This is a genomic window from Micromonospora antibiotica (genome assembly GCF_017599305.1).
GTDB lineage: Bacteria > Actinomycetota > Actinomycetes > Mycobacteriales > Micromonosporaceae > Micromonospora > Micromonospora antibiotica.
In genome coordinates, this window is the sequence record NZ_JAGFWR010000033.1 from 1 (window position 1) to 56,003 (window position 56,003).

At 73.3% G+C, this 56,003-nt stretch carries 54 protein-coding genes (1 of these 54 running past the window's edge); 39 read left to right on the forward strand and 15 right to left on the reverse strand.

Annotation, left to right across the window (positions count from 1 at the left end; all coding sequences use genetic code 11):
- Positions 1–114 precede the first annotated feature (114 nt).
- On the reverse strand, positions 115–852 hold the full coding sequence (locus tag JQN83_RS30215; protein WP_208570556.1) for an isocitrate lyase/PEP mutase family protein: 738 nt from the start codon (positions 850–852) through the stop codon (positions 115–117).
- A gap of 260 nt (positions 853–1,112) precedes the next feature.
- On the opposite strand from JQN83_RS30215, the gene JQN83_RS30220 reads away from it, so the two are divergent.
- A complete protein-coding gene (locus JQN83_RS30220) occupies positions 1,113–2,486 on the forward strand; it encodes an outer membrane protein assembly factor BamB family protein (protein WP_208570557.1) in 1,374 nt (457 codons plus the stop codon).
- Between the two features lie 121 nt (positions 2,487–2,607).
- Here the strand turns inward: JQN83_RS30220 and JQN83_RS30225 are convergent, their stop codons facing one another.
- Together JQN83_RS30225 and JQN83_RS30230 are read right to left on the reverse strand one after the other, a co-directional pair.
- Positions 2,608–3,111 carry a PepSY domain-containing protein gene (locus JQN83_RS30225; RefSeq protein WP_208570558.1) on the reverse strand — a complete coding sequence of 168 codons (504 nt, stop codon included), beginning with the start codon at positions 3,109–3,111 and terminating at the stop codon, positions 2,608–2,610.
- Between the two features lie 76 nt (positions 3,112–3,187).
- Positions 3,188–4,489, reverse strand: a complete 1,302-nt coding sequence (locus tag JQN83_RS30230; RefSeq protein ID WP_208570559.1) for a sensor histidine kinase — start codon at positions 4,487–4,489, stop codon at positions 3,188–3,190.
- A gap of 197 nt (positions 4,490–4,686) precedes the next feature.
- Here JQN83_RS30230 and JQN83_RS30235 point away from each other — a divergent pair, with 197 nt between their 5' ends.
- Together JQN83_RS30235 and JQN83_RS30240 are read left to right on the forward strand one after the other, a co-directional pair.
- Positions 4,687–5,157 (forward strand): septum formation initiator, encoded by a 471-nt coding sequence (locus JQN83_RS30235; protein WP_208570560.1) that lies wholly within the window; start codon positions 4,687–4,689, stop codon positions 5,155–5,157.
- A 477-nt stretch (positions 5,158–5,634) separates the two neighbouring features.
- Positions 5,635–7,176 carry an RICIN domain-containing protein gene (locus JQN83_RS30240; protein ID WP_307799911.1) on the forward strand — a complete coding sequence of 514 codons (1,542 nt, stop codon included), beginning with the start codon at positions 5,635–5,637 and terminating at the stop codon, positions 7,174–7,176.
- A 36-nt stretch (positions 7,177–7,212) separates the two neighbouring features.
- Here the strand turns inward: JQN83_RS30240 and JQN83_RS30245 are convergent, their stop codons facing one another.
- Both JQN83_RS30245 and JQN83_RS30250 read right to left on the reverse strand, forming a co-directional pair.
- On the reverse strand, positions 7,213–8,328 hold the full coding sequence (locus JQN83_RS30245; protein WP_208570561.1) for a sensor histidine kinase: 1,116 nt from the start codon (positions 8,326–8,328) through the stop codon (positions 7,213–7,215).
- Positions 8,325–8,984, reverse strand: coding sequence for a response regulator transcription factor (locus JQN83_RS30250; protein WP_208570562.1), 660 nt, complete (start codon positions 8,982–8,984; stop codon positions 8,325–8,327). The genes JQN83_RS30245 and JQN83_RS30250 overlap by 4 nt, the downstream gene beginning before the upstream one ends.
- A gap of 185 nt (positions 8,985–9,169) precedes the next feature.
- Here JQN83_RS30250 and JQN83_RS30255 point away from each other — a divergent pair, with 185 nt between their 5' ends.
- From JQN83_RS30255 to JQN83_RS30315, 13 genes are all read left to right on the forward strand, one after another.
- On the forward strand, positions 9,170–10,081 hold the full coding sequence (locus JQN83_RS30255; protein ID WP_208570563.1) for a S1 family peptidase: 912 nt from the start codon (positions 9,170–9,172) through the stop codon (positions 10,079–10,081).
- Positions 10,082–10,242: 161 nt separating this feature from the next.
- A complete protein-coding gene (locus tag JQN83_RS30260; protein ID WP_208570564.1) occupies positions 10,243–11,235 on the forward strand; it encodes a Gfo/Idh/MocA family protein in 993 nt (330 codons plus the stop codon).
- Positions 11,236–11,244: 9 nt separating this feature from the next.
- The gene (locus JQN83_RS30265; RefSeq protein WP_208570565.1) at positions 11,245–12,168 is read left to right on the forward strand and encodes an ABC transporter permease; all 924 of its coding nucleotides are present in this window, start codon (positions 11,245–11,247) and stop codon (positions 12,166–12,168) included.
- A gap of 3 nt (positions 12,169–12,171) precedes the next feature.
- The gene (locus tag JQN83_RS33540) at positions 12,172–13,119 is read left to right on the forward strand and encodes an ABC transporter permease (protein WP_208570566.1); all 948 of its coding nucleotides are present in this window, start codon (positions 12,172–12,174) and stop codon (positions 13,117–13,119) included.
- Between the two features lie 21 nt (positions 13,120–13,140).
- Positions 13,141–14,658: an ABC transporter substrate-binding protein gene (locus tag JQN83_RS30275; RefSeq protein ID WP_208570567.1), complete on the forward strand. Its 1,518-nt coding sequence runs from the start codon at positions 13,141–13,143 to the stop codon at positions 14,656–14,658.
- 26 nt (positions 14,659–14,684) lie between these two features.
- The gene (locus JQN83_RS30280; RefSeq protein ID WP_208570568.1) at positions 14,685–15,707 is read left to right on the forward strand and encodes an ABC transporter ATP-binding protein; all 1,023 of its coding nucleotides are present in this window, start codon (positions 14,685–14,687) and stop codon (positions 15,705–15,707) included.
- Complete coding sequence (locus JQN83_RS30285) at positions 15,682–16,704, forward strand: ABC transporter ATP-binding protein (protein ID WP_208570569.1); 1,023 nt, start codon at positions 15,682–15,684, stop codon at positions 16,702–16,704. Before JQN83_RS30280 ends, JQN83_RS30285 begins: the two co-directional genes overlap by 26 nt.
- Complete coding sequence (locus JQN83_RS30290) at positions 16,701–17,672, forward strand: N-acetylglucosamine kinase (protein WP_208570570.1); 972 nt, start codon at positions 16,701–16,703, stop codon at positions 17,670–17,672. Before JQN83_RS30285 ends, JQN83_RS30290 begins: the two co-directional genes overlap by 4 nt.
- Positions 17,669–18,352, forward strand: coding sequence for an N-acetylmannosamine-6-phosphate 2-epimerase (locus JQN83_RS30295; protein ID WP_208570571.1), 684 nt, complete (start codon positions 17,669–17,671; stop codon positions 18,350–18,352). The genes JQN83_RS30290 and JQN83_RS30295 overlap by 4 nt, the downstream gene beginning before the upstream one ends.
- A complete protein-coding gene (locus JQN83_RS33970; protein WP_141723122.1) occupies positions 18,352–19,059 on the forward strand; it encodes a GntR family transcriptional regulator in 708 nt (235 codons plus the stop codon). The genes JQN83_RS30295 and JQN83_RS33970 overlap by 1 nt, the downstream gene beginning before the upstream one ends.
- A complete protein-coding gene (locus tag JQN83_RS30305) occupies positions 19,059–20,693 on the forward strand; it encodes an FAD-dependent oxidoreductase (RefSeq protein WP_208570572.1) in 1,635 nt (544 codons plus the stop codon). The genes JQN83_RS33970 and JQN83_RS30305 overlap by 1 nt, the downstream gene beginning before the upstream one ends.
- 188 nt (positions 20,694–20,881) lie before the next feature.
- Complete coding sequence (locus JQN83_RS30310) at positions 20,882–21,670, forward strand: helix-turn-helix domain-containing protein (RefSeq protein WP_372444179.1); 789 nt, start codon at positions 20,882–20,884, stop codon at positions 21,668–21,670.
- Positions 21,667–23,253 carry a hypothetical protein gene (locus tag JQN83_RS30315; RefSeq protein WP_208570574.1) on the forward strand — a complete coding sequence of 529 codons (1,587 nt, stop codon included), beginning with the start codon at positions 21,667–21,669 and terminating at the stop codon, positions 23,251–23,253. Before JQN83_RS30310 ends, JQN83_RS30315 begins: the two co-directional genes overlap by 4 nt.
- An 88-nt stretch (positions 23,254–23,341) precedes the next feature.
- Here the strand turns inward: JQN83_RS30315 and JQN83_RS30320 are convergent, their stop codons facing one another.
- Together JQN83_RS30320 and JQN83_RS30325 are read right to left on the reverse strand one after the other, a co-directional pair.
- Positions 23,342–23,719, reverse strand: coding sequence for a peptidase inhibitor family I36 protein (locus JQN83_RS30320; RefSeq protein ID WP_208570575.1), 378 nt, complete (start codon positions 23,717–23,719; stop codon positions 23,342–23,344).
- 564 nt (positions 23,720–24,283) lie between these two features.
- Positions 24,284–25,759, reverse strand: a complete 1,476-nt coding sequence (locus JQN83_RS30325) for an endo-1,4-beta-xylanase (RefSeq protein ID WP_208570614.1) — start codon at positions 25,757–25,759, stop codon at positions 24,284–24,286.
- A 639-nt stretch (positions 25,760–26,398) separates the two neighbouring features.
- On the opposite strand from JQN83_RS30325, the gene JQN83_RS30330 reads away from it, so the two are divergent.
- From JQN83_RS30330 to JQN83_RS30360, 7 genes are all read left to right on the forward strand, one after another.
- The gene (locus tag JQN83_RS30330; protein WP_208570615.1) at positions 26,399–27,781 is read left to right on the forward strand and encodes an FAD-dependent monooxygenase; all 1,383 of its coding nucleotides are present in this window, start codon (positions 26,399–26,401) and stop codon (positions 27,779–27,781) included.
- 166 nt (positions 27,782–27,947) lie between these two features.
- Entirely contained in the window at positions 27,948–29,528 is a 1,581-nt protein-coding gene (locus tag JQN83_RS30335) for a phenylacetate--CoA ligase family protein (RefSeq protein ID WP_208570576.1), read from the forward strand.
- 2 nt (positions 29,529–29,530) lie between these two features.
- The gene (locus tag JQN83_RS30340) at positions 29,531–29,971 is read left to right on the forward strand and encodes a DUF4188 domain-containing protein (protein WP_208570577.1); all 441 of its coding nucleotides are present in this window, start codon (positions 29,531–29,533) and stop codon (positions 29,969–29,971) included.
- A complete protein-coding gene (locus tag JQN83_RS30345) occupies positions 29,968–31,056 on the forward strand; it encodes a GNAT family N-acetyltransferase (protein ID WP_208570578.1) in 1,089 nt (362 codons plus the stop codon). Before JQN83_RS30340 ends, JQN83_RS30345 begins: the two co-directional genes overlap by 4 nt.
- Positions 31,057–32,031 (forward strand): nitroreductase family protein, encoded by a 975-nt coding sequence (locus tag JQN83_RS30350; protein ID WP_208570579.1) that lies wholly within the window; start codon positions 31,057–31,059, stop codon positions 32,029–32,031. It begins immediately after the preceding gene.
- A gap of 115 nt (positions 32,032–32,146) precedes the next feature.
- A complete protein-coding gene (locus tag JQN83_RS30355; protein ID WP_208570580.1) occupies positions 32,147–32,713 on the forward strand; it encodes a hypothetical protein in 567 nt (188 codons plus the stop codon).
- Positions 32,697–35,438: a M48 family metalloprotease gene (locus JQN83_RS30360; RefSeq protein ID WP_208570581.1), complete on the forward strand. Its 2,742-nt coding sequence runs from the start codon at positions 32,697–32,699 to the stop codon at positions 35,436–35,438. Before JQN83_RS30355 ends, JQN83_RS30360 begins: the two co-directional genes overlap by 17 nt.
- Positions 35,439–35,511: 73 nt before the next feature.
- Here the strand turns inward: JQN83_RS30360 and JQN83_RS30365 are convergent, their stop codons facing one another.
- Positions 35,512–36,306, reverse strand: coding sequence for a class I SAM-dependent methyltransferase (locus JQN83_RS30365; RefSeq protein ID WP_208570582.1), 795 nt, complete (start codon positions 36,304–36,306; stop codon positions 35,512–35,514).
- Positions 36,307–36,559: 253 nt separating this feature from the next.
- On the opposite strand from JQN83_RS30365, the gene JQN83_RS30370 reads away from it, so the two are divergent.
- Genes JQN83_RS30370 through JQN83_RS30385 form a run of 4 tightly spaced genes read left to right on the forward strand, consistent with a single transcriptional unit; the run spans position 36,560 to position 39,614 of the window.
- Positions 36,560–37,603 (forward strand): Rieske 2Fe-2S domain-containing protein, encoded by a 1,044-nt coding sequence (locus JQN83_RS30370; RefSeq protein ID WP_208570583.1) that lies wholly within the window; start codon positions 36,560–36,562, stop codon positions 37,601–37,603.
- Positions 37,600–37,806 (forward strand): hypothetical protein, encoded by a 207-nt coding sequence (locus JQN83_RS30375; RefSeq protein ID WP_208570584.1) that lies wholly within the window; start codon positions 37,600–37,602, stop codon positions 37,804–37,806. Before JQN83_RS30370 ends, JQN83_RS30375 begins: the two co-directional genes overlap by 4 nt.
- On the forward strand, positions 37,803–38,831 hold the full coding sequence (locus JQN83_RS30380; RefSeq protein ID WP_307799916.1) for a PDR/VanB family oxidoreductase: 1,029 nt from the start codon (positions 37,803–37,805) through the stop codon (positions 38,829–38,831). Before JQN83_RS30375 ends, JQN83_RS30380 begins: the two co-directional genes overlap by 4 nt.
- 54 nt (positions 38,832–38,885) lie before the next feature.
- Positions 38,886–39,614 (forward strand): IclR family transcriptional regulator, encoded by a 729-nt coding sequence (locus tag JQN83_RS30385; protein WP_307799917.1) that lies wholly within the window; start codon positions 38,886–38,888, stop codon positions 39,612–39,614.
- A gap of 18 nt (positions 39,615–39,632) precedes the next feature.
- Here JQN83_RS30385 and JQN83_RS30390 read toward each other — a convergent pair whose 3' ends face one another.
- Positions 39,633–40,100, reverse strand: coding sequence for a MarR family winged helix-turn-helix transcriptional regulator (locus tag JQN83_RS30390; protein ID WP_208570586.1), 468 nt, complete (start codon positions 40,098–40,100; stop codon positions 39,633–39,635).
- A gap of 82 nt (positions 40,101–40,182) precedes the next feature.
- Here JQN83_RS30390 and JQN83_RS30395 point away from each other — a divergent pair, with 82 nt between their 5' ends.
- The 4 genes from JQN83_RS30395 to JQN83_RS30410 all read left to right on the forward strand — a co-directional run bounded on the left by JQN83_RS30395 (position 40,183) and on the right by JQN83_RS30410 (position 44,128).
- The gene (locus JQN83_RS30395; RefSeq protein WP_208570587.1) at positions 40,183–41,109 is read left to right on the forward strand and encodes an SDR family oxidoreductase; all 927 of its coding nucleotides are present in this window, start codon (positions 40,183–40,185) and stop codon (positions 41,107–41,109) included.
- Between the two features lie 79 nt (positions 41,110–41,188).
- Entirely contained in the window at positions 41,189–42,091 is a 903-nt protein-coding gene (locus JQN83_RS30400; RefSeq protein ID WP_208570588.1) for an amidohydrolase family protein, read from the forward strand.
- Positions 42,088–42,540, forward strand: a complete 453-nt coding sequence (locus tag JQN83_RS30405; RefSeq protein WP_208570589.1) for a MaoC family dehydratase — start codon at positions 42,088–42,090, stop codon at positions 42,538–42,540. Before JQN83_RS30400 ends, JQN83_RS30405 begins: the two co-directional genes overlap by 4 nt.
- 61 nt (positions 42,541–42,601) lie before the next feature.
- Positions 42,602–44,128, forward strand: a complete 1,527-nt coding sequence (locus JQN83_RS30410; RefSeq protein WP_244253534.1) for an acyl-CoA synthetase — start codon at positions 42,602–42,604, stop codon at positions 44,126–44,128.
- Here the strand turns inward: JQN83_RS30410 and JQN83_RS30415 are convergent.
- The 6 genes from JQN83_RS30415 to JQN83_RS30440 form a co-directional block, all read right to left on the reverse strand.
- Positions 44,052–44,945, reverse strand: a complete 894-nt coding sequence (locus JQN83_RS30415) for a PaaX family transcriptional regulator (RefSeq protein ID WP_244253535.1) — start codon at positions 44,943–44,945, stop codon at positions 44,052–44,054. The two genes, JQN83_RS30410 and JQN83_RS30415, sit on opposite strands and share 77 nt — an antisense overlap.
- Before the next feature lie 28 nt (positions 44,946–44,973).
- A complete protein-coding gene (locus JQN83_RS30420) occupies positions 44,974–45,786 on the reverse strand; it encodes an ABC transporter ATP-binding protein (RefSeq protein WP_208570591.1) in 813 nt (270 codons plus the stop codon).
- Entirely contained in the window at positions 45,779–46,603 is an 825-nt protein-coding gene (locus JQN83_RS30425) for an ABC transporter permease (RefSeq protein WP_307799919.1), read from the reverse strand. Before JQN83_RS30425 ends, JQN83_RS30420 begins: the two co-directional genes overlap by 8 nt.
- Positions 46,600–47,400 (reverse strand): ABC transporter permease, encoded by an 801-nt coding sequence (locus tag JQN83_RS30430; RefSeq protein ID WP_208570592.1) that lies wholly within the window; start codon positions 47,398–47,400, stop codon positions 46,600–46,602. The genes JQN83_RS30425 and JQN83_RS30430 overlap by 4 nt, the downstream gene beginning before the upstream one ends.
- A 74-nt stretch (positions 47,401–47,474) precedes the next feature.
- Complete coding sequence (locus JQN83_RS30435; protein WP_244253536.1) at positions 47,475–48,437, reverse strand: ABC transporter substrate-binding protein; 963 nt, start codon at positions 48,435–48,437, stop codon at positions 47,475–47,477.
- A gap of 282 nt (positions 48,438–48,719) precedes the next feature.
- Entirely contained in the window at positions 48,720–49,892 is a 1,173-nt protein-coding gene (locus JQN83_RS30440) for a 4-hydroxybenzoate 3-monooxygenase (protein ID WP_208570594.1), read from the reverse strand.
- A 258-nt stretch (positions 49,893–50,150) separates the two neighbouring features.
- Between JQN83_RS30440 and JQN83_RS30445 the strand changes: the two genes are divergently transcribed.
- The 8 genes in view from JQN83_RS30445 to JQN83_RS30480 are tightly spaced (at most 46 nt apart) and all read left to right on the forward strand, a layout consistent with a single transcriptional unit that may run on beyond the window.
- Complete coding sequence (locus JQN83_RS30445; RefSeq protein ID WP_208570595.1) at positions 50,151–50,969, forward strand: CoA transferase subunit A; 819 nt, start codon at positions 50,151–50,153, stop codon at positions 50,967–50,969.
- 46 nt (positions 50,970–51,015) lie between these two features.
- Positions 51,016–51,828: a CoA-transferase subunit beta gene (locus JQN83_RS30450; protein ID WP_307799921.1), complete on the forward strand. Its 813-nt coding sequence runs from the start codon at positions 51,016–51,018 to the stop codon at positions 51,826–51,828.
- Between the two features lie 12 nt (positions 51,829–51,840).
- On the forward strand, positions 51,841–52,593 hold the full coding sequence (pcaH, locus tag JQN83_RS30455; RefSeq protein WP_208570596.1) for a protocatechuate 3,4-dioxygenase subunit beta: 753 nt from the start codon (positions 51,841–51,843) through the stop codon (positions 52,591–52,593).
- On the forward strand, positions 52,586–53,158 hold the full coding sequence (gene pcaG, locus JQN83_RS30460) for a protocatechuate 3,4-dioxygenase subunit alpha (RefSeq protein WP_208570597.1): 573 nt from the start codon (positions 52,586–52,588) through the stop codon (positions 53,156–53,158). The genes pcaH and pcaG overlap by 8 nt, the downstream gene beginning before the upstream one ends.
- Positions 53,133–54,473, forward strand: coding sequence for a 3-carboxy-cis,cis-muconate cycloisomerase (gene pcaB / locus JQN83_RS30465; protein ID WP_307799923.1), 1,341 nt, complete (start codon positions 53,133–53,135; stop codon positions 54,471–54,473). Before pcaG ends, pcaB begins: the two co-directional genes overlap by 26 nt.
- Positions 54,470–55,243: a 3-oxoadipate enol-lactonase gene (gene pcaD / locus JQN83_RS30470; RefSeq protein WP_244253537.1), complete on the forward strand. Its 774-nt coding sequence runs from the start codon at positions 54,470–54,472 to the stop codon at positions 55,241–55,243. Before pcaB ends, pcaD begins: the two co-directional genes overlap by 4 nt.
- Positions 55,240–55,623: a 4-carboxymuconolactone decarboxylase gene (gene pcaC, locus JQN83_RS30475; protein WP_244253538.1), complete on the forward strand. Its 384-nt coding sequence runs from the start codon at positions 55,240–55,242 to the stop codon at positions 55,621–55,623. The genes pcaD and pcaC overlap by 4 nt, the downstream gene beginning before the upstream one ends.
- A 1-nt stretch (position 55,624) precedes the next feature.
- Positions 55,625–56,003 carry the 5' end (the start) of an IclR family transcriptional regulator gene (locus JQN83_RS30480; protein WP_208570599.1) on the forward strand. 401 nt of this gene lie beyond the right edge of the window, so the window shows 379 of its 780 coding nt (coding positions 1–379); its start codon is at positions 55,625–55,627; its stop codon lies beyond the right edge, outside the window.

The following is a 56,003-nucleotide window of genomic DNA, read 5'->3' on the forward strand; positions in this document are numbered from 1 at the left end:
AGGTGAGTGCAGGAACGGGTCACCCGGACACGCCGACGAATCCCCTAGAAGACACCACGGTCAGTCAGAGGGTGAGTCAGACCAGCCGGGTGACCCGCTCCCACATCATCACTGTCAGAGGGCTCCGGGCCCGGCGTTGACCTGCGCGTAGGAGGGAAGGTCCCCGCGTACCGGATGGCCGTCGCGGACGGCCAGGGCCGTCTCCACCGTGGCGGCGAGGGCGGCGCGGAAGAGCAGGGAACCGGTGCTGATCCGTCGTACGCCGAGCTCGGTCAGGGCGGCGACGGTGTGCCGTCCGGGCAGGAAGAGGACGTTCACCGGGACGTCGACCGCCGCCACGACGGCGGCGATGTCGGCGGGCTCCGCCAGACCGGGAACGAACACGGCGTCGGCGCCGGCGTCCGCGTACCGCCGGACCCGACGCAGGGCCTCCGTCAGGTCGCCGGGGCGTTGCCAGTGGGTGTCGGTCCGGGCGTTGACGAACAGGTGGGGTACCTCCCGCTTCACCGAGCGGATCAGCGTGGCGTGCGTGTCGGCCGGACCCATGGCGTCCTCCATGTTCACCCCGACGGCACCCGCCTGCGCCACCGCGACCGCGGCGTCGACCGAGCCGGTCTCGATGTCGACGGTGACGGCGACCGGGAGGGCCGCCAGGCTCCGGGTGAGGCGCAGGGTGTGGGCGTCGGCGGCGTTGACCCCGTCGGGCAGGCCGTTGGCGGCCGCGACGCCGAGGCTGGTCGTACCGAGCGCCGGGAACCCGGCGTCGACCAGGGCGCGGGCCGAGGCGACATCCCACACGTTCGGCAGGACCAACGGATCGCCGGTGCGGTGGAGTGCGGCGAAGTCCCTCACGCCCGCGCCGCCGTGGTGGTCGGTGGGCCGGACGGAGAGTCGTTCAGGACGGCGTGAGGGCAGCTGGTCGGCATGTGGTGCACCCTACGACCCGCACCGCGCGACGACCGGCCGGCCGGAGCACGGCCCCCCGCACGCCGCCGCCGACCCGCGAGGACCCTCTCTCCGGCGGCCGTGCCTGGTCACCGGCGATCGACGGGCGGGGTGTGCGTCGAGGCCCTAGGGTGGCGGCTCTGGCCGGCCGATCGAGGGAGAGACCGTTGTCGCCGTCGTACCACCCCGCCCGTCGGCGCAGCGCCGTCGTCGCCCTGAGTCTGGTCGTCGGGCTCGTCGGCTGCGCCGCGCCCCGGGCCGAACGGGCGCAGCCGCCACCCGTGCGGGTCGAGGAGACCCAGGAGAGCCTGCGCGACGGCAGCGCCTCGCCCGCCCCGGCCGGCCCCCGGCCGGCCTGGTCGGCACCGGTGCGGCGGCTGGACCAGGAGTTGGCCGAGGTCGGGCAGTTCATCGTCGTGCCCGACGAGCGGGAACTGCGCGCCGTGGACCGCGCCACCGGGCAGGACCGGTGGCGGCACCCGTTCACCACCGGTTACCGCTACGTGGTCGTCGGCGGGTCGATCGTGGCCGGCGACAACGACGACGGCGGTGTGGAGGTGCTCGACGCGGCCACCGGCGTCACCCGGTGGCGGGCGGCGGAGACCCAGGACGTCGTCGTCGACGACCGGGCCGTCTACGCCCGCGAATGCGCCGGCACCGGCAGGTCGGCGACCTGCGCGATCATCGGCCGGGACGTGCAGACCGGTCGCCGACTGTGGAAACTGCCCTCCGACCGGTTCGCCCGGGTGAGCGACGTGACCCTCGGCGCACGCACGCCGTACGCGCCGGCTGCCGGCCGGTACGTGGCGGTACGGCTGAGCACGTCCGACCGCCCGGCCACCTACACCCCCGTCGCCCCGACCACCGGCCGGACCGGTGCCGGGCGGCTGCCGAACCGGGCCTGGTACGGGTTCGTCGCCGGTGACCTGCTGGTGAGCACCGACAACGATCCGCCCAAGGGTGACCAGCGTTGCACGGTCAGCATCACCAGCGTCCAGGCGGCCAGTGGAGGCCGGGGCTGGTCCGGGGTGGTCTACAGCGGGCGCCGGGAGAACGGCGAGTGCGCCAAGCGGCTGGTCCACGACCGCAGCGGGCAGACCCTGATCGGCAGCGGCACCCGGCTCGTCGCGGTCACCGCCGACGAGCGACCGCAACTGGTGGACCTGCGCACCGGCGCGACGGTCTGGAAGGGGGCCGTCGCCGGCGTACCGATCGATGGTGACGACCGGTCGGTGCTGGTGCGCGACAAGGCCGACACGGGCGGGTTGGCGTTGCTCGACCTGGACACCGGCGCGTCCCGGTGGACCGCGCCGGATCCGGCGCTGCCCGGCACGTCGGCGAGCTGGCGGTCGGCGGTCACCGGGGGACTGGTGGCGGTCAGCGGGGCCGAGGACGGCCGACCGCAGGTGCTGGTGTACGACGTCGGCACCGGTCGTGAGCTCGGCCGCTACCCCGGCTGGCTCGCCGGGGCGGGGCGGGACTGGGTCGCGGTCAGCCACTCCGGCACCGGCGGTCTCGCGGTGGACCTGCACACCTTCTGAACCTGACGACCGGGCACCGGGCGGCGACGTGCCCCGGCGGAATCCGCCGGGGCACTCAGCTCACCGCCGTCGGCGGCCAGGATGGCGTCGGGGCAGTGCGGTCGACTCGGTCGCCGACCGGTCAGTCGTCGTCACCGTCGTCCGAGTCGTCATCGTCATCGTCGTCGTCCTTGCCGGACCTGTCGTCGTCGTCCGCCTTCTCCTGCTCGGACTTGACGACGGCGCCGCTCTCCCGGTCGACCTCGACCTCGTGCTCGGTGTCGCCGTTGATGATCTCCACGCTCCAGACCGGGCGGCCCTCCTCCTGCTCCCGCTCGATCTCGGTGATCTGACCAGCGCCCACCTTGGCCAGGGCGATCTCGCCGGCACGCTGCTGGCTGACCGCGTCGTCGGTGGTCGGGGCGCTGCTGCCACCGGGAGCCGGCGAACCGGTCGTCGGCGTGCCACCGGGCGTGCCGGGCGTGGCGGCGGTGGCACTCGGGTCGACCGGGGCGGGAGCGGTCGTCTCGGCGGTGGGCGTGGCGACCGGCGCCCGTTCCGCGGCGGACACGCCGAGCGCCGTGCCGGTGACGGCGAGGACGACGGCGCCGCCCGCGGCCGCCAGGAGCAGGGATGTGCGCTTCATGGTGCGTACCTCCGGGGTTTCTCGGTTGTTGCAGTGAGCGTGCCCCGGCGGTGGATAGCGGCGCGCTGTGCCGACCCTAAGCTCCGGTTAAGGACGACCCGGGCGGTCCGAGCCGGAGTGTCACGACCGCGCCGCCCGCCGCGCCACCGCCCAGGTCGAGCTGTCCGCCGCTGGCCTGCGCGGCGCGGCGGGCGATGTCCAGCCCGAGACCGGTCGACCCGGCCCGGCTGGCACCCCGCTCGATCAGGCCGGCCGGGATCCCCGGTCCCGCGTCGGCGACGGTCAGGGCGGCGCCGGCGGCCTCCCGGGTCAACCGGACGGTGAACCCGGTGCCGTCCGGGGTGTGCGCGAAGACGTTGCCCAACAGGGCGTCCACGGCCGCGGCCAACTCGTCGGCGGGCACCCCGACCGGCAGCGGCCCGGCCGCGAGGTCGAGGTCGACCGTGCGGCCGGTGTCCTCGGCCAGCACCGACCAGAAGGCGACCCGTTCGCCCACGATCGCGGCGGCGTCGGCGGTGACCGTGCCGGGACCGGTGTCGTCGGGGACGCTGCGCCAGCGGGCCTGCCGGATCAGGCCGGTGACCGCCCGCTCCAACCCGTCCACGGCCGCCGCCACCCGGGCCGCGTCGTCCGGGTCGCGCAGCGACTCCGCCTCCAGCCGGAGCGCGGTCAGCGGCGTACGCAACCGGTGCGACAGGTCGGCCACCTGCTCGCGTTCCTCGCGCAGCAGCACCTGGATCCGGGCGGCCAGGTGGTTGAGCGCACCGGCGACCTCGCGCAGTTCCGGTGGGCCGGCCGGTTCGGCGCGGGCGGTCAGCTCGGCGTTGGCCAGCCGGTGCGAGACCGAGGAGAGTTCGGTGATCGGCCGGACCAGGGTGCGGGCCAGCCGGTCGGCGACGGCGAGGCCGAGCAGCACGAGCACGATGCCGAGCGCGGCCAGCACCAGCCAGGCGCGGGCCACCCCGGCGGTGACGTCGGCCCGGGGCACCACGGTGCGGATCACTCCGGTGCCGTCGGGTCGGCCCTGCACCGCGATCACGATCTCCCGACCGCCGTCCAGCTCCGCGGTGAGGCTCTGGCCCCGGGCGGCGAGGGCCACCGCGGGGGTACGCGGTTCCTGCGCGCCGAGCACCGTGCCGTCGGGCAGGTAGACGCTGACCGGTCGACCCGACTCGGCGGTGAGCTGCTCCACGGTCAACCGGATCGTCGCGGTGTCGGCGGTGCCGACCACCGGCACCAGCCCCTGCACGTCGGCGGTGGCCCGGACGGTGGCCCGGTCCTCGGCGACCGTGCGCACCAGCAGGGCCAGCGGCACCAGGAAGGCGACCAGGGTCAGGCAGGTGGTCGCCGCGACCAGGAGCGCCAACCGCCGTCTCATCCGTCCTCCTGTCCGGCCGCACCCCGGCGGCCCCGCCGCAGGGGTGGGCGAGCCTGCTCGCGGGCCACCGCGCCGGGTGGGGCAGGTGCACCACAGCTTGGCAGGCTAGCCGGTCCGCCGGCGGCCGGGTCGTTCGTTAACCCTCGTTTATCCTCGCGCCGTGCTGGGCTTGGCGGTCGATCCGGCATAGTCGGGGCATGGGTCGTCGCACGTTCCTCGCCACCGCCGGCTGGCTGGCCGCCGCCGTGCTCGCCACCCTGATCGGGGTGGCCGCGATCCGGTTGGTCGGCGAGAGCATCACCGGCACCCCCGGTGGGGTGCGCAGCCAGGCCGAGGTCGAGCGGGCGTTGGCGGCGCCGGCCCCGGCGACGCCGGCCACCGCGTCGCCGGGGCCGGCGGGTCCCGGGCCGTCGTCGGCCGCGGCCTCCTCGACGCCCGGCCTGCGCCGCAGCTTCTCCACCCCGGGGGGTACGGCGGTCGCCGAGTGCGTGGGGGCCGACGTGCGGCTGGTCTCCTGGGCGCCGGCGCAGGACTACCGGGTCAAGGACGTGGACCGGGGGCCGGACGACGACGCCGAGGTGACCTTCGCCGGCCCGGCGGGGGAGTTCGAGGTGAAGGTCGGCTGTATCGGCGGCGAGCCGGTGGCCCGCCCGGGGGACGGCGACTGACGGACCTGCGGGCGGGCAGGCGCACGGTCAGGTCGGTTCGACCCGTCGATACGGCGAGCAGCGTCGATGCCTTGACACTCCTGATGCGATCGCTAACACTGATCTGCAATGCGTACGTAACAACCAGGATACTTCGGCAGCACTCCCGCGAAGTGCTCTGGAACTGCTCGTTCGGCACGTCACCCAGACCGGGGTCGGGAGTTCCCGGGACGGACCCGCCCCGCCGCTCTGTTAACGCTAACAAGCGGGCGACTCGTAACGGCGGTGTCCGGCCTCGGCGGCAACCGTGGGCCCGGTCGACCGCCGTGGGGCGGCCCCGGTGCGGGGTGGCCCGGGGAGCGGGGTGGTCGGTCGCACCGGTGTCGTGCCACGGGTGGGGGAGACCGTCGGCCAGGCCGGAGGTCTCCCGTCGTTGTCCGTTGCCGAGGACACCCGGACGACCCCGTCCGTGGTCCGACCCCAGAGAGGCCAGGTCACGTGATCGACCAATTCCTGCCCCGGACCCCGGCGCGTACCGGGGACGTCCCGGCACCGTCCCGCCGTGTCCGGTCGCCACGTCGGCTGCTGGTCGCGCTGCTGGCCGCGGCGACCGCGCTGGTCGGCGGGGTGGTGGTCGCGTCGTCGCCGGCCACCGCCGCCACCAGTGCGTTCCGGGGCATGAACTGGGCCGTGCTGGGGGACAACTTCAGCACCGGCCCGCTCGTCGTGCAGGGTCTCAGCGCGTCCGACAGCAACGCGACGGTACGCGCCAAGGCCAACGCCCTCTACGACGACATGGCCGCCACCATGGGGATCAACACCGTGCGGCTGCCCGTCAACACCCACACGGTGGGAACGGCGTGGTGGGAGGCGTACCGGGGTGCCATCGACGCCGCCACCGAACGTGGTTTCAAGGTCATCCTGGCCTACTGGGAGGACGGCGCCGCCTCCGGCGGCCGGATCACCAACCTCGGCGCGTGGAACGCGATGTGGACCACGGTGACCAACACCTACGGCTCGAACCCCAACGTCTACTTCGAGCCGATGAACGAGCCGCATGGCTACAGCTCGACGGACTGGCGCAACGTCGCGGCGAACTGGCTCAGCTCCCACCCCTCGGCATCGCCCGGCCGGGTGCTGATCGGCGGCACCGGCTTCAGCCAGGACCTGCGGGACGTCTGCAACGACAGCCGCTTCAACGCGACGTTGCTCTCCTTCCACCACTACGCGTTCTTCTACAGCGAGATGAGCTACGACGCCTTCCGCAGCCACATCCAGACCCGCCTGGGCAACTGCGCCTCCCGTGCGGTCGCCACCGAGTGGGGCGCGCCGATGAACGACGGCCGCAACTACGCCGACGCCAACAGCACCGACAACTTCGTCCGGCACATCCGGGCGATGGCCCAGGTGATGCGGGACAACCAGATGGGCGGCACCTACTGGCCCGCCCTCGGTGGCAAGCCCGGCACCATCGGCTACGACTGGTACTCGATGTACGCGCTCACCGGCACCGGCACCGACCTCAACCTGACCGTCCGCAACCCCTCCGGCGCCGACCGGGTCCGCTACGGGTGGGGTGACGCCGTCGGCGGTGGCCCCACGACGCCGCCCCCGAGCACCGGGACGTACTACCGGGTCACCGTGCGGCACAGCGGCAAGGCCATGGACGTGCAGCAGCCCAACACCGACAACGGCGCGCGGGTCGGCCAGTACACCTACGCCGGCAACGCCTGGCAGCAGTGGCAGTTCGTCGACGCGGGCAGCGGCTGGTGGCGGCTGGTCAGCCGGCACAGCGGAAAGTGCCTCGACGTGACCAGCGCCTCCACGGCCGACGGTGCCGAACTCATCCAGTACACCTGCGGCAGTGGCACCAACCAGCAGTTCCAGATGGTCACCAACGGCAGCTACTTCCAGCTCCGGGCCCGGCACAGCAACAAGTGCGTGGACGTGCCGGCCTCGTCGACCGCCGACGGCCAGGTGCTCAAGCAGTACACCTGCAACACCGGCGCCAACCAGCAGTGGTCCCGCACCACCGTCTGACGACGTGACGCCGGGGGTCGGAACCGGACGGGCGGCTCAGCCGTCGGCCGGTCCGGCCCCCGGGCCGTCGTCCACCGTGGGGAACGAGACCTGCACCCGCAGCCCGTCCCCGCCACGGGCGGACGCGGTGATGATGCCCTCGTGGGCCCGGGTGATCGAGCGGGCGATCGACAGGCCGAGGCCCGCGCCGCCGCTGTGGTCGATGCGGACACCGGACCTGCGCCGGAACGGCTCGAACAGGGCGGCGACCTCGTCCGGTGGCACGTCGTCGCCGGTGTTCTCGACGACCAGCGCGGGCTCCGTGCCCACCCGGACCTCCAGGGTCCCGCCGGGCCGGTTGTACTTCACGCCGTTCTGCACCAGGTTGGCGACGAGCCGCTCCAGCAGCACCTGCTCGCCAACGACCAGCCGTGGGCTCAGTTGGCTGGTGATCGTGACGTCGGCCCCGTCGGCCCGGGCCCGGTGGGCGTCGAGCACCGTGGCGACGATCCGGTCGAGCCGCAACGGGGTACGGGTCAGCAGGCCACGGTCGCTCTCGCTGAGCACCAGCAGCCCCTCGATCAGGCGTTCGTTGCGTTCGTTGGTCTCCAGCAGTTGCGCGGTGAGCAGCGCGAGCTGGTCGTCGTTGAGACTGCGGGCCATGCCGACCTCGATCAGGGTGCGCTGGACGGCGAGCGGGGTCCGTAACTCGTGTGACGCGTCGGCGGCGAACCGGCGCTGGGCCTCGTAGCCCACCGCGATCCGGTCCATCATCTCGTCGATGGTGCGGCCCAGGACGGCCAGTTCGTCGCGGCCCGGGCCGGGCTTCAGCCGGTGCCCCAGATTCTGCGGGCCGACGTTGGCGATCACCGGGGCCAGGTCCCGCAGCGGACGCAGGCACCAGCGGACGGCCGGGTGGCAGGCCGCCAACATGATCAGCAGCACGATCGTCAGAGCGATCGCCTGCGGAATGCGGGGCCGCCGGAACACCTGCACGCAGGCGAACGAGGCGTCACCGTCCGGCGCCTGCCACGCGGGCCTGGCGCACCAGGACGGGCCGAACTCCCGCCACAGTGACAGCAGCAGGTCGGCGGCCGGCGTCACCAACGGGGCGGCGAGCAGGAGCACCCCGACGACCAGGAGCATCCGCCGGGCCGGGGAGGGGAACCTCATGCGCCGAGCCGGTAGCCGACGCGGGGGAGGGTGTGGATCACCGGCGGGTCGCCGAGCTTGCGGCGCAGCGTCATCACGGTGGTCCGTACCGTGTTGGTGAACGGGTCGGTGTGCTCGTCCCAGGCCTGCTCCAGCAGGTCCTCGGCGCTGACCACCCGGCCAGCGGCGCGCATCAGCACGTGCAGGACGGCGTACTCCTTGGGGGACAGCGAGAGCACCAGCCCGTCGCGGGAGGCGGTGTGCCGGGTGACGTCCAGCACGATGCCGTCCTGCTCCAGCACCGGGGGCAGCGCCGGCGTCGAGCGTCGCGACAGCGCCTGCAACCGGGCGGCGAGTTCGGCGAAGGCGAACGGTTTGGTCAGGTAGTCGTCCGCGCCCAGGCCGAGACCCTCGACCCGCTGGCGGATGCCGGCCGCGGCGGTCAGCAGCAGCACCCGGGTCCCGGTGCCGGAGCCGGCGATCCACCGGCACACGTCGTCACCGGTCTGGCCGGGCATGTCCCGGTCGAGCACGGCCACGTCGTAGCGGTTGACCGCGAGCCGTTCCAGGGCGCTGTCGCCGTCGTAGACCACGTCGACGGCCATGGACAACCGGCGTAGCCCCTCGGCCACCATGTCGGCCAGCACCCGCTCGTCGTCAGCCATCAGCACCCGCACTACGTCTCCCGCCGCTCGTTCCAGGGTGTCCGGGACCGTCGGCAAGGCTGACACCCGCCGGATAAAGAACCGATAAGGGTGCCGCTGACGCGGCACCCACGGCTGGCCCCTCAGCATCGGAGCAGTTCCTGCTCCCGATCGCACAGGTTGGTGACACCTTGCTCCGACTCGCCACGAATTGTGTCATGGTCGCGCTGGCCGCCACCGCGCTCACCCTCGCCCCCGTCGGTGTCCGGCCGGCGGCGGCGATCGCCCACGGTGAGGACGCGGCCGACGGCGCGTACCGGTTCTCGGTGCGGCTGACCATGGTCGACCTGCCGGTCGCCGGTGGCGGCACCCGGGACAGTTGGTGCTCCGGCGCGTTGGTCGCGCCCCGCTGGGTGATCACCGCCGGGCACTGCTTCCGCAGCCCCGGCGGGCAACGCGTCAGCCGGGTCGTGGCCCGCCGGACCCTGGTCACGGTGGGCCGGACGACCCTCGACAGTCGGGCCGGCCACCAGGCCGAAGCCATCGCGGTCCGCCAGTCGGACGCCGCCGACGTGGCCCTCGTCGAGTTGGACACCCCGATCACCGGCGTGGCGCCGCTGCGGATCGGTGACACGCCGCCGGTGCCGGGTGAGGTCGTCCGGCTGACCGGCTACGGCCTGACCACGGCCGACGGGCCGGCCCCGGCGGACCGGCTCCAGACCGGGCAGTTCACCGTCGGCCGGGTGGGTGCCGACGTCATCGAGACCTCCGGCCGGCGGCCCCGGGCGGACACCAGCCCGTGCCCGCACGATTCCGGTGGACCCTACTTCCGGGAGCGGGCGGACGGCACTGCCGTCCTGGTGGCGGTGGTCAGCACCGGCCCCGGATGCCCGCATCCGGGACCCGACTTCAGCGCCCGTACCGACACTCTCCGGGACTGGATCACCGACACGACCGACCCGGCCAACCGGCCTTCCCGCTGGGTGCCGGTGGGTGTCGGCGCGGTCCTGGCGCTCCTGCTGCTCCCGGTGGCGCTGGTGACGCGCCGCCGTCGCCGCACGGCACCGGTGCCGGCGCGGGCCGGGCGCGGCGTCGACCGGGTAGGGCGGCGGCCCGGCCGGGTGCGGTAGTCGTCGACCTCGATGCGGTACGGGCGGATTCCGCAATCCCGCAGGTCGGAGCCGAGTGCAGGGGCGAATTCGAGCCTTGCGCGGCCCGCCCCGCAGGTGTACAACTATCGCAGCTAGGTACACACCTAGCTTTCGGTGGTATGTAACAGTGGGAGCCGGGTGTGGACCGCTTAAAGATCGGTGTCGTCGGGATCGGGGTCCAGGGGCAGCTGCACGCCCGCGCGTTGCGCGACGTGCCGCAGGCCGAACTGGTCGCGGTCGCCGACATCTCACCGCGCAACCGGGACTGGGCCGAGACGCACCTCGGCGTCCGGGCCGTCCCCGAGCTCGGCGACCTCCTCGACGCGGTCGACGCGGTCAGCATCTGCACGCCGGACCACCTGCACGAGGACGCGACCCTCGCCGCGCTCGCGGCGGGCAAGCGGGTGCTGCTGGAGAAGCCGATGGCACTGTCCAGCGCCGGTTGTGACCGGATCATCGCCGGCCGGCCCGACCCCGACGCGCTGATGATCGGCCAGGTACTGCGCTTCGACCCCCGGGTGCTGCGGCTGCGGGAGGTGGTGCGGTCCGGCGAACTCGGCGACATCTGGCACGTCAAGGTGTGGCGGTGCACCTCGCAGGCGGTCGGCGAGGGGATCTGGGACCGTACCTCGGTCGCCTGGTTCCTCGGCATCCACGACGCCGACCTGCTCCGCTTCGTGACCGGCCGGGAGGTCGAGGTCACCGGAGCCGTCGGCCGCAAGGTGCTGTCGCCCAGCCACGACGTCGTGCACGCCACGATCCGATTCGACGACGGCACCATCGGCACGATGGAGAACAACTGGACGCTGCCGCACTCCCGGCCGTCGCGGGCCGACGCCGGCCTGCGGATCGTGGGCGAGCACGGCATCCTCGAGATGAACCTCTCCCACAACGACCTGATGTACGCCCGCCGCGACGGTGTGGCCAGCTTCATGGACACGTACTTCTGGCCCAGTCGCGACGGCGGCGGCGCCTACAACCTGCGTACCGAGTTGGCGGCCTTCGTCGACGCCGCGCTGAGCGGCGGACCGACGCCGGTCAGCGGTGAGGAGGGCCGGGCCGCCGTCGCCGTCGTCGAGGACATCGAGGCGGCCCTGGCCGGCGGCCCGGTGTCGCCGCCGCCCGGCAGCTGAGAGGTCGGGATGCTGCGTTACGCGCTACGTCGCCTCGCGATCTCGGTACTGGTGCTGTTCGGCGCGGCGACGGTGGTCTTCTTCGCGATGCGGGCGGTCTCCGGCGACCCGGCGACCGCGGTGCTCGGGCCGGACGCCGACCAGGCGGCCGTCGAGGCGCTGCGCCGGGAGTACGGACTGGACGCCCCACTACCCATCCAGTACGTTCAGTTCCTCCGCCGTGCCGTCACCCTCGACTTCGGTGAGTCGTTCCGGCTCCACGACGCCGCGACGAACCTGGTGCTCACCCACCTGTCGGCCACGGCCGCCCTGGCGCTGACCGCCTTCGCCATCGCCCTGGTCCTCGGGTTCGCGCTGGGCACCCTGGCGGCGACCCGGCCCAACGGTGTGCTGGACCGGGTGGTCTCGGTGTTGTCGATGCTCACCCAGTCCCTGCCGACGTTCTGGGTCGGCATCATGCTGATCCTGGTCTTCTCCCGGTTCCTGCACCTGCTGCCCAGCTCCGGTGCGGCCTCCCCGGCCGCGATGATCATGCCGGCGGTGACGCTGGCCCTGCCACTGCTCAGCGTGGTGCTCCGGTTGGTCCGGTCCGGACTGCTCGACGTGCTGCACGAGGACTACGTGGTCACCGCCCGGGCCAAGGGTCTGTCCGAGACCCGGGTCGTCGGCTGGCACGCGATGCGCAACATGCTGATCCCCGTCGTCACCGTGGCCGGCCTGGAGTTCGGCAGCCTGCTGGGTGGGGCGGTGATCGTCGAGACCGTCTTCGCCTGGCCCGGGGTGGGTCGGCTGATGACCGACGCCATCGCCGCCCGCGACTACTCGGTCGTGCAGGCGTGCGTGATCACGGTCGCGGTGATCTTCATCGTCATCAATCTCATAGTCGACCTGCTGTACGTCCGGCTGGACCCCCGGGTCCGCGAGAGCGTCTGAGAGGTGACCAAGGTGTCTGACGGCGTACCCGGCTCGGCCGTGCTCGGCGCACCGGTCGTGCCCACCGGCGACGGCCGCCCCGACGGGTCGGACGCCCCACCGGTCGTCGTGCCCCGCCGCCGGCGTCGTCGGCTGCGACTGTGGATCCCCCTCGGGGTGATCGCCGGCTATCTGGTGGCCGGGGTGATCGGGCCGCTGATCGCCCGGTACGACCCGATCGCGACCTCCGTCGCCGACCGGCTGCTCCCGCCGGGCAGCCGGATGTCCGACGGCGGCCTGGCCCTGCTCGGCACCGACCAGGTCGGCCGCGACCTGCTCCCCCAGATCATGCAGGGCGCCCGGATCTCGTTGCTGGTCGGCGCGGCGACCCTGCTGCTGGCCGGCACGGTGGGCGCCGCCCTCGGCATCCTCTGCGGCTACCTCGGCGGGGTGGTGGACGCGACCGTCATGCGGCTGGCCGACATCCAACTGGCCTTCCCGTCGATCCTGCTCGCCGTCTTCGTCGCCGGCGTGCTCGGTTCCAGCGTCACCAACGTCGTGCTCACCCTGTCCATCACCACCTGGCCGATCTTCGCGCGGGTGGCCCGGGCGCAGACCCTGGCCACCAGGTCCCGGGACTTCGCCAACGCGGCGCGCACCCTCGGCGCGGGGCCGTGGCACGTCGTACGGCACTGCGTGCTGCCCGCGGTGGCCAGCCCGCTGCTGGTCATCGCCACCGTCCAGCTGGGCTTCGTCATCGTCGCCGAGGCGTCGCTGAGCTTCCTGTCCCTGGGCATCCCGGCCGGCACGCCGAGCTGGGGCACCACCATCGCCAACGGCCGCGACTACCTGGCCAGCGCCTGGTGGATCGCCACCCTGCCAGGCCTGGCCCTGGCCGTCTTCGTGGTCTGCGTCGGTGTGCTCGGCGACGAACTGCGGGACCGCTCCGATCCGAACCTCTCCACCCGTTAACCGTCAGCGAAATGGGAAGACATGAGATCTCCGACCACCCGAATCGGTGCGCTGGCCCTCGCCGGCGTACTCGGACTGACCGCCTGTTCCTTCGGCACCGACGACCGGGCCGGTAGCGGCGGCGACGGCGCCACCACCCTGCGGGTAGCCAACCCGACCCCGGTGGTCTCGCTGAACCCGTTCGCCGCGAACTCGGCCGACCAGCCCACCCTGACCGTCGTCCAGGAGGTCTTCGAGACCCTGGTGGTGCGCGCCGACGGGAAGATCGCCCCGAAGCTCGCCGAGAGCTGGACCAATCCTGACCCGCTGACCTGGCAGTTCGTGCTGCGAAGCGATGTCACGTTCGCCGACGGGACGCCGCTGACCAGCGCCGACGCCAAGGCGTCCCTCCAGGCGCTGATCGACGGCAAGGGGCCGCTGGCCGGGCTGTGGGCCACCGTCGACGACATCCGCACCCCCGACGAGCGCACCCTGACCATCCACACCAAGAGCCAGCTCGGCACCGTGCTGAGCAACCTCACCCTGCTCTGGATCGCCCCGGCCGCCAAGATCGCCGACAGCGCGTTCTTCGACGCCCCCTACGGCACCGGCCCGTTCAAGGTCTCCTCGTTCACCGCCGGCCAGGCCGTCAGCCTGGTCCGCAACGAGAAGTACCGGGGGGAGCAGCCGAAGCTGGCCGGCATCTCGTACCGCTACATCCCGGAGGTGTCCGGCCGGGTGACGGCGTTGGCGAACAACGAGATCGACGCGACCTGGGGGTTGCCGCCGGACCAGCTGACCGGGCTGCGGGGCAACGGCGACCTGACCGTCACGTCGTTCCCGACGTACGCCAACTACTACATCTGGTTCAACAGCTCCCGTAAGCCGTTCACCGACGCCCGGGTCCGGCAGGCCATGTGGCACGCGGTCGACTTCGCCAAGATCAATAAGTCGCTGTTCGACCAGGCCGGGGCCCCGGCCACCGGCCCGCTGCCGGCGGCCATCTTCGGCTCCGCCGGCCAGAACCCGTACGCCTACGACCCGGCCAAGGCCCGCCAACTGCTCACCGCGGCCGGCTACCCGGACGGGTTCAGCACCACCATGATGTGGAGCAGCGGCTGCTGCACCAACGGCAACTCCTTCGCCGACGCGATGATCAGCGACTGGGCCAAGGTCGGCATCGTGGTCAAGCCCCAGGAACTGGAACGGGCCACCTGGCTGGACAAGCTGCTCAAGCTCGACTGGGACAGCACGATGACCACCGGCAGCACGGTCACCGGCGACGCCGACTTCACCCTGGCCCGGCTCTACCTGTCGACCGCCAAGCGCAACGGCTACGCCAACCCCGAACTGGACCGCATCCTGCTGGCCGCCCGGGCGGAACTCGACCAGGACAAGCGGGCCGCGCTCTACGCCCAGGCCGGAAAGATCGTCTGGGACGACGCGGTGGGCATCTTCCCGCTCGACCTCAACGGCAACGTCGTGCTGCGCAAGGGCGTCGAGGGATTCACCCCGACCCCGAACGACCTGCCGGACTTCGCCGGCGTCTCGCTGCGCTGACCCGAGAACCGGACCCGGAGGACCCGATGGTGGCACCACCGCACGCCCCGCACCCACTGCTGACGGTCGACGATCTCGTCGTCTCGTTCGACGGCCCGCTCGGCACCTACCGTGCGCTCAACGGTGTCTCGTTCTCCGTCGGCGCGGGCGAGACACTGGCCATCCTGGGGGAGTCCGGGTCCGGCAAGTCGGTCACCGTCCGCGCGGTGATGGCGCTGCTGCCCCGGCACAGCGCGACGATCGAACGCGGCACCATCCGGTACGACGGCGAGGAACTCTCCGCGCTGCCGGTACGGCGTACCCGCGAGCTGTCCGCCACCGAGATGGCGATGGTCTTCCAGGACTCGTTGACCGCGCTCAACCCGGTCGTGCGGGTCGGTCAGCAGATCGCCGAACTGTTCCGGGTCCGGCAGCGCACCTCGCGCCGGGAGGCCTGGCGGCGCGCGGTGGCCGGCCTGGAGCGGGTCGGCATCCCGAACGCGGCCCGCCGGGCGCACGACTATCCCCACCAGTTCTCCGGCGGGATGCGGCAGCGGGTGGTGATCGCGATGGCCCTCGCCCTGCGACCCCGGCTGCTCATCGCCGACGAGCCGACCACCGCCCTGGACGTGACCGTCCAGGCGCAGATCATGGACCTGCTACGCGAACTGCGCGAGGCCGACGGGATGGCGATGATCCTCATCACTCACGACCTCGGGGTGGTCGCCGACGTGGCCGACCGGGTCGCGGTCATGTACGCCGGCACGGTCGTCGAGTCGGGTCCGCTGCGCACCGTGTACGACGCCCCGGCCCACCCGTACACCCGGGGGTTGATGGCCTCGGTGCCCGCACCGGACCGCCCCGGCGAGCGGCTGACCCCGATCGAGGGGATGCCGCCCTCGCCGCTGGCGACGCCCGCCGGTTGCCCGTTCCACCCCCGGTGCCCCGTCGCCCGGGCGGACTGCCGCACCGACCGGCCGGCGCTGCGGGTCGTCGCCGCCGGCCACGAGGCGGCCTGCCACTACGCCGAGGAGGTGATGGCCGGTGTCGACGTCCGAGGCGCGGCTTGAGGTCAGGCAGCTACGGGTCAGCTATCCCGCCCGGGGCGGCCTGCTGCGCCGGGCGGCGGAGGTGCACGCCGTGGAACGGCTCAGCCTGACCGTCACCACCGGCCGTACCCTGGGGCTGGTCGGCGAGTCCGGCTGCGGCAAGTCGACCCTGGCCCGGGCCATCGTCGGCCTGCGCCGACCCACCGGCGGCGAGATCTGGTACGCCGGCGAACGGGTCGACGACGCCGACGCGGCCCGCCGACGCCGGCTGACCACCCAGATCCAGATGGTCTACCAGGACCCGTACTCGTCGTTGAACCCGCGCAAGAAGGTGTCCTTCATCGTCACCGAGGGCTGGCGGGTGCACCGCGGTCAGGTGCCGCGCGACCAGTGGACGGACCGGACGGCCGAGCTGCTGGCCCGGGTCGGGCTCGCCGCCGAACTGGCCGACCGCTATCCGCACCAGTTGTCCGGTGGCCAACGCCAACGGGTCGGCATCGCCCGCGCCCTGGCCATGTCGCCGCGGATCCTGGTCTGCGACGAGCCGGTGAGCGCGCTGGACGTGTCGGTCCAGGCGCAGACCCTCAACCTGCTCGCCGACCTGCGCGCGGACCTGGGCCTGGGCTACCTGTTCATCGCGCACGACCTGTCGGTCGTCCGGCACATCAGCGACGACCTCGCGGTGATGTACCTGGGCCGGATCGTGGAGACCGGACCGGCCGCGACGGTGTACGGGGCCCCGGCCCACCCGTACACCCGGGCGCTGATCTCGGCGGCCCCGGTACCCCGTCCATGGGCGGCGCCACCGGCGGAGCGGATCCTGCTCACCGGCGAGGTGCCGTCGCCGGCCTCGCCGCCGTCCGGTTGCCGGTTCCGGACCCGGTGCGGGCTCGCCCAGCCGCGTTGCGCCGAGGTCGAACCGGAACTCCGCCCGGTCGCCGGGCGCGAGGTCGCCTGCCACTACGCCGAGTCCAGCCTGGCCGGTGGCGGGCCACCGGTCACGGCGGTGACCCGATGAGCGGCACCAGTCCCGTGCGGGTCGGCGTCGACCTCGGCCAGGGCGGCTGCCGGGCGGTGGCCCGGTACGGCCGGTCCACCGGACACGCCGCGACCCCGGGGTTCTGGACCGGGGACACCGACGCCCGGATCGCCGACGCGGTGGCCGGCGCGCTGGCCGACCTGGGCCCGGTGCCCGACGCCCCGGTGCTGGTCGGAGTCGGCATGACCGGTCTCAACGGCCAGCCGCCGGCGGTCGCCGCACTGGCCGCCCGGCTGGGTGCCCTGGGCCGGCACGGCCGCCTGCGGGTCACCGACGACAGCGTGACCGCATACCTGGGCGCGCTCGGTCCGGTCCCCGGTGCGGTCGTGGCCGCCGGCACCGGGACGGTGGTCCTCGCCGCCGACGCCACGGGCCGTACCGCCCGGGCCGACGGCTGGGGTGCCGACCTCGGCGACCGGGGGTCGGGCCACTGGATCGGCCGTACCGCGATCCGGCTCGCACTACGGGACCGGGACCGGGACCGGACCGCACCCGGCCCGTTGGCCGACGCGGTGGACACCGCCTGGGGGCCGGTCGAGACGCTGCCGGCCCGTTGGCGCGACGACCCACCCACCCCGGAACGGATAGCGGGCTTCGCCGGCACGGTCGCCGAACTGGCCCGCGCCGGTGACGACGGTGCCCGACGGATCTGGTGCCGGGCCGGTGAGCTGCTCGCCGAGTCGGCGGTCGGGGCGCTGCACCGGATCGGGCTCGGCACGACCCCGGTGCCGGTCGCCGGGACCGGCGGAGTCTTCCGCGCCGAGGACCTGCTGTGGCCGTCGTTCACCGCGGCCCTACGGGCCGGGGCCCCCGCCGCCCGGCCGGTACCGGCCGCCGGGGACCCGCTCGCCGGCGCGCTGGCCCTGACCGACGGGCCGGGCGTCCCTTCCCCGTTTTCCGGACTCATCGTCCAGATCGACATCGAAGCAAAGGCAGAACACCGATGAACGTGGCCGACGCCATCCGTGGACGCCTGGTCGTCTCGTGCCAGGCCCAGGGCCCCAGCCCGTTCACGGACACCGGGCACATGATGGCGATGGCGGCTGCGGCCGTACTCGGCGGGGCCGCCGGTCTGCGTGGCCAGGGAGTGGCCCACGTGCGGGGCATGGTCGACCTCGGGGTGCCGGTGGTCGGACTGGTCAAGCGGAGCACCCCCGGCAGCCCGGTCTACATCACCCCGGGCGAGGCCGACGTGACCGCACTGACCCGGGCCGGGGCGCAGATCGTCGCCGCCGACGCCACCGGTCGACCCCGGCCCGGCGGGGAGAAACTGGCCGACCTCGTCGCGGCGGCCCACACCGGCGGAGCCCTGTTCATGGCCGACGTCGACAGCCTGGACGCCGCCCTGGCCGCCGTCGATGCCGGTGCCGACCTGGTCGGCACGACGCTGTCCGGCTACACCGCCGGCCCGGTGCCGGACGGGCCGGACATCGCCCTGGTGGGCGAGCTCAGTCGACATTGTCCCGTTCCGGTCATCGCGGAGGGGCGATACCGTACCCGTACCCAGGTCTCGGCGGCGTTCGACGAGGGTGCGTGGGCAGTCGTCGTCGGCACCGCCATCTCGGACCCGGTCAACACCACGCGCAGGTTCGCGCAGGCCTGCCCGCATCCCCGGTTGGATTCGTGATGACCACCAAACTGAGCCAGATCCGTACCGAACTCCGGCACCGCGTCGCGGGCCTGCCGGCGCACTCGGCGCTGCCCCGCGAGCGGGACCTCGCCGAGGAGTTGGGCGTGAGCCGGACGACACTGCGCCAGGCGCTGCGTGAACTGCTCGACGCCGGCCTGGTCTACACCATCCGTGGCCAGGGCACCTTCGTCTCCGACACCCGGATCGCCAAGGGCACCAGCCTCAGCGGGTTCACCGAGGACATGCTGGCCCGTGGCCTGCTGCCGAGCAGCAAGCTGATCGAGGCGGACGCGATGGTCGCCCGCGACGCGGCGGCCACCGACCTCGGCCTGCCCGAGGGGTCACTGCTCTACCGGGTGGAGCGGCTGCGGCTGGCCGACGGCTCGCCGATGTGCCTGGAAGAGGTGCACCTGCCGGCCGACCTGTTCCCCGGGCTGCTCGTGGAGAACCTCGACAACGGGCTCTACGAGACCATGAAGGACCGCTACCACATCCAGGTCACCGTGGCCCAGCAGATGATCGCCGCCGTCGTGCCGTCCCGGCGGCAGTGTGAACTGCTGGAGATCCCGCCCTCGGCGGCCCTGCTGGAGGTGCGCCGGATCGGCTACGACGGACGGGGCCGGGCCGTCGAACGCGCGGTGTCGCTCTACCGGGGCGACCGCTACCACTTCTCCCTGACCGCACGACGAGGCGAGGCCGACTGATGTCCACCACCACGGCTGAGGAGCACACCGACGTCCTGGTCGTCGGCGGGGGCGTGGGCGGGATCGCCGCCGCGCTGGCCGCCTGCGAGGGCGGCGCCCGGGTCACCGTCGTCGAGCCGTACGGGTGGATCGGCGGGCAGCTCACCTCGCAGGCGGTGCCGCCCGACGAGCACCCCTGGATCGAGACACACGGCTCGACGGCCAGCTACCGGCGGTTCCGGCAGGCGGTGCGCGAGCACTACCGGAACTGGTATCCGCTGGCATCCGACGGGTCGGCCCGACCGGTCAACCCGGGTAACGGCTGGGTCAGCCCGCTGTGTCACGAACCCCGGGTGGCGCTGGCCGTGCTCCAGGCCATGATCGCCCCCTGGCGCGCGGCGGGGCGGCTCACCGTGCACACCCGGGCGCAGGTCGAGCGGGCCCACACCGACGGGGACACGGTGACCGCCCTGGCCGTCCGACTCGCCGACGGCACCGTCCGCCACATCGGTGCCAGCCTGGTCCTGGAGGCCAGCGAGACCGGTGAGCTGCTGGCCCTGGCCGGCATCGAGCACCGCACCGGCACCGAGTCGCAGACGCAGACCGGCGAACCGAGCGCCCCGGACCGGCCCGCTCCGCTGAACATGCAGGCCGCCACGGTCTGCTTCGCCCTCGAACACGTCGACGGCGACCACACGGTGGACCGGCCGGCCGACTACGACCACTGGCGGACCCGCACGGCACCCGGCTGGCCCGGTCCGCTGTTCAGCTGGGCCTACCCCGATCCGCGGACCGGCCGACCGGTCACCGGTCGCTTCACCCCGAACCCCCGGTCGACGGCGGCGTCGATGGAGGAGGGGCTGGTCGCGCCGGAGCTGTGGACGTACCGGCGGATCCTCGACCGGCAGGCGTTCCGGCCCGGCCTGTTCCGCAGCGACGTGACGCTGGTCAACTGGCCGATGAACGACTATCTCGACGGGCCGTTGTTCGACGTACCGGACGCCGCGCGGCACGTCCGGCGGGCCAGGGAAGCCAGCCGTGCCTTCCTGTACTGGTTGCAGACCGAGGCGCCCCGCCCGGACGGCGGCACCGGCTACCCCGGTCTGCGGCTGCGCCCGGACGTGACGGGCACCGTCGACGGCTTCGCGCAGGCACCGTACATCCGGGAGTCCCGCCGCCTGGTGGCGCTGACCACGCCGACCGAGCAGGACCTGTCGGTCGCGGTACGCGGAGCCGCCGGTGCGGTCGGCTACCCCGACACGGTCGGCACCGGTCACTACCGCATCGACCTGCACCCGACGACCGGCGGCGACGGCTACCTCGACGTGGCGGCGCACCCGTTCGAGATCCCCCTCGGCGCGTTGCTGCCCACACGCGTCACCAACGTGATCGCCGCCGGCAAGGCCGTCGGCACCACCCACATCACCAACGGCTGTTACCGGGTGCACCCGGCCGAGTGGTCGATCGGGGAGGCCGCCGGCGCGCTGGCCGCGTACTGCCTGGACCGGCAGACCTCGCCGCACGGGGTCCGCGACAGTGCCAAGTCGCTTGAGGATTTCCAGGCCGAGCTGGCGCGGCGGGGGGTCGACCTGCACTGGCCGACGGCCACGGCGGCAGCCCTGGGACCGGCGGGCGGCGGACCGCTGCCGAGCTGACCCGGACGCCCCGGACCGGAAGCGGGGAGCGGGACCAGCCCCGACCGCCGCCCTGCCGGGGAGCGGCCCCGACCGGTTCGTCGCCGACCCGGCATCGCCGACCGTCCAGCCGCCTGACGTTCCACGACCGCCGTCAGTCGGCGGCCACGACTATACTTCGCGTATGGCCACCTACTCTCCGTTGATATATGGCTCGGCCTGAGCGGCCACTTCCCGCCGACGGAGGCCCGATCGTTGAGTTCGCACAGGATTTGCGACTCCTACGGGAGAAGGCAGGATCACCGAAGTACCTGTTGATGGCACGGCGGACGGGCCGGTCGCGTACCGCGTTGGCTGAAGCGGCCGGCGGTGATCACCTCCCCAGCTGGGACACCGTCCGGGCGTTCGTGGAAGCGTGTGGCGGCGATCCGATGGAGTGGTTGCCGAGATGGGAACACCTGCGGGCGGTGGCGCGGGAAGACCGGGTGAATCCCACCGCTGCCACCACAGAAGCACCGCCACCGGGGGTGCCGTCGGTGTCTGCGGACGATGTCGCCATCCTGCTTCGCCTCTGGCAGGAGCAGCGTGATCAGGCCCGCCAGAGCGAGAACCACCGGGCGATCGTCAGCATCATGATTGCGTTGATCTGCGCCGCCGCGGGCATTGCCGGGGCCGGTGCCGGCCCCGCACCCGTGCCGGCCCTGTTCGCTCTCACGGTCGTGGTGCTCGCACTTGTCGGAGCGCTGAGCAGTCACAAGTACTACGAGCGGCACCAGATGCACATGAACGAGGCGCACCGGTTACGTCAGCAACTCGACCGACTTCGTCCGCACCTACGCATCGAAAGCACCTGGAGTAGTTCTCGCGCCGAGCACGCCACCCGCTATCCGCTGGTGTACCGCATGCGGTTGCACCATCTCTGGGTGATCATTCACCTGGCTCTCGCGCTCATGGGTGTCGTGCTCCTGGCCCGCGTCGTCCTGCCGGGCCAGCCATGACGCCGGACGCGCCGCTGTTCGATCCACTGCTCACCGTGGACCTCTCGCATTTTGAGCTGCGTCCGCTGCACCTCGGCATACTCTTCGGTGCATTCGGCATCGACACCCGCGCCAAGTTCCACATCATCTCGTCGACGTTCGAGGTGGGCCGGGACCTGCTTGCCCCGCTCATGGTGAAGGCGGCGGTCGACATCCTTCCTCATCTGCAGTCTCTGGTGCAGCGCGATCGGCGCACCCGGATCGTGTTCGCCGGCCGTGACTCGTTCGGCCTCGGCTATGTCATCAGCGCCATCGACCCGGGGTTCAGCGCCGACCACTGCCGAAGCCTCTACCTCACCCGGACGATCGTGGACGCGGCGTTGACCGATCTTGAGCGGCAGGGGCGATCCTTCGCGGAGATCGAGTTGTTCCGCAAGCGAGGAACCGGCGCACCCGACGAGAGAGCATGGCGGCACCTGCGGGACTACCTGGAAGCCAGTGATCTGCGGCTGGAGACGGCACCCGGACCGGTCGTCATCGTGGACACCGGCTACAAGGGCAGCATTCAGGAAATGCTGGCGGCGGCCTATCCCGACGTGCCCTTCACCGGCCACTACGTTTTCTACTCGGCCGCCCCGGGCGATCCGCACGGGTCATCGAAGCGTGGTCACATCTTCGATGCCGGCACCGGTCCGGCTCGCGGCGGTCGAGCCCTCCGGGATGAGCTACCGCATGATCCATCGCTTACCTTCGCCCATCACGAGGCGATCGTCGCCGTGGAAGAGCTACTGCAGGGCAGCCAGCTCAGCCCGACCGCCATTGACCCCACCGGGCGTCCGCGACTGCGTCGGGCCAGACGGACGGGCGAGCCGTACGAAGGACTGAATCCGGTCCTCATCGGTGAGGAGTTCACCGATCCGATCCTCCGCGAGGGGGTGCTCGCGTTCAACGTTCTCGCGGTCAGCCGCCTGGCCCGTCGAGTCGCCGTACACATCGATCCGTCCGTCGATGGTTGGCACCGCACCGCCGCCGCCAGTGTCTGGTACCAGGAGTTGACGCGCCAAGTCGAGCGACTACGCGACAACCTGCGGGGCTGGATCTCCCGTGATGCGCGGGGGGAGGCTCATCCGGTGCTTCGCCGGATGCTCGACAGCTTCGTCCACCGCGGCGACCGCCACCTGGTCCGCGCGCTGGACGAGAGGATCCGAGAGTGGCCGGTCGAGCGGCAGGCGCAGATCTGGGTCGCATTCGACCGATGTCCCACCCTCGCTGCCAAGAGCGCCTTCCGACCTGACGGGGTGCGAGTGGACACCGTCGAGATACCTCCCGTCCTGGTTCGCCGCGACCGTGCCGTCGCCGCGCTGCGGTCAGCTGCCCCCGCCATCACGGTGGCGCAGGCTCATCGCGTCGCCAGGGCGCTGACCGACGACCTCGAAGCGGCCAGACAGGCCGGTGTGACGCTGGCTGACACGCGGCTGCCGGTCGACGTGTACCTCGATGCCTACCACGCACATGCCGAGAAACTCCTGGAGTCGGATCTCCGGGCCGTGAGCCGGCTTCCGCTCCTCGTGACCCGCCACCTCGCCGGGAGTCGTGGTGGCTGACCGGCGGCTCTCGGCGATCCGGGTTCGAGGTGGGCGGGATCAGCAGGTGGGGGCCACGCCGAGGAGCGACGCGGCCCCACTGCCCGGATCAGCTGCAGCTGCTGCCGTTCGAGATCACGTAGAAGTGGTCGATCTTGTCGTTGGCGCGGGCATCGAGCGAAGCGAGGCTGGTGTTCTGGGCGACACTCAGGACCGTGTCGTCACCGGGGAAGCCGTTGTTGACCCCGCACCACCGCTTCGACGTGTTGTTGATCACCGAGCTGATGACGTCGTGCGTGCCCGCGTCCACGCTTCCCGAGGAGGCGGTGGAGTCGAGGACCTTGGTCCCGTTGTAGCTGGTGCCGGAGAAGGCGCAGAAGTGGCCGGACGAGCACGTGCCGGCCGCCATGGCGGGGGAGCCGACCACGACGGTCGTCGCGGCGACGGCAACCGTCACGACGAGCCCGGCGGTGAGCCTGTTGAACATGGTGATCTCCAGGGGTAGGGCGAACGAGGAGGCCTGGTGGCCCTCCGCATTCGTACCGTGCTGGCCTGCAGGTACTGTCGGCGACGGTCTATCGCGGCGGCGACGGTCAATCCGGCCGACGGTGCGGGAGGGGACGGTCTGCCGATGCCGCAACGCGCAGCGGAGGGGCCGGCTACGCCAGCGGAGCTGATCCGGTCGGAGTGGACTCGACAGGCTCGGCCGGCACCCGTGGTCAGGCTCGACCCGGCTCAGGTCGGTCGTCGCGGCGGACCCCCTCAGCGGTGACGGCAAACCGGCTGTCCGTCAGGGCGCTGCACGGGCACGGCGTCGACGGCGGCAGCGGTGCCTTGGAGCCACGGTCGGCCGTTCACCCAGCACCGGGAGCCGCACCGACCCGCGGCGTACCGCTGGTCGTCGGGGAGACGCCTCGGCGCGAGGACGCGGCGGTCATCCGCCGGATCGTCCTCGCGCCGTCAGGACTGCTGCCACCGTCGCGTCAGGGCCGGTGGTGGTCCCTGACCTGTCCTGGACGGGCGGCCCGCGCCCGTCCAGGACAGGTGGTGTTCAGGAGGCGGTGCAGACCGGGGTCAGGCCGGTGGCGGACCCGGTGCCCTGGAAGCCGAACTCCGTGTACTGGCCGGCGGCGACCGAGCCGTTGTAGTTGACGTTGCTGAACTGGACGCTGCCGCTGGTGCCGGTGCGCTCGGCGCTCCACACGTTGGTGATCGCGGCGCCCGACGGCAGGGTGAGCTGGACGTTCCAGCCCTGGATCGGCGCGCTGCCGGCGGTGACCCGGACGGTGGCGACGAAGCCGCCGGTCCAGGAGTTCAACGACACCGTGGCCGTGCAGCCGTTCGTCGGCGGCGGCGTGGTCGGCGGGGGAGTCGTCGGCGGCGGCGTGGTCGGCGGCGGCGTCGTCGGCGGCGGGGTGGTGGGCGGCGGCGTGGTGGGGGGCGGCGTGGTCGGCGGCGGCGTGGTGGTCGGCGGGGTGGTGGTCCGGCCCTTGTTCAGTTCGTCGAGGACGGCGTAGTACGCCGCCTTCTTCTGGTAGTTGCCGTTGCCACCGGTGAACAGCAGGCCCCGCTCGGAGGAACGCCACGACTCGCTGTCGGAGATGCCCCAGACGGTGATGCCGGTGCACTTCGCGACGTTCAGGCAGGCCCGGACGACCTTGCGGTAGTTGTCCGCCTGGCCGGCGCCGATGTCGTTGTTGCTCAGGTCGTCGTCGATGTCGACCTCGGACAGGTGCACCTCGACGCCGAGGTCGGCGAAGCGCTGGATGTTGGCCTGCAGGTCGTTGCTGATAATGCTGTTCGGGTTGTCGTTGAAGTGCGACTGGAACCCGACGCAGTCGATGTACTGCCGGTAGGTGCGGACGATGTCGTACAGCGCGTTGGCCTTGCGGTTCGGGCCACCGCCCTTGACGGTCAGCCCCTCGACGTCGTAGTCGTTGATGCAGAGCTTGGTGGAGTAGCCACCGGCCTGCACGACCTGCTTGGCCCGGATGAACGAGTCCCGGATGACGTCGGTGTCGCCGGCGTCGAAGAAGTCGCCGTCACCGTTGGCGTCCCGGTTCATGGTGTGCGGCCACTGGTTGCGGCGGCGACCGGTGTTGTTGTCCTCCAGCGACTCGTTGACCACGTCCCAGTAGGCGATCTTGCTGCCCCAGCGGTTGATGGCGTTGCCGATGAAGGTGTTCAGCGTGCTCTGGCTGGCCCCCTGCAGCGCGCCGGCCTGCGAGTGCCACACCAGCGTGTGCCCCCGAACCACCATGCCGTTGCTCTGCGCGTGGTTGACCAGCTGGTCCGCGCCGCTGGTGTTCTGCAGCCCACCGCTCGACGTGGCGATCCGGTCGGGCTTCATGTCGTTCTCGGGGGTCAGCTGGCCGAATTCCTGACTGAGGATCGGGTAGAGCCGGTTCGGTGAGGACGCGGTGCCGAAGAACAGCCCGGCCTTGGCCGCCGCGGCCCGCAGCGTGGTCTCGGCGGCGACGGCCGGGGTGCCGGACTGGACCGCCACCGCGCCGCCGACCAGCAACATCACCGCCGCCGGCAAGGCCGTTCTGCTCACTATCCTGCGTCGCCTCAGGCTGCTGCCCACGGACCCTCCTCGTTACATGACGTCAATAATTGATGCATGTGTATGCCCATCGAAGGGTCAGTATCGATAGCGCTCTACCGTACTGTCAACAACTTTCGGAAATGTTCCGGAAACCTCGCCGGGTGGGCTGACCTGGCGCAAGTCGGATTCGCGCAGGTGGACGCGCCGGGACGCGGAGTGGTTGGCCGGAAGACACCCGGTTCCGTCCGCCGTCCGGCGGACGGACGCCGAAACATTCGAAATTCGGGGCCGGACGGCCGAAAAAGGCGCTGGACAGGCCGCCGGCCGGTGGATAGGTTGCCGCTGCCCGTGACGCAGCCCGAGGAGGTGAGACCCATGAACGCCGTACCCACGTGGGTGCTCCCCCTGCCCGTCGCGGTCGGACGACCGACGTAACCGTCGCCCGGGAGCGCCCCACCCACCAGGCTCTCCCGGAAGGCGCTTCCCGTGCACCAGTCGCCGCTCGCCACCACCCCGCCCACCGCAGCGGTCGGGCCCGCACCAGGTTTCCCGGCCCCTGCCGGCCGGCCACCCCACGACACCGACGTGATCATCGTCGGCTGCGGCCCGACCGGGGCGATGCTCGCCGCCGAACTACGCCTGCACGACGTGCGGGTCCTCGTCCTGGAACGGGAGACCGAGCCCACCTCGATGGTGCGGATCGTCGGCCTGCACGTCCGCAGCATCGAACTGATGGCGATGCGCGGCCTGCTCGACCGTCTGCACGAACACGGCCGGCGACGACCCGCCGCCGGCTTCTTCGCCGCCATCGCCGCGCCCCCGCCCCCCGGACTGGACACCGCCCACCCCTACCTGCTGGGCATCCCGCAGCCGGTCGTCGTGCGGCTGCTCGAAGAGCACGCGACCGACCTGGGGGCGCAGGTCCGCCACGGCACGCCGGTGGTGGGCCTCGACCAGGACGACGACGGGGTGACCGCCACGCTGGCCGACGGGCACCGGTTGCGGGCCCGCTACCTCGTCGGCTGCGACGGCGGGCGCAGCACCGTGCGCAAGCTGCTCGGCGTCGCCTTCCCCGGCGAGCCGACGCGGAACGAGACCCTGATGGGGGAGGTGGCGGTCGGCAGGTCGCCCGAGGAGATCGCGGCCACACTGGCCGGGCTCGGGGAGGTCGACAGACGCTTCAGTCTGACCCCCTTCGGCGGCGGGTCCTGCCGCGTCGTCGTCCCCGCCGCCGGGGTCACCGACCGTGCCGTACCGCCCACCATCGACGAGGTCCGGCAGCAGTTGCGCGCCGTCGCCGGCACCGACTTCGGGGTGCACTCGCCACGCTGGCTGTCCCGCTTCGGCGACGCCACCCGGCTGGCCGACGCGTACCGGGTGGGACGGGTGCTGCTGGCCGGCGACGCGGCGCACATCCATCCGCCCATCGGTGGGCAGGGCCTCAACCTCGGCATACAGGACGCGGTCAACCTCGGCTGGAAGCTGGCCGCCCAGGTCCGGGGCTGGGCACCGGCCACCCTGCTGGACACCTACCAGGACGAACGCCGTCCGGTCGCCGTGGACGTGCTGGACAACACCCGCGCCCAGACGGAACTGCTCTCCGACGGACCGGGCGCGCGGGCCGTACGTCGGCTGCTCACCGAACTGGTGGCCTTCGACGCGGTGAACCGCCACCTGACCGAGAAGATCACCGCGATCGGCGTCCGCTACGACCTCGGCCCGGGACCCGACCTGCTCGGCCGGCGGCTGCGTGACCTCGACCTGCGTCGGGGTCGCCTCTACGACCGGCTGCGCCACGGCCGGGGCCTGCTGCTGGACCGCACCGGCCGGCTCGGCGTCGCCGGCTGGACCGACCGGGTCGACCACCTCACCGACCCCACGGTGGACCTGGCCGCCCCGGGCGTCCTGCTGCGCCCGGACGGTCACGTCGCCTGGGCCGGCGACGACCAACAGGACCTGGACGGTCACCTGACCCGTTGGTTCGGCCGACCCGCCACCTGAGCACGACCGCCGACCGGGACCGCACCGCCCGGTCGGCGGGTGTCATGCCGGGAACCCACCGGGGGTACGCCCGGACGGTCGGGGCGGTCGACCGAGTAGGAATACTCAGGTACCCACCGCATCCGGCCTCAAGACCCGACGCGGGGACCCGGACAGAGTGGTCGGCATGGCCGAGCTACCGCACCGACCCGTCGTCCTGCGTACCGTCGAATCGCCGTTGCCGGCCGTGGTGGCGCACGGCCGGCAGGTCGGCCTGGGGGCCCTCGGCCGCGCGGTGGCCGCGCTGGCCCGGCTCGCCGCCCGACACCCCGCCGGCTGGCGCTGGGTCGCGCGCCGGCACCACCCGGCACTGGACGGGCTGGCCGCCGCGCACGCCCGGGCGGTGTGCGCGCGGGCCGCCCGGCAGGTCCCCGCCTACCGCGCCTTCCTGCAAGCCCGCCCGGCGGGCGTGCGCCGCCGGCTCGTCGACTTCCCGGAAACCGACAAGGCCAGCTACGTCGTCGCCCACGACGCCGCCGCGCGCTGCCGGCACGGGCGGCTGCCCACCCGGGGGGTGGTGGTCGACGAGTCGGCCGGCTCGGCCGGGCAGCCGTTCAACTGGCCCCGCAGCGACCGGGAACTGCGCGCCGTGCACCGCGACATCGCCGGCTACACCGGACTGGTCTTCCCGATGCGCCGACCCTTCGTCATCAACGCCTACTCGATGGGAGCCTGGGCGACCGGGACGACCACCGGCGCGGCGATGGCCCGGATCGCGGTGGTGAAGAACACCGGCCCCGACCTCGGCAAGATCATCGACACCCTGCGGGAGTTCGGCCCCGACTTCGACTACCTGGTGACCGCCTACCCGCCGTTCCTCAAGCACCTGCGGGACCGGCTCGACGCCGAGGGCTTCCCCTGGTCGCGCTACCGGGTCTCCGCCAGCTGCGGCGGCGAGGGGATGACCGAGGCGCTGCGCGACTACCTGGAGCAACGCTTCACCCTCGTCCGGTCCGCGTACGGGGCGTCGGACCTGAGCATCGGCATCGGCGCGGAGACCCGGTTCACCGTGTGGCTGCGCAGGCGGTTGCAGACCGACCGGGGGCTGCGGACGGCGCTGCTCGGCACCGACGAGCAACGGCTGCCGATGGTGTTCCAGTACAACCCGTTCGCCACCTACCTGGAGACCAACGAGCGACGGGAACTGGTCTGCACCGTCACCGGCGGCGACGTGCTCCAACCCCGGCTGCGGTACAACGTCGGGGACGAGGCGCTGCTCGTGTCGTACCGGCGGGTCGTCGAGCTGGTCTGCGCCGACCCGGTACGCCGGGCCGAACTGCGCACCGCGGTCTCCGCCGAGCGGATGACGCTGCCGCTGCTGCTGCTCTTCGGGCGCAGCGACTCCACCATCTCCTACCTCGGCGCGAACCTCTACCCGCAGGACGTCGAGTACGGCCTCTACGTCGGCAACCCGTACGCCGCCGAGATCAGCCGGTTCTGCCTCGCCCTGGTCGAGGACGCGACGCTGGAGACCCGGCCGGTCATCCACCTCGAACTGCGCCGACCGCTGGCCGACCCGCAACGCGACGCGCTCGTCGACGAGTGCCGCCTCGGCGTACGCCGGCACCTGACCTCGGTCTCCCGCGACTTCGCCCAGTCCCTGGTGGAGGACGCCACCGCCGGGGACCTGCGGGTCGAGCTGCACGAACCCGGCACCGGCCCGTTCGCCGGCCAACAGAAGATCAAGAACAGCTACCTGGTGAGGTGACCATGCGTACCCGTGACTTCTCCCGTGCCCCCGCGCAGGCCCGCGCCGGCGCCATGTTCATCGGCGGCACCCGCTACACCAACCCGCTGGTGCTGCTGCGGCTCGCCCCCTCCTGGTTCCGGATGCTGCGCGACATGCGCCGGATGAACGGCTACTGCTGGCACACCGTCTACTGGCAGTTCCCGCTGACCCTCGGCACCATCGCGTTCTTCACCGACCGCGACGCGATGCTGCGCTTCGCCCGCACCCGGCACCACCGCCGGCTGATGGTCTGGCTGACCGACGGCACCCGCAACGCCACCGCCGGCTTCATCCGGCTCTACACCGCCAGCCCCGACGGCTACTCCAACGGCACCTGGCGGGCCGAGGGCCCGCAGATGGGGCACATCGACACCTTCACCCCGCTGGGCGCGGAGACGGCCGGGCCGGCGGTCCGCCGATGAGCCCCGCCCGGCACCGGTTCACCCGGGTCACCGACCGGCGCGGCCTGCGGCAGTTCCTCGCCTTCGGCGACCGGCTCTACGCCGGCGAACCCCGCCACGTGCCCACCCCCCGCCAGCAGATCCGCCGCTGGTGGCGCGACGGCGTGCCGCTGTACCTGCTGCGCGACGCCGCCGGCACGGTCGTCGGCCGCACCACCCTGCACACCGACGCGGACTTCGACGCCAAGCTCGGCCGACGGTGCCAGCTGTTCGGGCTCACCGAGTTCACCGAGCGGGCCGGGAAACCACTGTTCGACGCGATCACCGCGCACGCCGGCACCGACCGGGACCTGCTGTTCGGCCCGGTGGCGCTGCTGCCCAACCAGGCCGGCGGGGTGATCACCTCCGGGCACGCCGAGCGCGGCTTCGTCGACAGCGCCTGGAACCCGCCGTGGTACCCGACCGCCTACGAGGCGTACGGGTTCCGCCGCCGGTTCGAGGCCGACACCTGGATCTGCCCCGTGCCGGCCCCACCGGAGCCCCTCCCGCCGGTGCACGTCGACCCGGACGGCGCCCGGATCGCGCTGCACCGGGGCGACGTCCGCCACCTCGACGACCAGCTCGACCTGCTGCGCGGGATGCTCAACGCCTCCTTCGCCCAGCTCGGCTACTACACGCCGATCTCCGCCGCGCAGCTACGGCGGCAGACCGACGGGCTGGCGTACCTGCTGGACGAGTCGCTGCTGCTCTACCTGACCCGCGACGGCGAGCCGGTGGCGTTCGTGCTCTGCGTACCCGACATCAGCGAGTTCCTGATCGCCGTCCGGGGCGACCTGCACCTGGTCAACCAGGCCCGGTTGCTGGCCGCCCGCCGCCGCTACCGTCGGGAGGCGGTGCTGATCGTCAAGGGGGTCCTTCCGCAGCACCAGGGGCGCGGCTACCAACGGCTGCTCTCCACCCACCTGCACCGCAACCTGTACACCGGCGGCTACACCACGCTGCGCAGCACCTACGTCGAGCGGGACAACACCGCCTCGGCCGCCCAGTACCGCCGCCTCGGCGGTCGCCCGCTGCACGGCTACACCTTCTACGCCAAGGAGCGGTAGGTGGACCACGACGCGTTCCGGCGGCTCGAACGGTGGTGCTGGCGGGCCCCGAGCGCGCACAACACCCAACCGTGGCGGCTGCGCTACGAACCCGATGCGATCCGGATCGGCTGGGACCCCGCCCACACCCTGCCCGCCGGCGACCCCACCGGCCGGGACCTGCGGCTGTCCCTCGGCGCGTTCGTCGAGACGTGCCTGATCGTCGCGGCCGATGCCGGCCTGCGGCTGGACTATCTCGCCGACCACGACGAACACCACAGGTGGGTGGGGTTGCTGCGCCCCGCCCCGGACCGCTACCCGACCCCGTTCCGCACCACCGACGTGTGGGAACGCCGGACCGACCGGGGTCACCTCGCCGCCGGGGTGGACGGGGACACCCTCGCGGCGGTGGACGCGGTCGCCCGGCCGGCCGGCGGCAGCGTACGGACCGTGCCGCAGGCCGGGCGGCTCGGTGCCCTGCTGCGCGCCGCCGACCGTCGGCTCTACGCGGACCCGGCGGTCGTCGGCGAACTGCGCCGCTGGCTGCGGCTGGACCCCACCCACCCGGGCTACCACGCCGACGGGCTCACCGACCGCTGCCTCGCCTTGTCGCGGCCCGCCGCCACCGGGCTGCGCGCGGCGCTGGCCGGGTACCCGGTGCTGCGCCCGCTGGGCCTGCCGAGGCTGCTCGCCGCCGCCGCGGGCGACCCGCTCGCCCAGGGCGGCACCGTGCTCGTCCTGGTCGCCCCGGACCACCTCGACGAGCCCGGCCAGGTCGAGTTCGGCCGGGTGCTGATGCGCACCTGGCTGACCCTGCACACGGCGGGGCTGGCGGCACACCCGCTGAGCCAGCTCATCGACGTCCCCACCACCCGGACGGCGCTCGGTGCGCTGCTCGACGTCGCGCCGCAGCGTCTGCTGCACGTCGCCCGGGTGGGCCGGCCCACCCGGCCCGCACCCCGCTCCGCCCGCCGGGTCGCCGCCGGTCGGGCCTGACCGTCGGCACGCCCCGACCGGCGTCCCGGGGACTGTCCGGTTGCCGACCGCGCGTGGGCGTCGACCGGCGTACGGTGGCCGCGCAGACCCGTCGACCCCATCCGAGGCAGGCCCGATGACCCATGGCACGTCGATGTCGGCCGGCCGGGACGCGACCTTCGACGACCTGGTCCGGCTGGCCGTCCGGGCGGTCGCCCCCGACGAGGAACCGCTGCTGGGCCTGCTCGCCCCCGACTACCACCGCCGCCCCGGCCACTGGCGACGCGATCCGGGCGCGCTGACCCGGGTGGGTGGTGGCGAGGCGGGCGGCGGCGGTTTCGAGGCGGTGGTCGAACCGCTCCTGCCGTACCTGCTGGTGCTCACCGGGGTGGCGGTGGAGGCGCTGCGCGACGGCGTGCGCGACCAGGCCACCGAGGCGGTCCGTGGTGGCCTGCGCGGGCTCGGCCGGCGGTGGCGCACCCGGGGCCGGCGGGCCGTCGACCCACCGCCACCCGAGGTGCGGCTGCGGCCGGGTCAGCTGCTGCGGATCGAGGAGGCGGTCACCGCCGCCGCCCGCGATCCCCGTTGGACGCTCACCGAGGACCAGGTCGCGGTGTTGCGTGACGCCGTACGCGACGCGTTCGCCCAGCGCTTCGGTGTCGCCGGGCCCGACACTGCCGAGGGTGATGTCGACGGTCGCTGAGGGCGGGCGCGGCCCCGCCGGCCCGGCCGGCGCGGCGACTCCGCCGCCCTCGGCGACTCCGCCACTGCCCTCGGCGACCCTCGGCCGGTTCGTCGCCGCGGTCACCGCCGTCGTGGGCACGAGCATGTTCGGATGGTCGACGGTCCTCGTCGACGGCGACGCGACCCGGGTCCGCGCCGAGTGCCTGGTGGACGTGCTGCGGACCCGACCGTTCCCGATCGATGCCCGGGCCGGCACGGTCGACGAGACGGGCCTGGCTGCCATCCGGCGCTGCACCGCCGGCCTCGGACCGGACGTGGCCGGGCAGCTGCTCGCCGGGCTCGCGGTGCTGCTGGCGGTGACCATGTTGGCCTACCTCGTCGCGCCCTGGTGCGAGTGCCGACTGCGGGGCCTGCGCCGCCTCGACCGGGTCCCCGGCACCCAGGCGCTGCGGGCCGACCTGGCCGAGCTGGTCGGGGTGGCGGGGCTACGCCGGTCGCCGACATTCGTGGTGTCCCGGTCCGCGCGGATCAGCGGCAACACCTTCGGCGCCGGGCCCCTGCGGTACGTCCGGTTGGACCTCGGCCTGGTGCACGCCCACCGGGTGGCCCCCCGGGCGTTCCGCGCGGTCGTGCTGCACGAGCTGGCCCACGTCCGCAACAGCGACATCCACCTCACCCGGCTGACCATCGCCCAGGCCTGGGCGTTCCCGCTCGGGGTGCTCGTGCCCGTCACCGTCACCTACCTGCGTGCCGACGCCGGCCGGCAGCTGCTCGCCGACTCCTGGCGGCTGGCCGCGTTCGCACTGGTCGTGCAGGTGTCGGCGTGGTCGGTGCTGCGGGCCCGGGAGTTCACCGCCGACGCCCGGCTCCCCGCCGCCGACGCCGACGCCGTCCGGGCGCTGCTCGCCGCCGACCACCGGCAGGTGGGGCGGTGGGCCCGCCTCGGTGCGCTGTTCCGGTTCCACCCCCTGGCCCGGGCCCGCGCCGACGCGCTGGACCGTCCCGGCCGGCGGTTCGCCGCCCGCCCGGTCGAGGCGCTCGGCGCGGGCCTGGCCGCCGGGATCGCCGCCCCGTCGGTGCGGGACCTGGCGACCAGCCTGCCCCGGGTGCTGCCGGGCGCGGACCCGGTCACCGACAGCGCCTTCGTCACCGGCATCCTGCTCGGCGTGCCGCTGGCCCTGGTGGCCACCGGGGCGCTGTGGCGGGCGGCCTGGTGGGCACGGCACACCGGCCGACCGGCGGCATCCGGCGCGGCGTTCGGCGCGGCACTGGCCTGCGGCCTGCTCGTCGGCCGCCGCCTGGCCTGGCGGGTCGCGTACGCGACCGACCTGCGGGCCTGGTGGATCGAGGTGCTGCTGGCCGGGCTGTGGATCGCCGGTGGCGCGCTGCTCGGCCGGTGGGTGGCCGACGGCGCCCGGGCCCACCTGCGGCACCTCGCGGCGGCGGCGGTCACCCGGATCCGGTGGGCGTGGGCCGGCGCGGCCGTGGCCACGTCGGTGCTCACCGCCGGGTACGTGGCGACGTTGCTGGTGCTCGACGCCTGGTCCACCGACGACGGGTGGAGCATGCTGCACCTGGTCGCCGCCCGCGAGGGCACCGGGGCCGCGACCCCGCTGACCCTGCTCGACATGATCGGCTTCTACGTGCGGATCACCGCCGCCTCGGCGCCGTACCTGATCGCGCTGCCGTTGCTCGCGGCGTTGTTCCCGGTCCTGGCCGGCCGGGGTGCGACCCGGCGGGCGCTGCGGACGGGGGTGGCCGTCGGGGTGGTCGGGGCGCTGGTGCTGCCCCTGGTGCCCCTCGGCGTCGGAGCCGCGGTGCGTGACCCCGGCCTGGCGACGTCGACCGCGGCGACCCTGGTGACCAGCCACACCCTGTTGCCGGTCACGTTCGTCGAGGTGGGCGTGGCCGTGGCGGCGGTCGCCACCCGACGCCTGTCGCTGTCGCACGCGCTGCTCGCCGCCCTCACCTCGGGGGCGCTGATGACGCCCGCGGTGGTGGTCGCCGACGTGCTGGTGTCCTGTGTGGCCGGTGCCCCCGGGTGTGCCCCTGCCGTCGATCCGACGGTGGTCGTCCGCGCCCTCACCCACGCTCTGCTCGTCGCGCCGGTGGCGGCGGTGCTCGCCGCCGCCGTGGGGACGGCCGTGCCGGCCGCGCTCGCGGTGCTCGGCCGGCGTCGGTGGTGGCCGGCGGTGGTGGTGCCCGTGCTGCTGGTGGCCGCCGGGGCGGTCGCGGTCACCCCGCACCGCCCTACGCCGGCCGGTGACCGTGGCCGGGACCCCTGCCTGGTCGGGGTCTGGCGGCTCGTGGCGGGTCGGTTCCACGAGCCGGTGGCCCCCGACTCGCCACTGGGCGTGCTGACCGGCCTGCGCACCGACGGTGCCCTGGACCTGTCGAGCGGGCCGGCCGGCGGCCACGCCACCGCCTACCGGGCGGACGGCACCGCGACCGACCTGTACGACCTGTTCGTCGCCGAGGGCACGCTCAACGGGCACACCGTGCGCAGTGTGCAGCGGGGCACGGTCACCTACCGCTGGTCGGCCGGGAACGGCCGGTACGCCCAGCGTGACCAGGTCGCCGCCAGCGACCGGGTGCTCCGGGTCGACGACCGTGAGCTGCCCCTGACCGGCCCGGCGGAGGACTTCGGCGGCTCGTACCGCTGCACCGCCGACCAGTTGGTGATCACAACGGCCGACGACGCCGGCTCGCACACCGAACAGACCTTCGTCCGCAGCCCGACCTGAGCAGCGGATCAGCCGTCGGGGGGCGGGTCGGCGCGCGGGACCACCCCGCCGACCTCGGGCCGGGACGCCGTCGTCAGGCCGGGCCGGGCAGCCGGGGAACACGACCGCTGATCTGGACGAAGTGGAAGCCCTCGACGACCACCCGGGGGTCGGCGAACGCCCCGATCGTCGCCGTGAGGTCGGCGTCGGTCAACCCGTGGGCCAGCAGGCTGCCGCGCAGTTGCGGAATGCCGGCCCGCAGCAGCCGGCAACCCGGACCGCCGCCGCGCCACCGGCCCGTGGTGGTCCGGGAGTCGACCTCGACCAGGCCGACCGCTGCGAAGGCCGCCGGGGCCCGCTGTGCCCAGGCGAGGTCGAGACCGCTGCCGACGAGAGCCGCCGTGTGGGCCGCCAGGTAGCGGGTCAGCAGGTCGGCGGTCGCGTCGTCCGGCGCGGACGAGACGAAGTCGCCGGGCGGGAGCGCGAACTCACCGATGAGCAGTACACCGCCGGGTGCCAGGGCGGCCACCATCCGCCGCAGGGCCTCCTCGCGCCGGGGCAGGTGACCGAGGAGCAGCCGGGCGTGCACCAGGTCGAAGGTGCCCGGCGGCTGGTCGGTGACGATGTCCTGGCGGTGGACGACGAGCCGGGGGTGCGGCGGGACGTGCTGCGGGGCGATGTCCGTGGCGACCACCTCGGCCGCCCGTTCGGCCAGCCACAGCGCGACGCTGCCGGCACCGGCGGCCACCTCCAGGCACCGCCGGCCGGTCAGGTCACCCCACTGCCCGAGCGCGGCCCGGGTCGGCCCGTCCAGCAGGTCCGCCAGCGCGTCGTGGTGGGCGCCGGCCTGGTCACTCGCATTGTCGAACGCGTAGCCCTTCGTGCTCACCCCACCATCCTGCCGGACGGCGAGCCGTTACGCCCCCGGCCCACCGCCCCCGGCCCATCGCCCCGGCCCACCGCCCCTGGCCCACTGCCCCGGTCCACCGCCGTGGGCCGGGGAGTCGGCGTGCCCGGCCGGCACCGCCTCCGGCGGGTCCCCGACACTCCGCATTCCACTGAGTGCAAGCCCGGGCCCACGCTGGACCCCGGGACGGAATGATTCGACTCCATCGATGTTCGCCCGGCGGGAGGTCGTTCGGATGGAGTTCGCCCGGGACCAGTGGTACGTGGCGGCCCACGGCGGGGAGGTCGGCCGGGACCTGCTCGCCCGTACGGTGCTCGGTGAACCGCTGGTGCTGTACCGCACCGGTGCCGGGGAGGCCGTGGCGCTCGCCGACCGGTGTGTGCACCGGCGCTTTCCGTTGTCGCAGAGCCGCCTCGACGGCGACACGATCGTCTGCGGCTACCACGGCTTCACCTACGACCCCACCGGCAGTTGCGTCTTCGTACCCGGTCAGCAGCGGATTCCGCGTACCGCGCGGGTCGCGGCCTACCCGGTGGTGGAACAGGACTCCTTCGTCTGGGTGTGGATCGGGGACCGGGGGCGGGCCGATCCGGCCACCATCCCCCGCGCGCCCTGGCTGGCCGACCCCCGGTACGCGGTGGTCCGGGGCATGGCCCCGCTGGACGCGCGGTACGGCCTGCTGGTGGACAACCTGATGGACCTGTCCCACGAGACCTACCTGCACGGCGGTTACATCGGCACCCCCGAGGTGGCGGACACCCCGATCACCACCGAGGTCGACGAGGAACGGGGTGTGGTGCACGTCAGCCGGCACATGGACGACGCCGAGTGCCCGCCGTTCTACGCCCGCTCGACCGGCATCCAGGGCCGGATCACCCGCTGGCAGGACATCGAGTACCACCCGCCGTGCCTCTACCTGCTGCACAGCCGGATCGCCCCGCAGGGCGTCTACCCGCCCGTGCAGGGGGAGGACAGCGACGCCTTCCACGCCGAGATCGTCTACGCCATCACCCCGTCGACCGCGCACACCACGTACGACTTCTGGGCGGTGGCGCGCGACTTCGCGGTCGACGACGAGTCGGTCAGCGCGTACCTGCACCAGAGCAACCACACCGTGGTGATGCAGGACGTGGCGGCGCTGAACACCCTGGAGCGGGTGATCGCAGCCGAACCGGAGCGGTACCAGGAGTTGAGCATCAACATCGACACCGGTGGGCTGGCCGCCCGACGGCTGCTGGCCCGGCTGGTCGGCTCCGGGACGGTGGGAGCGCCCCGGTGACCGCACCCGCCGGGCAGCGGGTCTACCGGGTCCACTGGGTGCCGGGCACCGACGTGCTGCGCGGGACCTGCCACTGTGGCGCCGAGCGCCTCGCCGACGAGCCGGTGGCCTTGTGGGAGTGGCTGCTCGGCCACCCGCGGGGCCACGCGACGGCGACCGTGCCGGCGTCCGGCCCGCCCGCCCGGCTGGCGGTGCCGGCATGACCGGGGACAGACTGACGAGGGGCGGGCTGACGAAGGACGGGCCGGTCGGGGACGGGCCGACGAGGGACGGGCCGGTCGGGGACGGGCTGGTCGGGGTGGAACTTACGGTGGTGGCCCGGGAGCGGGTGGCGGCGGAGGTCGTCGAGATCGGGCTGGCCCGCCCGGACGGTGGTGACCTGCCCCGGTGGACCCCGGGCGCGCACGTCGACCTGGCGCTGGGCCCGGAACTGGTGCGGCAGTACTCCCTCTGCGGTGATCCGGCCGACCGGTCCGTCCTACGGATCGCCGTGCAGCGGGAGCCGGACGGTCGCGGTGGCTCCCGGCTGGCGCACGCCCGGCTCACCGTCGGCGGCACCGTCCGGGTGCACGGGCCCCGCAACACCTTCCCGCTGGTCGCGTCGCGGCGCTACCTTTTCGTGGCCGGTGGCATCGGGATCACCCCGATCCGCCCGATGGTCGACGCGGCCGACGCCGCCGGCGCCGACTGGCGACTGGCGTACGGTGGACGCAGTCGCGCCACCATGGCCTTCGCCACGATCCTGCGGGAGCGGTACGGCGACCGGGTGTGCCTCTGTCCGCAGGACGAGACCGGGCTGCTCGACCTGACCGGGCTGCTGGGCCGGCCGGGCGACGGTCTCGTCTACTGCTGCGGCCCGGAATCCCTGGTCCGGGCGGTGGAGGAACACTGCGCCGACTGGCCGCCCGGCCGACTGCACGTCGAGCGGTTCACCCCCCGGGGCGACGCCGACGGGCCGGAGACGGCGATCGAGGTCGAACTCGCCCTCTCCGGGCGCACGGTGCGCGTGCCCCCGGGGGTGCCGATCCTGCGGGCGGTGGAGGAGGCCGGGGTGCCGGTCCTGTCGTCCTGTCGGGAGGGCACCTGCGGTACCTGTGAGACCCCGGTGCTCGCCGGGGTGCCGGAGCACCGCGACAGCCTGCTCACCGCGCAGGAGCGGGCCGCCGGGGACACCATGATGATCTGTGTCTCCCGGGCCCGTACGCCCCGGCTCGTCCTGGAGCTGTGACCGGCCGGCGCGGGCGGGGAGGATGGTGGGATGCGCGGCCAACCGGGACGGTCGGTGACCAGCAGGGTGCTGGCGCTGCTGGACGCGTTCACCCCGGCGAGCCCGGCGCTGACGCTGAGCGAGCTGGCCCGGCGCACCGGGTTGCCACTGTCCACCGTGCACCGCCGGGCGGCCGAGCTGCTCGCCTGGGGGGCGTTGGAACGCGGCGTCGACGGGCGGTACCGGATCGGCCTGCGGTTGTGGGAGGTGGGTTCGCTGGCGCCCCGGGGGCTGGGGTTGCGGGAGGTGGCCCTGCCGGTGATGGAGGACCTCTACGAGGTGACCCACGAGAACGTGCAGCTCGCCGTCCGGCAGGACGACGAACTCGTCTTCATCGAGCGGATCGCCGGCCGGCACGCGGTGCCGGTGCTCACCCGGGTGGGTGGCCGCTTCGCCCTGCACGCCACCGGCGTCGGCCTGGTCCTGCTCGCCTACGCGCCGGTCGGGGTGCAGGAGCGGGTGCTGGCCGCGCCGTTGGAGCGGTACACCGAGCTGACCGTCACCGATCCGGGGCGGCTGCGCCGCTGTCTGGCCGAGGTGCGCCGGGTCGGGTACGCGGTCAGCGACCGGCAGGTCACCATGGACGCCCTGTCGGTGGCCGCGCCGATCCGCGCCCCGGAGGGGGTGGTGGCGGCGCTGTCGTTGGTGGTCGCCCACGACCGGGCCGACCCGGTGGCGCTGGCCCCGCTGGTGCAGGCCGCGGGCCGGGTGCTGTCCCGGGCGTTGGGCGGCGCGCACGGGTGAGCACCGGCCGGACCGGCGTCAGTCGGGGAAGGCGAGCAGTCGCAGCAGGTGGGCCAGCCGTTCGTGGTCGCGGGGCGTCATGCTGGCCAGCGAGTCGAGCCCCACGGCGCGGACGGCGTCCTGGGCGCGGGCGAACAGGGCCCGTCCGGCGTCGGTGGCGGTGAGGACGTTGGCCCGGCGGTCGGCGGGGTCGGCGTGCCGCTCGACCAGTTGGCGCTGCTCCAGCCCGTCGATCAGGGCGACGACCTGGCTGGGGTCGAGGTGCAGGAATTCGGCGAGTTCCCGCTGGGTCGGGCGGACGTCGTCGGCGGCCAGGGCGAGCACCGAGTAGGAGCGGGCCTTCAGTCCGTGTGCGGCGAGGGCGGTGTTGGCCGCCGCGAGCGCGCGCGCGTTCGCGCGGGCCAGCAGGAAGCTCAGGTCACCGGCGAGCGTGCTGTCCCGCAGCCGGTCGCGTCCGGTCGGCCGGGTCCGTTCGGCGGGGGACATGGCGACGATGGTAGCAAGGTTCCCAAATAATTGACATTCTCAACGGTTCGTGCTCAGATCGCATCGACGAAAGGGAGTGCCCATGTCACTGGACGGCAAAGTCGCCATCGTCACCGGGTCCGGGCGTGGCCTCGGTCTGGCCTACGCCCAGGAGCTGGCGCGGCGGGGGGCCTCCGTCGTGGTCAACGACGTCGACGCGGGCGCCACGGCCGACGCGGTGGCGGCGATCGAGGCGTCCGGCGGGCGGGCCGTCGCGGTGACCGCGCCCGTCGGCCCGACCGAGACCGCGCAGGAACTCGTCAGCACGGCGGTCGCGCACTTCGGCCGACTGGACATCCTCGTCACCAACGCCGGCGTGCTGCGCGACACCGTGCTGTGGAAGATGACCGACGACGACTTCGACACCGTCGTCACCGTGCACCTGCGCGGCACGTTCACCACGGTGCGCGAGGCGGTGCGGCACATGCGGCAGGCCGACGCGGGCGGACGGATCATCTGCATCGGGTCACCCACCGGTCAACGCGGCACCTTCGGTCAGACCAACTACGCGGCGGCCAAGGCGGGCATCGTCGGCATGGTCCGCACCTGGGCGCTGGAGCTGAAGCGGGCCGGCATCACCGCCAACACCGTCGTCCCGGTCGCCGCCACCGCGATGACCGCCACCGTCCCCTACTTCGCCGCTGCGGTGCGGGCCGAGGCGGCCGGTGAGCCGATGCCCGCGTTCTTCCGGCACGACCTCGGTTTCGGCACGGCCGCCGACGTGGCCGGTCTGGTGGCGTTCCTCGCGTCCGACGCGGCCGCCCAGGTGACCGGGCAGGTGATCGGGGTGGGTGGTGACCGCCTGCAGATCTGGACCCATCCGGAGGCGGCGGTGACCGCCTACCGGGAGGGCGGCTGGACCTACGACGCGCTGGTGGAGGCCTGGCCGACCACGTTCGACGGGGCCGCGCAGAGCGTCGGCGAACGCTTCCCCGAGCTGCCCGCCCAGTTCCAGCCGGCCAATCCCTGACCCGGCCCACCGTCACCTGACCGACGAGACCGTCCGCCCGCCCCGCCGGACCGGACCCGCCCGACGGAGGCTGCCGCCCATGTACCAGCCCGCGATCGACCTCGACGCCGTCACCGCGATCGACATGCACGTGCACATCGAGGTCGACGACCACGGTCACGCCTCGTTGCCCGCACCGCTGGTGGCGGCCGTGTCGAAGTACTTCCGCACGGACGGGCCCCGGCCGGCGGTCGACGCGGTGGCGCGCTACTACCGCGAGCGCGGCATGGCCGCCGTCGTGTTCACCGTGGACGCGGGCACCCAACTGCGGCATCCGCCGCTGTCCAGCGTCGACATCGCCCGCGCCGCCGCCGAGCACGCCGACGTGCTGATCCCCTTCGGTTCGGTCGACCCGCGCACCGGCGGGGCGGCCCTCGACCTCGCCGCCCGGCTGATCGAGCAGGAGGGGGTACGCGGCTTCAAGTTCCACCCCACGGTGCAGGGCTTCGACCCCGGCGACGACGCGTACGCGCCGCTGTGGGCCCTGATCGAGCGGGCCGGCCTCCCGGCGATCTTCCACACCGGGCAGACCGGCATCGGCGCGGGCCTGCCGGGCGGCTACGGGCTGCGGCTCGGCCTGTCCAACCCGATGCTGCTCGACCCGGTCGCCGCCGACTTCCCCGACCTGCAGATCGTGATGGCCCACCCGTCGGTGCCCTGGCAGGACGAGGCGCTGTCGGTGGCCACCCACAAGCCCAACACCTGGATCGACCTGTCCGGCTGGAGCCCGAAGTACTTCCCGGCGGAGCTGGTACGCCACGCCAACTCGGTGCTCAGGCGCCGGGTGCTCTTCGGCACCGACTACCCGCTGCTCACCCCCGAGCGGTGGCTGCGTGACGTGGCGGCCACCGACCTCAAGCCGGACGTGCTCCCGGGCATCCTCAAGGACAACGCGGCCCGGCTGCTGGGCCTCGCCCGGGAACGACGAGAGGAAGCGCCATGACCACGACCATCACCTACGACCAGCTCGCCGACCTCGCCGGCACCGACCTGGGGTACACCGGCTACCGCACGGTCACCCAGGACCAGGTGAACCTGTTCGCCGACGCCACCGACGACCACCAGTGGATCCACGTCGACCCGGAACGGGCCAAGGCCGGCCCGTTCGGCGCACCGGTCGCGCACGGCTTCCTGACCCTGTCCCTGGCGGTGCCGTTCTGGACCGAGCTGCTGGAGGTCAAGGGGGTGACCACCAAGGTGAACTACGGCCTCGACCGGGTGCGCTTCCCCGCGCCGGTCGTGGTCGGGGCGCGGGTGCGGATGCGGGCCACCGTCGTCGAGGTGGTCGAGGTCCGGGGTGGCTACCAGCTCACCGTCGACCAGAGCATCGAGATCGAGGGCGGTGTCAAGCCGGCGGTGGTCGCCCGGGGGTTGTACCGCTTCCACGGCTGAGCCCGGCGGCGTCCACGCCGGGTGACCCACCACCACCACCTCCACCACCAGGAGACTGCTGATGCACCAGCACGGAATCGGTGCCTGGGTGGCCAGGCGTCGACTCAGGTCCCCGGACAAGGTCGCCCTCGTCCACGGCGCGGACGCGACCGTCACCTACGCCCAGTTCGCCGACGCGGTGGACCGGGTCTCGGCGGTGTTGCGGGGGCGTGGTGTCGGCGTCGGTGACGCCGTCGCCTACCTGGGGGAGAACAGTCCGGAGTTCCTCCAGGTGATGTTCGGGGTGGCGCAGGTCGGCGCCGTCTTCGTGCCGGTGAACACCCGGCTGGCACCTCCCGAGGTGGGTCACCTCCTGACCGACAGCGCGGCCCGGGTGCTGATCCACGACCCGGAGTTCGCCGCACCGGTGGCCGCCGCCCTGCCGGCCGCGCGGCCTCCGCAGACCGTCGTCACCGGCGAGGGCACCCCGCAGCGGCCGGGCCTGACCCGGCTGACCCGGGCGGCCGACGCCGGGCACCCCGGTCCTGCCCCCACCGGCCCGGACGATCCGGCGGCGATCGTCTACACCTCGGGCACGACCGGGCGGGCCAAGGGTGCGGTGCTGACCCACGGCAACCTCACCTGGGTCGCCCTCAACTGTGTGGTCGACTACGACGTCGTCTCGACCGACGTGGCGCTGATGATCTCGCCGCTGTTCCACGTCGCCTCGCTGGGGATGGGCGCGTTGCCCGTCATCCTCAAGGGCGCCACGATGGTCGTCGAGCGGGGCTTCGAGCCGGGCCGGGCGCTCGCGCAGATCGCCAGGCACCGGGTCACCATGCTCAGCGGGGTGCCGACCACCTACCAGCTGCTGGCCGACCACCCGGACTGGGCCACGACCGACCTGTCGACGTTGGCGAAGCTCACCTGCGGTGGCTCCGCGGTGCCGACCCGCATCCTCGACGCCTACGAGGCGCGCGGCCTGTCGTTCTCCCAGGGGTACGGGATGACCGAGGCGTCGCCGGGCGTGACCGCGCTGCCACCGGCGATGACCCGGGCCAAGCAGGGCAGCGTCGGTCTGCCGCACTTCTTCACCGATGTGCGGATCACCGACCCGGGCGGGGCGGTGCTGCCCGCCGGTGAGGTGGGTCAGATCGAGGTGGCCGGGCCCAACGTCTTCCCCGGCTATCACGGGCTGCCGGCGGCGACCGCCGAGGCGTTCACCGCCGACGGCTGGTTCCGCTCGGGTGACCTGGGCCGCCTCGACGACGACGGCTGCCTCCACGTCTCCGGCCGGCTCAAGGACATGATCATTTCGGGTGGCGAGAACATCTACCCGGCCGAGATCGAGCTGCTGCTCGGCGAGATCGACGGGGTGGTCTCGGCGGCGGTCATCGGGGTGCCCGACGACCGCTGGGGTGAGGTGCCGTGGGCGGTGGTGACCGTACGGGAGGGGGCGCGCGTGGACACCGCCGTCGTGCGGGCGCACCTGGACGGTCGGATCGCCCGCTACAAGCTGCCCAGGAACGTGGTCATCGTGGACGAGTTGCCGCGGACCGCGTCGGGGAAGGTGCGGAAGACGCAGCTGCGGGCGCGGTTCGCCGGCTGACCGTGGGCCGGTGGGTGACGAGGGCGGCGAACTCCGCCGTGGACGCCTCGGCCAGCGCCCGGTGCGCCCGACGGTAGGTCTGCACCGACCGGGCCGCCGGCCACTGCGCGTCCATGAACTCCGCCGGTAGCCTCGGGTCGGCCCGCAGCAGCGCCAGCCAGTCCGCCACCAGCATCGTGCGCAGGGTCAGCGCGCCCGCCGCCGCCGTGGTCGCGGCCGGGTCGGCCCACCGGTCGATGAACGCGAGGTGCTCGCGCCGGATCGCCTCGATGTCCCAGGCGGCGCGTACGCTCTCGCCGATCGGGAAGCCGGCGAGTTCGCGGGCGTGGAAGGCGACCACGGCGTGCGGGGCGAGGTCCTGCCGCAGCGGTTCCAGCGACCCGGCGAGGTCGACCTCGCCGGGGGCCAGCCACAGCCCGTCGCGGATCGGCGCGAAGCCCTCCCAGGTGAGGGTGGAGCGCAGCCGGTGCCGCAGCGTGCGCTGCCCCTCCGGGATGGAGAAGGTGACCAGGGTCCAGCCGCTGCCCTGCGGGTCGAACGGCCTCGGCCCGCGCACCCGGTACGTCGCCTCACGCAGCACCGCCGCGCCGTGCTCGGTCAGCGAGAACAACGTCTCCCGGCCGCTGCGGCCCCGGGCGAGGATGCCGCTGCGCACCAGCCGGTCGAGGGTGGCCCGGGTCGCCGGTGCGGCGACCCCGGCCCCCTCCAGCACGGTGATCAGGACACTCGCCCGGATCGGCCCGGTGTCGGCGTCGACGACGTGTTCGCCGAAGAAGGCGAGCACCAGTTGCTTCGGCTGACGCCTACCCACAGTCATCCCCTCCGACGGGTGTCGCCCGGCGCGCTCACGGCGCGGGTCGCGGGGCCACATTGTGCCCGCGTTTGGCCCGCTGGATCTCGCCGTAGACGTGTGTGCGCAGCTCGGTGAACCGGGGCAGGGCGCGGGTGGTGATCTGGTCGCGCTCGGCCGGCAGGTCGACCGCGACGTCCTCGCGGACCCGGGTCGGCGCGTGGGACAACACGAGCACCCGTTGCCCGAGGTAGACCGACTCGTCGATGTCGTGGGTGACGAACAGCACCGAGATCCCGCGCCGGGCGTGCAGCTCACGCACCAGGTCCTCCAGGTCGGCCCGGGTCTGCGCGTCCACGGCGGCGAACGGCTCGTCCATGATCAGGACCTCGGGCTGGTACGCCACGGCCCGCGCGATCGCCACCCGCTGCTGCATCCCGCCGGAGAGCTGCCACGGGTGGCTGCGGGCGGCGTGCGCCAGACCCACCGCGTCGAGCGCGTCGGTGACCAGGGTGTCCCGCTGCGCGCGGGAGAGCTTCTTGTGCCGCAGCGGCAGCTCGACGTTGCCGCGCACCGTCAGCCACGGGTAGAGGCTGCGGCCGTACTCCTGGAACACCACGGCCATGGCGGGGCTGGGGCCGGTCACCGGCGTCCCGTGCATCTCGACCACACCGCCGGTGGGGCGCAGCAGACCGGCGAGGCACTTCAGCAGGGTGGTCTTGCCACACCCGGACGGTCCGACGATGCAGACGAGTTCGCCGGCGTCCATCGTGAAGCTGAGGTCCCCGATCGCCTCGACGTCGCCGGTGGGGGACTCGTAGACCTTGCGTAGCTGCTCCACCCGCAGCAGGGTGCCCCGGTCAGGCACGGTTGACCTCCCTGATTCCGTGGTACCAGCGCAGCACGCGCCGTTCGACGAGCCCGAAGACGACGGCGAGGAGTACGCCGACCCCGCCGAGCAGCAGGATGCCGCTCCACATCTCGGCGATGAGGTAGTTGCGTTGGAAGTAGGCGATCCGGTAACCCAGCCCGGCCGACGAGGCGAACATCTCGGAGATGACCATCAGGATGAGCGCGACCGAGAGGGCCTGCCGCACGCCGGCCATGATCCGGGGGCTGGCGGCGGGGAGGACCAGGAACCACAGCCGCTCCCACCAGGTGACCCGGAACGACCGCGCGGTCTGCGTCAGCACGCTGTCGATGCCCCGGACCCCCTCGATCGTGTTCAGCAGGATCGGCCAGACCGCGCCGGAGACGATCACCACGACCTTCATGGTGTCGGTGATCCCGAGCAGGATCATCATCACCGGGATCAGCACCGGCGGCGGGACCGCCCGGAGGAACTCCAACAGCGGTTCGAGTAGTTCCCGCAGCCACGGGGTCAGGCCGATGACGGTGCCGGCGGCGACGCCGAGCACGATCGACGCGGCGACGCCGAGGCCGAGGCGGGCGAGGCTGGGCAGCACGTCCTCGACGAACGCCGGCCCGATCCAGGTGTCGACGAAGGCGTCGGCGATCGTCACCGGGTCGGGGAAGAACCGGCTCGTCGTCCTGGTCGCCACCAGGCCCCACAGCACCAGCAGCAGCACCGGCAGCCCGAGCGCGTGCAGCATGCCCGCCGCGGTGCGGTGACCGACCGCGCGGCGGCGCGGCGGGGTCACCGTCCTCCCCGGGTACGCGGTCACAGCGCCCGCTCCCCACGGACGGACTCGTGCCAGGACAACGTCCGCCGCTCGACGAACCGGAACACGAGGTTCACCGCCAGCCCGAGCAGTCCGGTGACCACGACGAGGGCGTACAGGCCGACCGCGTCGCCGGCGGAGCGGGACAGCTCGATCATGCGGCCGAGGCCCGGGTTGCCGATCACCATCTCCGCGGTGACGGCCAGGATGAGCGCCACCGCCGCCGCCAGCCGCAGGCCGGTCAGCAGGTACGGCAGGGTGGTCGGCAGGACGAGGTGCGTCCACCGTTCCCAGCGGCGCAGGCCGAAGCTGAGCGCGGTGTCCCGGGCGACCGTGTCGACGTCGGCGACCCCGTAGATCACCTGCACGAACACCTGCCAGAACGACGCGTAGACGATGATGACCAGGGCGGCCTGCCGTTGGATGCCGAACATCAGCACGGCGAGCGGGATGAGGGCGACCGACGGGATGGGGCGCAGGAACTCGACCATCGTGTGGGTGGCCCGCCGCAGGAACGGCACCAGGCCGACGACCGTACCGAGACCGACGGCGGCGATCGTCGCCACCGTCAGGCCGATCGCCCAGGAGGTCATGGTGCTGCCCAGCCGCCGCCAGAACGCGAGGTCGACGAGTTGTTCGGACAGCCGGGCCAGCACGTCCGTCACGTACGGCAGGTACTGCGGGTCGATCAGGCCGAGTGCCGGGACGCTCTGCCAGACGGCGAGGAACCCGGCCAGGCCGGCGACGCCCAGCAGCGCCCTGCGTGACGCGCGGGGGCGTCGGGTGGGGGGCAGGCGCATGTCACCTCCGTGGTCGCGGGGGCGCGGCCGGCCCGTCCCGGTGCGTGACCCGGGACGGGCGGTGCCGCCCCGGGTCACTGCTGACGGATGAGCCGGTCGAGGTCGGGCTGCCGGTCGAGCACCCGGTACTTCTGCGCGAGTTCGGCGAGCTTCTGCAGGCTCGCCCGGTCGACGTCCCAGCCGAACGCCGGGAGCCGGACCGACTCCGCCACCGGCGGCGGCAGTTGGAGGTTGTCCTTGATGGCCTGTCGTACGGCCGGCTGGTTGGCGGGGTCCCGCGCCCACTCCAGGGTCTTCCTCATCGCCGCGGAGAAGTCCCCGACCAGCTTGGCGTCCTTGTCGGTGCGGGCGGTCGTGGTGATCGTGGTGAGGGTGGCCAGGCCGGGGACGACCGCCTGGTAGGGGGCGACGACCAGGGTGTCGCCCCGGCCCTTGAGCTGGGTGACGAAGGGTTCGGGCACCCAGGCGGCGTCGATGTTGCCCGCCGCCAGTTGGGCCGGGGCGTCGGGGAAGGCCACCTCGACGAACTTGATCTTTTTGGGGTCGCCGCCGTCCTGCTCCACCGCCGCCATGATGGTGACGTCGCCGGCCGCGCCCAGGCTGTTGACCGCGACCCGTTTGCCGGCGAGGTCGGCCGGTCGCCTGATGCCGGACTTCGCCGAGGCGACCACGGCGTTGATGTCGTCGCCGTCGGCGTACGAGGAGGCGTAGTTGCCGATGATGACGACGCCGAGGTTCTGCAGGTCGGCGCGGAACGGGCCGAAGGGCTGGCCGATCGCGAAGTCGATGTCGCCGTTCATCAGCGCCGGGATGGCCTGCGCGCCGCCCTGGGCGGGGACCACCTCGACCTGGAGCCCCCGCTCGGCGAAGATGCCCGCCTTGATGCCGCCCCACAGCGCGGCGGTCTCGGTGATCGGCAGCGCCGCGACCCGGACCTTGCGCAGGTCGCCGGAGGTCGGCGCGGACGGGGTGGACGCGTCGGAGTCGGTACATCCGGTGAGGGCGATCGCGGTGACGGCGATCAACCCGAGAGCCATGACCTTCTTCATTGACGAGGCCCTTCCTGGGCGGGGGTGGTGGGGTGCGTCGGAAGCCGGCGGGATGCCTCGGATCTGCGGGGGACGACCGCTGCGTGAGGGGCGTACGCCGCTGTGTTGGCCATGGTCAGCCACCCCGGCATCGAAAGTCAAGAATTTCTGACGCCCGTCATGGATAAGTTGAACGACGGTGCGTCATGGCGGCGTCGCCCCCGTCACACCTGACGGCAGGGGGCATCGCGGGGTGCCCGCCACCCCGGGCTGAGCTGCGGTCCGGCCCGGTCAGACCTCGGGCAGGCCCACGTAGTTCTCGGCCAGGCTCGTCGCATAGGCGCGGGAGGTGGCGGCGTACCGCAGCGTCGCGGTCTGCAACTTCGCCTCGTACGGGTCGTCGTGCGCCAACCGGTGCAGCATCGAGGTCATCCACCAGGAGAAGTGCTGCGCCCGCCACACCCGGCGCAGCGCGGTGGTCGAGTAGCCGGCCAGCAGGTCGGTGCGGCCGTGGTCGTACCAGGCGGCGAACGCGTCGCCGAGCAGCGCCACGTCGGCCAGCGCCAGGTTCATGCCCTTCGCCCCGGTCGGCGGGACGATGTGCACGGCGTCCCCGGCCAGGTACAGCCGCTCCCACTGCATCGGCTCCACCACGAAGCTGCGCATCGGGGTGATCGACTTCTCCAGCACCGGTCCCTCGGTGAGCGACCAGCCCGGCACCGTCTCTAGCCGGACCCGCAGCTCCGCCCAGATCCGCTCGTCCGGCCACGCGGCGAGGTCCTCGTCGGGGGCGACCTGGAGGTAGAGCCGGGAGACCTGCGGTGAGCGCATGCTGTAGAGGGCGAAACCCCGCTCGTGGTGGGCGTAGACGAGTTCCTCCACGGCCGGCGCGGCGGCGGCGAGCACCCCCAGCCAGGCGAACGGGTACGCCCGTTCGTAGCTGGTCAGCACCCCGTCGGGCACCGCGCCCCGGCTCACCCCGTGGAACCCGTCGCAGCCGGCCACGAAGTCGCAGCGCAGCTCCTCCTCGCGGCCGTCGCGTCGGTAGTGGACCACCGGGTCGGGGGAGTCGAGCCCGTCGAGCCGGGTCACCTCGGCGTCGAACAGGATCGTGCCGCCGGCCGCGAGGCGGGCGGCGATCAGGTCCTTGACCACCTCCTGCTGCCCGTAGACGGTGATCGCCCGCCCGGTCAGCTCGGTCATCGGCACCCGGTGCGACTCCCCGGCGAAGCGCAGCTCGATGCCCTCGTGCCGCAGCCCCTCGCGGAGCAGCCGCTCGCCGAGGCCGGTGCGACAGAGCAGGTCGACCGAGCCCTGTTCGAGCACCCCGGCGCGCAGCCGGTGCTCGACGTGCTCGCGGCTGCGGCTCTCCAGCACCACCGAGGCGATGCCGTGCCGGTGCAGCAGGTGCGACAACATGAGTCCCGCCGGCCCGGCGCCGACGATGCCGACCTGGGTACGCATCCCGGTCCGTCCTTCCTGGACGCCTGACCGCCACCCGGCTCCGGCCACGGGCCGCCGGCGGTGTTCGCTGACCGAACGGGTGTTCTCTTCTAGAACGTTGGCACGTGCCCCGGCTCCCGTCAACGCCCTGCCCGGACGCCTGTCGACCGGCGTCGGGGGCGAGGCGGGACATTGACGGATGTCGCCGCCGGCCGTACGTTCGACATGAGCACGAGAGTCCGCATGGCGAACACCAGTCCGAGGCGAGGTGGCAGGCCCATGGCGAAGCTCGTCCCGCTGGCCGACGCCGTGGCGGAGTTGGTGCACGACGGCGACGTGGTGGCCCTGGAAGGGTTCACCCACCTCATCCCGTTCGCCGCCGGTCACGAGATCATCCGCCAGCGACGCCGGGAGCTGACCCTGGCGCGGATGACCCCCGACGTCATCTACGACCAGCTCATCGGGGCGGGATGTGCCCGCCGCCTGGTCTTCTCCTGGGGCGGCAACCCGGGAGTCGGTTCGCTGCACCGGTTCCGCGACGCCGTGCAGCACGCCTGGCCGGGTCCACTGGAGCTGGAGGAGCACAGCCACGCCGGGATGGCCAACCGCTACGTGGCCGGCGCGTCCGGGCTGCCGTTCGCCGTGCTGCGCGGCTACACCGGCACCGACCTGCCCCGGCACACGGCCAACATCCGACCGGTCGACTGCCCCTTCACCGGCGAGACCCTGACCGCCGTGGCGGCCCTGCGCCCCGACGTGACGGTGGTGCACGCCCAGCGCGCCGACCGGGCCGGCAACGTGCAGCTGTGGGGCATCACCGGCGTGCAGAAGGAGGCGGTGCTGGCCGCCCACCGGTCCCTGGTCACCGTCGAGGAGATCGTGGCCGAGCTGACGCCGGTGCCCGGCCAGGTGGTGCTGCCCGGCTGGGCGGTCACCGCCGTCGCCGAGGTGCCCGGCGGCGCGCACCCCTCCTACGCCCAGGGCTACTCGGTGCGGGACAACGACTTCTACCGGGCCTGGGACGCGGTCAGCCGGGACCGCGACACCTTCCGGGCCTGGCTCGACCGGCACGTGCACCGGGCCGGGGCGGCGGCGTGAACGCGCGGCCCGCCACCGGGCACCGACCGCGCCCCGGGGTGTCGACGTGAGCGGCCCGCGTCCGGGCACCGACTGGACCGCCGACGAGATGATGACCGTCGCCGCCGCCCGGCAACTGCGCGACGGCACGGCCTGCTTCGTCGGGATCGGGTTGCCGAGCACCGCGGCGAACCTCGCCCGGGTCACCCACGCCCCCAACCTGGTGCTCGTCTACGAGTCCGGCTGCCTCGGCGCGAAACCCGACCGGCTCCCGCTGTCCATCGGCGACGGCGTCCTCGCCGACACCGCCGACGCGGTGGTGTCGGTGCCCGAGGTGTTCAACTACTGGCTCCAACCCGGCCGGATCGACGTGGGTTTCCTCGGTGCGGCGCAACTCGATCGGTACGGCAACCTCAACACCACCGTCGTCGGCGACTACGCCACCCCGGCGGTCCGGCTGCCCGGTGCCGGTGGGGCGCCGGAGATCGCCGCCTCCTGCGGCGAGGTCGTGGTGATCGTGCGGCAGAACCGCCGTACGTTCACCGAACGGGTCGACTTCGTCACCTCCGTCGGGTACGGGACAGGGGCGGGGGACCGGGAACGGCTCGGCCTGCGCGGCGGCGGCCCCCGACTGGTGATCACCGACCTCGGGGTCCTCGAACCCGACCCGGTCAGCTGCGAGCTGACCCTGACCCGGCTGCACCCCGGCGTGACCCGGGAGCAGGCGCGGGCGGCGACCGGCTGGGACCTCGCCGTCGCCGAACCGCTGACCACCAACGACCCGCCGACGGCCCACGAGTTGGCGGTGCTGCGCGCGCTGGAGGCGACCAGGCACGGCACCTCTGCCGACCGGCCCCAGGCCCCAGGCCCGACCGTCTGACGGGAGACGACGATGACCGAGGACACCGCCCATCGGGCCGGCAGGGCGCCGGTGCTGCCGGCGTACCGGCGTGACGACGTCGACGTCCACCCACCCCTGCTCAGCCCCGACTACCGGTCGACGGTGGCGCGGGCACCACGGCGACCGCTGGCCCACCTGCCGCAGCGGCTGACCGAGGTCACCGGGCCGCTGCTGGGCCACGACCGGGTCGGTGACCTCGACCACGACCTGACCCGCCAGCACGACGCACCACCGCAGGGGCAGCGGATCATCGTGCACGGCCGGGTCCGCGACGGCGACGGCCGCCCGGTGCCCCACACACTGGTGGAGATCTGGCAGGCCAACGCCGCCGGACGCTACCGCCACACCGGCGACACCTGGCCGGCCCCGCTCGACCCGCACTTCGACGGCGTGGGACGCACGCTCACCGACGACCAGGGACGGTACCGGTTCGTCACCGTGCAGCCCGGGGCCTACCCCTGGCGTAACCACGACAACGCCTGGCGGCCGGCGCACATCCACTTCTCCCTCTTCGGTCGGGCGTTCACCCAACGCCTGGTCACCCAGATGTACTTCCCCGGCGACCCGCTCTTCTTCCAGGACCCGGTGCTGCACTCCGTCCGTGACCCCGCAGCCCGGCAACGGCTGATCGCCCGGTACGACCACGCCGGCACCGAGCCGGAGTGGGCGCTGGCCTACGCGTTCGACATCGTGCTGCGGGGCCGGGAGGACACCCCCTTCGAGGACGGCGACGACGATGCGTGACCGGCTGGGCGTCACCCCCGCGCAGACCGTCGGGCCGTACCTGAGCATCGGGCTGCGCTGGCCCGACGGCCCGTACGTCGTCCCCGACGGCACCCCCGGCGCGTTCTGGATCCGGGGCCGGATCGTCGACGGCGCCGGGGACCCCGTGGTCGACGCGCTGGTGGAGAGTTGGCAGGCCGACCCGGACGGCCGGTTCGACCACCCGGACGACCCGCGTGGGGCCCGGCCACCGGCGCTCGCCGGGTTCCGGGGATTCGGGCGCAGCGAGACCGACGACCAGGGCTGCTACCGGCTGCTCACCGTCCGACCGGGGGCGTTGCCCGACCCGGACGGCGGTGTCGAGGCACCGCACCTGACCCTGTCGGTCCTCGGCCGGGGGCTGCTGCACCGCCTGGTGACCCGGCTCTACTTCCCCGACGAGCCGGCGGCGAACGCCACCGACCCGGTGCTGACCGGCATCGACCCCGACCGCCGCGACACCCTGCTGGCCGCTGCCGCGCCGGACGGGTTCCGCTTCGACATCCACCTGCAGGGTGACCGTGAGACCGTCTTCTTCGCCCTCTGACGGCCTGCTCTCCGGCCTGTCCGGCAACCCGGACGTGGACGGCGAACTCGACGATCCGGCCCTGCTGCGGGCGCTGCTCGACGCGGAGGCCGCACTCGCCCGGGCCGGTGCGGACGCCGGGGTGCTGCCGGCCGCGGCGGCCGACGCGATCGTCGCCCGCTGCCACGCCGAGCGGTACGACCCGGCGGCACTCGGCCGGGCCGCCGACGCGGCCGGAAACCCGGTCGTCCCGCTCGTGCGGGAGCTGACCGCCGCCGTGCCCGGGCCCGCCCGGGGGTGGGTGCACCACGGAGCGACCAGCCAGGACATCATGGACACCGCGCTGAGCCTGGTGGCCGTCCGGGCACTCGGGCCGGTGCTGCGCCACCTCGACGCGGCCGTCGCCGCCGCCGCCCGGCTCGCCGACACCCACCGCGACACCGTGCTGGTCGGCCGGACCCTCGGACAGCAGGCGGCACCCACCACGTTCGGGCTCACCGCCGCAGGCTGGCTGACCGGCCTCACGCAGGCCCGTGACCGGCTCCGACAGGCCGGCGACGGGCAGCCCGCGCAACTCGGCGGTGCGGTCGGCACCCTGGCCGCACTCGGCCCGGCCGGCCCCGAGGTCGCCGCCCGGTTCGCCGCCCGGCTGGGACTGCCCGCGACCGCGCTGCCCTGGCACACCCGACGACAGCCCCGCCTCGACCTGGCCGCCGCCCTCGGGGGCCTGCTCGCGGCCACCGGCAAGGTGGCGCTCGACGTCGGGCTACTCGCCCGCACCGAGGTCGGTGAGGTCGCCGAGGGCGGCACCGGCCGGGGTGGCTCCTCGGCCATGCCGCACAAACGCAACCCGGTGGACTCGATCCTGATCGGTGCCGCCGCGCGCCGTGGTCCGGGCCTCGTCGCCACGTTGTACGCCGCAGCGGTGCAGGAACACGAGCGGGCCGCCGGTGGCTGGCACGCCGAATGGGAGCCGCTGCGCGACCTGCTGCACCTGGCCGGCGGCGTCAGCGGCCGGTGCGCCCGGCTGCTGGCCGGGCTGCGGGTCGATCCAGGGCGGATGCGGGCGAACCTCGACGCGACCGGTGGGCGGGTGCTCGCCGAGGCCGTCGCCGCCCGGCTGGCCCCCGCCGTCGGGCGCGACGTCGCGCACGACCTGGTCGCCCGCGCCGCCGCCGCACCCGCGTTCCGCGCCGCGCTGCTCGCCGACCCCGAGATCCGCGCCCACCTGTCCGGGACGGAGATCGACGAGGCGCTCGACCCGTACCGCTGGCTCGGGTCGGCCGGCGTGTTCGTCGACCGGGCGTTGGCCGCCGCCCGGGCAGCGCAGGCATGACCGCCCGGCTGCACCTCACCGTCGACGGTCCGGCCGCCGCGCCGGTGCTGCTGCTCGGCGGCTCCCTCGGCACCGCCGCCGCGATGTGGCAACCCCAGGTCCCGGCGCTCGCCGAGCGGTTTCGGGTCATCCGGTACGACCATCTGGGCCACGGTCGGTCGGCGGTGCCGGCCGGGCCGTACACCCTGGATCTGCTGGGCCGGGAAGTGCTGCGGACGCTGGACCGTCTCGACGTGCCGTGGGTCCACTACGCGGGGTTGTCCCTCGGCGGCATGGTCGGCATGTGGCTCGCCGCCCACGCGCCCGACCGGGTGCGGCGGCTGGCCCTGCTGTGCACCTCGGCGTGGCTCGGCCCGGCCGGGCCGTGGCGGGAACGGGCGGCGACGGTGCGCGCCGGTGGCCTGCCGGCGATCGCCGACGCGGTGGTGGCCCGCTGGTTCACCCCGGCGTTCGCCACCGCCCGGCCGGACGTGGTGGCCGCGCACCGCGCCATGCTGACCGCGACCTCCCCGGCCGGATACGCGGCCTGCTGCGAGGCGATCGCCGCGATGGACCTGCGTCCCGACCTGGGCCGGATCGTCACACCGACCCTGGTCGTCGCGGGCGCGGACGACCCGGCCACCCCGGTGGCACACGCCCGGGAGATCGTCGGACGCGTCCCCGGTGCGCGGCTGGTCGTCCTCGACGCCGCGGCGCACCTGGCCAACGTCGAGCAACCCGCGCGGGTGGGCCGACTGCTGCGGGAACACTTCGAGGAACCGGGTGGATGATGGACGACCACGAGCGGCACGAGGCCGGTATGACGGTACGCCGGCAGGTGCTCGGCGACGCGCACGTCGACCGCGCGGTCGCCGGCACCGACGGGTTCACCGCCGACTTCCAGGACTTCATCACCCGCTACGCCTGGGGGGAGGTGTGGACCCGTCCCGGCCTCGACCGGCGTACCCGCAGCTGCATCACCCTCGCCGTGCTCGCCGCCCTGCGCCACGAGGAGGAGCTGGCGTTGCACGTACGGGCCGCGCTGGGCAACGGGCTGACCGAACAGGAGGTGGCGGAGGTCCTGCTCCAGGTGGGCGTCTACGCTGGCGTACCGGCGGCGAACCGGGCGTTCACGGTGGCCCGGGAGGCCCTGCGGCGGGAGGCTGGGTGAGGTGGGCGGTCAGGCGGCACGGTCACCGGAGTTCGTGCAGTCGTTGGAGCGTGGGCTCGCGGTGATCCGGGCGTTCGACGCCGAGCATCCGCAGCTCACCCTGAGCGACGTGGCCCGCCGCACCGGGCTGACCCGGGCCGCGGCCCGCCGGTTCCTGCTCACCCTGGTCGAGCTGGGGTACGTGCACACCGACGGCCGGCTGTTCTCGCTGCGGGCGCGGATCCTCGCCCTCGGCTACGCCTACCTGTCCGGCCTGGGCCTGCCCGAGATCGCCCAGCCGCACATGGAAGCGTTGGTCGCGCAGGTGCACGAGTCCTGCTCGGTGTCGGTGCTCGACGGCGACGAGGTGGTCTACGTCGCCCGGGTGCCCACCAAACGGA

What these genes read in the sequence shown, in the direction of transcription:
- JQN83_RS30280 (WP_208570568.1), top strand. Translation starts at nt 14,685, where the DNA reads ATGGTGGCACCACCGCACGCCCCGCACCCACTGCTGACGGTCGACGAT.
- pcaD (WP_244253537.1), top strand. Translation starts at nt 54,470, where the DNA reads ATGACCGCCCGGCTGCACCTCACCGTCGACGGTCCGGCCGCCGCGCCG.
- JQN83_RS30305 (WP_208570572.1), top strand. Translation starts at nt 19,059, where the DNA reads ATGTCCACCACCACGGCTGAGGAGCACACCGACGTCCTGGTCGTCGGC.
- JQN83_RS30320 (WP_208570575.1), bottom strand. Translation starts at nt 23,719, where the DNA reads ATGTTCAACAGGCTCACCGCCGGGCTCGTCGTGACGGTTGCCGTCGCC.
- JQN83_RS30370 (WP_208570583.1), top strand. Translation starts at nt 36,560, where the DNA reads ATGGAGTTCGCCCGGGACCAGTGGTACGTGGCGGCCCACGGCGGGGAG.
- JQN83_RS33970 (WP_141723122.1), top strand. Translation starts at nt 18,352, where the DNA reads ATGACCACCAAACTGAGCCAGATCCGTACCGAACTCCGGCACCGCGTC.
- JQN83_RS30360 (WP_208570581.1), top strand. Translation starts at nt 32,697, where the DNA reads ATGTCGACGGTCGCTGAGGGCGGGCGCGGCCCCGCCGGCCCGGCCGGC.
- JQN83_RS30275 (WP_208570567.1), top strand. Translation starts at nt 13,141, where the DNA reads ATGAGATCTCCGACCACCCGAATCGGTGCGCTGGCCCTCGCCGGCGTA.
- JQN83_RS30330 (WP_208570615.1), top strand. Translation starts at nt 26,399, where the DNA reads ATGCTCGCCGCCGAACTACGCCTGCACGACGTGCGGGTCCTCGTCCTG.
- JQN83_RS30390 (WP_208570586.1), bottom strand. Translation starts at nt 40,100, where the DNA reads ATGTCCCCCGCCGAACGGACCCGGCCGACCGGACGCGACCGGCTGCGG.
- JQN83_RS30235 (WP_208570560.1), top strand. Translation starts at nt 4,687, where the DNA reads ATGGGTCGTCGCACGTTCCTCGCCACCGCCGGCTGGCTGGCCGCCGCC.
- JQN83_RS30325 (WP_208570614.1), bottom strand. Translation starts at nt 25,759, where the DNA reads ATGTTGCTGGTCGGCGGCGCGGTGGCGGTCCAGTCCGGCACCCCGGCC.
- JQN83_RS30265 (WP_208570565.1), top strand. Translation starts at nt 11,245, where the DNA reads ATGCTGCGTTACGCGCTACGTCGCCTCGCGATCTCGGTACTGGTGCTG.
- pcaG (WP_208570597.1), top strand. Translation starts at nt 52,586, where the DNA reads ATGCGTGACCGGCTGGGCGTCACCCCCGCGCAGACCGTCGGGCCGTAC.
- JQN83_RS30415 (WP_244253535.1), bottom strand. Translation starts at nt 44,945, where the DNA reads ATGACTGTGGGTAGGCGTCAGCCGAAGCAACTGGTGCTCGCCTTCTTC.
- JQN83_RS30405 (WP_208570589.1), top strand. Translation starts at nt 42,088, where the DNA reads ATGACCACGACCATCACCTACGACCAGCTCGCCGACCTCGCCGGCACC.
- JQN83_RS30310 (WP_372444179.1), top strand. Translation starts at nt 20,882, where the DNA reads ATGGCTCGGCCTGAGCGGCCACTTCCCGCCGACGGAGGCCCGATCGTT.
- JQN83_RS30295 (WP_208570571.1), top strand. Translation starts at nt 17,669, where the DNA reads ATGAACGTGGCCGACGCCATCCGTGGACGCCTGGTCGTCTCGTGCCAG.
- JQN83_RS30245 (WP_208570561.1), bottom strand. Translation starts at nt 8,328, where the DNA reads ATGAGGTTCCCCTCCCCGGCCCGGCGGATGCTCCTGGTCGTCGGGGTG.
- JQN83_RS30225 (WP_208570558.1), bottom strand. Translation starts at nt 3,111, where the DNA reads ATGAAGCGCACATCCCTGCTCCTGGCGGCCGCGGGCGGCGCCGTCGTC.
- JQN83_RS30290 (WP_208570570.1), top strand. Translation starts at nt 16,701, where the DNA reads ATGAGCGGCACCAGTCCCGTGCGGGTCGGCGTCGACCTCGGCCAGGGC.
- JQN83_RS30340 (WP_208570577.1), top strand. Translation starts at nt 29,531, where the DNA reads ATGCGTACCCGTGACTTCTCCCGTGCCCCCGCGCAGGCCCGCGCCGGC.
- JQN83_RS30445 (WP_208570595.1), top strand. Translation starts at nt 50,151, where the DNA reads ATGGCGAAGCTCGTCCCGCTGGCCGACGCCGTGGCGGAGTTGGTGCAC.
- JQN83_RS30335 (WP_208570576.1), top strand. Translation starts at nt 27,948, where the DNA reads ATGGCCGAGCTACCGCACCGACCCGTCGTCCTGCGTACCGTCGAATCG.
- JQN83_RS30400 (WP_208570588.1), top strand. Translation starts at nt 41,189, where the DNA reads ATGTACCAGCCCGCGATCGACCTCGACGCCGTCACCGCGATCGACATG.
- JQN83_RS30230 (WP_208570559.1), bottom strand. Translation starts at nt 4,489, where the DNA reads ATGAGACGGCGGTTGGCGCTCCTGGTCGCGGCGACCACCTGCCTGACC.
- JQN83_RS30345 (WP_208570578.1), top strand. Translation starts at nt 29,968, where the DNA reads ATGAGCCCCGCCCGGCACCGGTTCACCCGGGTCACCGACCGGCGCGGC.
- JQN83_RS30255 (WP_208570563.1), top strand. Translation starts at nt 9,170, where the DNA reads ATGGTCGCGCTGGCCGCCACCGCGCTCACCCTCGCCCCCGTCGGTGTC.
- JQN83_RS30355 (WP_208570580.1), top strand. Translation starts at nt 32,147, where the DNA reads ATGACCCATGGCACGTCGATGTCGGCCGGCCGGGACGCGACCTTCGAC.
- JQN83_RS30395 (WP_208570587.1), top strand. Translation starts at nt 40,183, where the DNA reads ATGTCACTGGACGGCAAAGTCGCCATCGTCACCGGGTCCGGGCGTGGC.
- JQN83_RS30380 (WP_307799916.1), top strand. Translation starts at nt 37,803, where the DNA reads ATGACCGGGGACAGACTGACGAGGGGCGGGCTGACGAAGGACGGGCCG.
- pcaH (WP_208570596.1), top strand. Translation starts at nt 51,841, where the DNA reads ATGACCGAGGACACCGCCCATCGGGCCGGCAGGGCGCCGGTGCTGCCG.
- JQN83_RS30315 (WP_208570574.1), top strand. Translation starts at nt 21,667, where the DNA reads ATGACGCCGGACGCGCCGCTGTTCGATCCACTGCTCACCGTGGACCTC.
- JQN83_RS30435 (WP_244253536.1), bottom strand. Translation starts at nt 48,437, where the DNA reads ATGGCTCTCGGGTTGATCGCCGTCACCGCGATCGCCCTCACCGGATGT.
- JQN83_RS30410 (WP_244253534.1), top strand. Translation starts at nt 42,602, where the DNA reads ATGCACCAGCACGGAATCGGTGCCTGGGTGGCCAGGCGTCGACTCAGG.
- JQN83_RS30440 (WP_208570594.1), bottom strand. Translation starts at nt 49,892, where the DNA reads ATGCGTACCCAGGTCGGCATCGTCGGCGCCGGGCCGGCGGGACTCATG.
- JQN83_RS30430 (WP_208570592.1), bottom strand. Translation starts at nt 47,400, where the DNA reads ATGCGCCTGCCCCCCACCCGACGCCCCCGCGCGTCACGCAGGGCGCTG.
- pcaC (WP_244253538.1), top strand. Translation starts at nt 55,240, where the DNA reads ATGATGGACGACCACGAGCGGCACGAGGCCGGTATGACGGTACGCCGG.